45 protein-coding genes and 6 pseudogenes (1 of these 51 running past the window's edge) are annotated in these 57,671 nt (G+C 61.0%); 17 read left to right on the top strand and 34 right to left on the bottom strand.

Going from position 1 to position 57,671, the window contains the following annotated elements:
* The 25 genes and pseudogenes from JQK88_RS29495 to JQK88_RS37585 all read right to left on the bottom strand — a co-directional run.
* Nucleotides 1–1,516, bottom strand: partial view of a Ulp1 family isopeptidase gene (locus JQK88_RS29495; protein WP_203280279.1) — the 5' portion only. Its footprint begins 872 nt before the window's first position; only the first 1,516 of its 2,388 coding nucleotides appear in the window; it begins with the start codon at nucleotides 1,514–1,516; the stop codon falls past the left edge of the window.
* A gap of 843 nt (nucleotides 1,517–2,359) precedes the next feature.
* Entirely contained in the window at nucleotides 2,360–3,274 is a 915-nt protein-coding gene (locus JQK88_RS37245; protein ID WP_203280287.1) for a response regulator, read from the bottom strand.
* Nucleotides 3,271–3,765: a Clp protease/crotonase-like domain-containing protein gene (locus JQK88_RS36530; protein WP_246750097.1), complete on the bottom strand. Its 495-nt coding sequence runs from the start codon at nucleotides 3,763–3,765 to the stop codon at nucleotides 3,271–3,273. Before JQK88_RS36530 ends, JQK88_RS37245 begins: the two co-directional genes overlap by 4 nt.
* Entirely contained in the window at nucleotides 3,648–4,955 is a 1,308-nt protein-coding gene (locus tag JQK88_RS29485; protein ID WP_246750096.1) for a formyltransferase family protein, read from the bottom strand. The genes JQK88_RS36530 and JQK88_RS29485 overlap by 118 nt, the downstream gene beginning before the upstream one ends.
* A 7-nt stretch (nucleotides 4,956–4,962) precedes the next feature.
* Nucleotides 4,963–6,012 (bottom strand): hydrogenase expression/formation protein HypE, encoded by a 1,050-nt coding sequence (gene hypE, locus JQK88_RS29480; protein ID WP_203280278.1) that lies wholly within the window; start codon nucleotides 6,010–6,012, stop codon nucleotides 4,963–4,965.
* The gene (hypD, locus tag JQK88_RS29475) at nucleotides 6,009–7,166 is read right to left on the bottom strand and encodes a hydrogenase formation protein HypD (RefSeq protein WP_203280277.1); all 1,158 of its coding nucleotides are present in this window, start codon (nucleotides 7,164–7,166) and stop codon (nucleotides 6,009–6,011) included. The genes hypE and hypD overlap by 4 nt, the downstream gene beginning before the upstream one ends.
* On the bottom strand, nucleotides 7,163–7,393 hold the full coding sequence (locus JQK88_RS29470; protein ID WP_203280276.1) for a HypC/HybG/HupF family hydrogenase formation chaperone: 231 nt from the start codon (nucleotides 7,391–7,393) through the stop codon (nucleotides 7,163–7,165). The genes hypD and JQK88_RS29470 overlap by 4 nt, the downstream gene beginning before the upstream one ends.
* The gene (gene hypF / locus JQK88_RS29465) at nucleotides 7,384–9,660 is read right to left on the bottom strand and encodes a carbamoyltransferase HypF (RefSeq protein ID WP_203280275.1); all 2,277 of its coding nucleotides are present in this window, start codon (nucleotides 9,658–9,660) and stop codon (nucleotides 7,384–7,386) included. The genes JQK88_RS29470 and hypF overlap by 10 nt, the downstream gene beginning before the upstream one ends.
* Nucleotides 9,661–9,678: 18 nt before the next feature.
* Nucleotides 9,679–10,548, bottom strand: a complete 870-nt coding sequence (gene hypB / locus JQK88_RS29460; RefSeq protein WP_203280274.1) for a hydrogenase nickel incorporation protein HypB — start codon at nucleotides 10,546–10,548, stop codon at nucleotides 9,679–9,681.
* Nucleotides 10,548–10,889: a hydrogenase maturation nickel metallochaperone HypA gene (gene hypA / locus JQK88_RS29455; RefSeq protein ID WP_203280273.1), complete on the bottom strand. Its 342-nt coding sequence runs from the start codon at nucleotides 10,887–10,889 to the stop codon at nucleotides 10,548–10,550. The genes hypB and hypA overlap by 1 nt, the downstream gene beginning before the upstream one ends.
* Nucleotides 10,882–11,946, bottom strand: a complete 1,065-nt coding sequence (locus JQK88_RS29450) for a nickel-dependent hydrogenase large subunit (RefSeq protein WP_312037350.1) — start codon at nucleotides 11,944–11,946, stop codon at nucleotides 10,882–10,884. Before JQK88_RS29450 ends, hypA begins: the two co-directional genes overlap by 8 nt.
* Before the next feature lie 41 nt (nucleotides 11,947–11,987).
* Nucleotides 11,988–12,512 (bottom strand): [NiFe]-hydrogenase assembly chaperone HybE, encoded by a 525-nt coding sequence (gene hybE / locus JQK88_RS29445; protein ID WP_203280271.1) that lies wholly within the window; start codon nucleotides 12,510–12,512, stop codon nucleotides 11,988–11,990.
* A complete protein-coding gene (locus JQK88_RS29440) occupies nucleotides 12,502–12,717 on the bottom strand; it encodes a rubredoxin (RefSeq protein WP_203280270.1) in 216 nt (71 codons plus the stop codon). The genes hybE and JQK88_RS29440 overlap by 11 nt, the downstream gene beginning before the upstream one ends.
* Nucleotides 12,714–13,562: a hydrogenase expression/formation protein gene (locus JQK88_RS29435; RefSeq protein WP_203280269.1), complete on the bottom strand. Its 849-nt coding sequence runs from the start codon at nucleotides 13,560–13,562 to the stop codon at nucleotides 12,714–12,716. The genes JQK88_RS29440 and JQK88_RS29435 overlap by 4 nt, the downstream gene beginning before the upstream one ends.
* Nucleotides 13,559–14,008 (bottom strand): thioredoxin domain-containing protein, encoded by a 450-nt coding sequence (locus tag JQK88_RS29430; RefSeq protein ID WP_203280268.1) that lies wholly within the window; start codon nucleotides 14,006–14,008, stop codon nucleotides 13,559–13,561. The genes JQK88_RS29435 and JQK88_RS29430 overlap by 4 nt, the downstream gene beginning before the upstream one ends.
* A 162-nt stretch (nucleotides 14,009–14,170) precedes the next feature.
* Nucleotides 14,171–14,467, bottom strand: a complete 297-nt coding sequence (locus JQK88_RS29425; protein WP_203280267.1) for a HypC/HybG/HupF family hydrogenase formation chaperone — start codon at nucleotides 14,465–14,467, stop codon at nucleotides 14,171–14,173.
* A gap of 97 nt (nucleotides 14,468–14,564) precedes the next feature.
* Nucleotides 14,565–15,104 carry a nickel permease HupE gene (gene hupE / locus JQK88_RS29420; protein WP_246750095.1) on the bottom strand — a complete coding sequence of 180 codons (540 nt, stop codon included), beginning with the start codon at nucleotides 15,102–15,104 and terminating at the stop codon, nucleotides 14,565–14,567.
* Between the two features lie 46 nt (nucleotides 15,105–15,150).
* Nucleotides 15,151–15,759: a HyaD/HybD family hydrogenase maturation endopeptidase gene (locus JQK88_RS29415; RefSeq protein WP_203280265.1), complete on the bottom strand. Its 609-nt coding sequence runs from the start codon at nucleotides 15,757–15,759 to the stop codon at nucleotides 15,151–15,153.
* Nucleotides 15,760–16,479 carry a Ni/Fe-hydrogenase, b-type cytochrome subunit gene (gene cybH, locus JQK88_RS29410; protein ID WP_203280264.1) on the bottom strand — a complete coding sequence of 240 codons (720 nt, stop codon included), beginning with the start codon at nucleotides 16,477–16,479 and terminating at the stop codon, nucleotides 15,760–15,762.
* 12 nt (nucleotides 16,480–16,491) lie between these two features.
* Nucleotides 16,492–18,282, bottom strand: coding sequence for a nickel-dependent hydrogenase large subunit (locus JQK88_RS29405; RefSeq protein WP_203280263.1), 1,791 nt, complete (start codon nucleotides 18,280–18,282; stop codon nucleotides 16,492–16,494).
* Between the two features lie 24 nt (nucleotides 18,283–18,306).
* A complete protein-coding gene (locus tag JQK88_RS29400) occupies nucleotides 18,307–19,392 on the bottom strand; it encodes a hydrogenase small subunit (protein ID WP_203280262.1) in 1,086 nt (361 codons plus the stop codon).
* A gap of 1,214 nt (nucleotides 19,393–20,606) precedes the next feature.
* Entirely contained in the window at nucleotides 20,607–21,935 is a 1,329-nt protein-coding gene (locus JQK88_RS29395) for an AAA family ATPase (protein WP_203280261.1), read from the bottom strand.
* Complete coding sequence (locus JQK88_RS29390; RefSeq protein WP_203280260.1) at nucleotides 21,932–22,501, bottom strand: hypothetical protein; 570 nt, start codon at nucleotides 22,499–22,501, stop codon at nucleotides 21,932–21,934. The genes JQK88_RS29395 and JQK88_RS29390 overlap by 4 nt, the downstream gene beginning before the upstream one ends.
* A 68-nt stretch (nucleotides 22,502–22,569) precedes the next feature.
* Nucleotides 22,570–22,800 (bottom strand): hypothetical protein, encoded by a 231-nt coding sequence (locus JQK88_RS35835; protein WP_210388408.1) that lies wholly within the window; start codon nucleotides 22,798–22,800, stop codon nucleotides 22,570–22,572.
* A gap of 537 nt (nucleotides 22,801–23,337) precedes the next feature.
* A pseudogene (locus JQK88_RS37585) lies at nucleotides 23,338–23,518 on the bottom strand (IS30 family transposase); the annotation flags it as partial.
* A gap of 95 nt (nucleotides 23,519–23,613) precedes the next feature.
* Here JQK88_RS37585 and JQK88_RS29380 point away from each other — a divergent pair.
* Nucleotides 23,614–24,426, top strand: a complete 813-nt coding sequence (locus tag JQK88_RS29380) for a YopT-type cysteine protease domain-containing protein (protein ID WP_203280259.1) — start codon at nucleotides 23,614–23,616, stop codon at nucleotides 24,424–24,426.
* A gap of 871 nt (nucleotides 24,427–25,297) precedes the next feature.
* Here JQK88_RS29380 and JQK88_RS29375 read toward each other — a convergent pair.
* Nucleotides 25,298–25,483 carry a hypothetical protein gene (locus JQK88_RS29375; protein WP_246750094.1) on the bottom strand — a complete coding sequence of 62 codons (186 nt, stop codon included), beginning with the start codon at nucleotides 25,481–25,483 and terminating at the stop codon, nucleotides 25,298–25,300.
* A gap of 155 nt (nucleotides 25,484–25,638) precedes the next feature.
* On the opposite strand from JQK88_RS29375, the pseudogene JQK88_RS29370 reads away from it, so the two are divergent.
* Nucleotides 25,639–25,851: pseudogene (locus JQK88_RS29370) on the top strand (YbaK/EbsC family protein); the annotation flags it as partial.
* Nucleotides 25,852–25,963: 112 nt separating this feature from the next.
* Here the strand turns inward: JQK88_RS29370 and JQK88_RS29365 are convergent.
* Complete coding sequence (locus tag JQK88_RS29365; protein WP_203280257.1) at nucleotides 25,964–26,320, bottom strand: hypothetical protein; 357 nt, start codon at nucleotides 26,318–26,320, stop codon at nucleotides 25,964–25,966.
* A gap of 448 nt (nucleotides 26,321–26,768) precedes the next feature.
* The gene (locus JQK88_RS29355) at nucleotides 26,769–27,824 is read right to left on the bottom strand and encodes a cytochrome-c peroxidase (RefSeq protein ID WP_203280256.1); all 1,056 of its coding nucleotides are present in this window, start codon (nucleotides 27,822–27,824) and stop codon (nucleotides 26,769–26,771) included.
* Nucleotides 27,825–28,420: 596 nt separating this feature from the next.
* Between JQK88_RS29355 and JQK88_RS29350 the strand changes: the two genes are divergently transcribed.
* Complete coding sequence (locus JQK88_RS29350) at nucleotides 28,421–28,891, top strand: Ros/MucR family transcriptional regulator (RefSeq protein WP_203280283.1); 471 nt, start codon at nucleotides 28,421–28,423, stop codon at nucleotides 28,889–28,891.
* A gap of 253 nt (nucleotides 28,892–29,144) precedes the next feature.
* Here the strand turns inward: JQK88_RS29350 and JQK88_RS29345 are convergent, their stop codons facing one another.
* On the bottom strand, nucleotides 29,145–29,357 hold the full coding sequence (locus JQK88_RS29345) for a cold-shock protein (protein ID WP_095777381.1): 213 nt from the start codon (nucleotides 29,355–29,357) through the stop codon (nucleotides 29,145–29,147).
* A 206-nt stretch (nucleotides 29,358–29,563) separates the two neighbouring features.
* Between JQK88_RS29345 and JQK88_RS29340 the strand changes: the two genes are divergently transcribed.
* The 8 genes from JQK88_RS29340 to JQK88_RS29305 all read left to right on the top strand — a co-directional run bounded on the left by JQK88_RS29340 (nucleotide 29,564) and on the right by JQK88_RS29305 (nucleotide 41,873).
* Nucleotides 29,564–29,812, top strand: coding sequence for a hypothetical protein (locus JQK88_RS29340; protein WP_203280255.1), 249 nt, complete (start codon nucleotides 29,564–29,566; stop codon nucleotides 29,810–29,812).
* A 626-nt stretch (nucleotides 29,813–30,438) separates the two neighbouring features.
* Entirely contained in the window at nucleotides 30,439–31,914 is a 1,476-nt protein-coding gene (locus JQK88_RS29335) for an acetyl-CoA carboxylase biotin carboxylase subunit (protein ID WP_203280254.1), read from the top strand.
* Nucleotide 31,915: 1 nt separating this feature from the next.
* Complete coding sequence (locus JQK88_RS37240) at nucleotides 31,916–32,419, top strand: acyl-CoA carboxylase biotin carboxyl carrier protein subunit (RefSeq protein WP_203280253.1); 504 nt, start codon at nucleotides 31,916–31,918, stop codon at nucleotides 32,417–32,419.
* A gap of 1 nt (nucleotide 32,420) precedes the next feature.
* On the top strand, nucleotides 32,421–34,028 hold the full coding sequence (locus JQK88_RS29325; RefSeq protein WP_203280252.1) for an acyl-CoA carboxylase subunit beta: 1,608 nt from the start codon (nucleotides 32,421–32,423) through the stop codon (nucleotides 34,026–34,028).
* Between the two features lie 328 nt (nucleotides 34,029–34,356).
* Entirely contained in the window at nucleotides 34,357–35,892 is a 1,536-nt protein-coding gene (locus JQK88_RS29320; RefSeq protein WP_203280251.1) for a class I adenylate-forming enzyme family protein, read from the top strand.
* 1,060 nt (nucleotides 35,893–36,952) lie between these two features.
* Nucleotides 36,953–38,539 (top strand): M16 family metallopeptidase, encoded by a 1,587-nt coding sequence (locus JQK88_RS29315; RefSeq protein ID WP_376740469.1) that lies wholly within the window; start codon nucleotides 36,953–36,955, stop codon nucleotides 38,537–38,539.
* A gap of 4 nt (nucleotides 38,540–38,543) precedes the next feature.
* The gene (locus tag JQK88_RS29310; protein WP_203280250.1) at nucleotides 38,544–39,932 is read left to right on the top strand and encodes a M16 family metallopeptidase; all 1,389 of its coding nucleotides are present in this window, start codon (nucleotides 38,544–38,546) and stop codon (nucleotides 39,930–39,932) included.
* A 483-nt stretch (nucleotides 39,933–40,415) separates the two neighbouring features.
* Nucleotides 40,416–41,873, top strand: coding sequence for an NAD-dependent succinate-semialdehyde dehydrogenase (locus JQK88_RS29305; RefSeq protein WP_376740471.1), 1,458 nt, complete (start codon nucleotides 40,416–40,418; stop codon nucleotides 41,871–41,873).
* Between the two features lie 112 nt (nucleotides 41,874–41,985).
* Here JQK88_RS29305 and JQK88_RS29300 read toward each other — a convergent pair whose 3' ends face one another.
* Together JQK88_RS29300 and JQK88_RS29295 are read right to left on the bottom strand one after the other, a co-directional pair.
* Entirely contained in the window at nucleotides 41,986–42,876 is an 891-nt protein-coding gene (locus JQK88_RS29300) for a nucleotidyl transferase AbiEii/AbiGii toxin family protein (protein WP_203280248.1), read from the bottom strand.
* Nucleotides 42,834–43,694, bottom strand: a complete 861-nt coding sequence (locus JQK88_RS29295; protein ID WP_203280247.1) for a type IV toxin-antitoxin system AbiEi family antitoxin domain-containing protein — start codon at nucleotides 43,692–43,694, stop codon at nucleotides 42,834–42,836. Before JQK88_RS29295 ends, JQK88_RS29300 begins: the two co-directional genes overlap by 43 nt.
* An 849-nt stretch (nucleotides 43,695–44,543) precedes the next feature.
* Here JQK88_RS29295 and JQK88_RS29290 point away from each other — a divergent pair.
* Nucleotides 44,544–44,723: pseudogene (locus JQK88_RS29290) on the top strand (aldehyde dehydrogenase family protein); the annotation flags it as partial.
* A 523-nt stretch (nucleotides 44,724–45,246) separates the two neighbouring features.
* Here the strand turns inward: JQK88_RS29290 and JQK88_RS29285 are convergent.
* Nucleotides 45,247–45,378: pseudogene (locus JQK88_RS29285) on the bottom strand (transposase); the annotation flags it as partial.
* Between the two features lie 43 nt (nucleotides 45,379–45,421).
* The gene (locus JQK88_RS29280; protein ID WP_203280246.1) at nucleotides 45,422–53,431 is read right to left on the bottom strand and encodes a shikimate kinase; all 8,010 of its coding nucleotides are present in this window, start codon (nucleotides 53,429–53,431) and stop codon (nucleotides 45,422–45,424) included.
* Nucleotides 53,432–54,231: 800 nt separating this feature from the next.
* Between JQK88_RS29280 and JQK88_RS29275 the strand changes: the two are divergent.
* The 5 genes and pseudogenes from JQK88_RS29275 to JQK88_RS29255 all read left to right on the top strand — a co-directional run.
* Nucleotides 54,232–54,419: pseudogene (locus JQK88_RS29275) on the top strand (IS6 family transposase); the annotation flags it as partial.
* A 103-nt stretch (nucleotides 54,420–54,522) separates the two neighbouring features.
* The gene (locus JQK88_RS29270) at nucleotides 54,523–54,846 is read left to right on the top strand and encodes a type II toxin-antitoxin system PrlF family antitoxin (protein WP_203280245.1); all 324 of its coding nucleotides are present in this window, start codon (nucleotides 54,523–54,525) and stop codon (nucleotides 54,844–54,846) included.
* Nucleotides 54,843–55,589 (top strand): type II toxin-antitoxin system YhaV family toxin, encoded by a 747-nt coding sequence (locus JQK88_RS29265; protein WP_446669884.1) that lies wholly within the window; start codon nucleotides 54,843–54,845, stop codon nucleotides 55,587–55,589. The genes JQK88_RS29270 and JQK88_RS29265 overlap by 4 nt, the downstream gene beginning before the upstream one ends.
* A 355-nt stretch (nucleotides 55,590–55,944) precedes the next feature.
* Complete coding sequence (locus JQK88_RS29260) at nucleotides 55,945–56,211, top strand: type II toxin-antitoxin system prevent-host-death family antitoxin (protein WP_203280244.1); 267 nt, start codon at nucleotides 55,945–55,947, stop codon at nucleotides 56,209–56,211.
* Entirely contained in the window at nucleotides 56,208–56,630 is a 423-nt protein-coding gene (locus JQK88_RS29255; protein WP_203280243.1) for a type II toxin-antitoxin system VapC family toxin, read from the top strand. Before JQK88_RS29260 ends, JQK88_RS29255 begins: the two co-directional genes overlap by 4 nt.
* 282 nt (nucleotides 56,631–56,912) lie before the next feature.
* Here the strand turns inward: JQK88_RS29255 and istB are convergent.
* A pseudogene (istB, locus tag JQK88_RS29250) lies at nucleotides 56,913–57,566 on the bottom strand (IS21-like element helper ATPase IstB); the annotation flags it as partial.
* Between the last annotated feature and the right edge of the window lie 105 nt (nucleotides 57,567–57,671).

Genomic DNA, 57,671 nt, shown 5'->3' with positions numbered 1-57,671 from the left:
CGAGGTTCGCCAGCGCCTCCGCATTGTCCACAAAGGACTTCAAAGCACGTGATCCGCCGGTGCGCATGCCAACGCGTTCGGACTCCTCGCGTGACAGCCCAAACTCCGTCGCCATGGTTTGACTCACCGATTCGGGAAGCTCTTCATGGAGCTTCTTTCGACTCCGACGTTTCGGTTTCGAGCTTGAAGCCGCCTCCGGATGACTCTCCTCCAAGGCGATTGCCGGTCGCGCCCCGTGCCGCGCCAGCAACGCCGTACGATCGGCGACGACGTCTCGAAGATCCAGCGATGCGCCCTCTGGCGGCCGGCTGTTCGCCAGCCTGGTCACCAGTTCACGTGTGGCCGCCAGCACCGAAACACCGCAGTCATACCCGTTGCTCTGCGGCGCCATCTGGCCTTCCCGGTACCATGTCGTCACCCCCAACTTGCTAGCGAGCTGGCCTGCAATATGGAGCTGCGCAAAGCCCTTCAGTGAATCATAATGATGGGCCTGCGGCCCCTGGGGATGTCCTCGGTCGACGAACAGGAGCGACCAGTGGGTCCCGTCGGCCTCACCATCGCTGTTGTTCACCGGCAAGAACAGGAACCGCGTCTCTTGGTTGGCCTCGGTGACATAAAGCGCTTGCAGCGCCTCCTGCAGAGGGGCTGGTTCGGCTAAGCGCAGGAAGTGGACGACCGCGGGCGACACAAACCGGGTCTGGGCGGCGAATCTTGGGTAGGTCTGTCTCAGTTCATGGGCAAGACGATCGTAGTCCGCCTTGATGTGCTCGTCACCCAGCCATTCGGTGGCGCCGAGCGCCATACGTTGCGGGACCTTCAATTGCCGCCGTTGAGCCGCCCTGCCGTCTTCCTCATGTTCGGTGGCCAGCCTCCCGCGCTTGCCACGCGTCCGATTGCGTGGCTCCATGGCCCCGCCCAAGATGTCCGGCTGCTCGGCCGACGGCCCCGGAACCGATGGATTGGTCTGCGTTGGCGCCCTGGTGGAGTCGTCGGCCGTAGTAAGCGCATCGTGTTCGTCCGGACTCGCTAGGAAACCGTCGCGCCGAAACTGCTCGACTATCTGCCGTGCCATTTCGGAATAGTTTTGCGCGGTGGCGAGCCAAGCCTGCGCCACCGCCCACAGCGGATGAGGCAACTCATCGATAATGACGCCATAGGCCTGCGCGTAGTCGTCTGCTCCCGCGGTCGCTCCCCTGTCCACGGCAGGAAACCCGGGAGTGCTATCGCTCGTCCCGGCAACAGGTTCCGGCGGCGAAACATGCCCCCGCGGTGGAATCAGTTGCGCATCAAGCGCGTCCGAGGGGAGGTGTGGCTGCAGATGCTCGTAGGCGTGCGGATATGTTCCGCCAGCCACGCCCTCATCCGTCGCTGGAACGTTGTCTGGATGGCTGACCAATCCGATCGTGCTTTCCATGTCCACCGGGTCGGCGGTCGGCGGAGTGAGGCCCGTCAGGGCCACAAGGAAAGCCCATGTCTCCGGACTGAAGTCACCGTTCTCTGGGATCATGACAGCCATTTCCTGTTTCTTCGGTGATCCGTGTCGCAGCTCAATCGATCGCGACGGGAACAAGCAGGGTTGTAGAACACCGCGATCAAGCTCCCCAAAGGTCTTCGGAGCGTCCTGCGGCGATTTGGGCGTATTGGGCGGTAGAGTAGAGATCGCGGTGCCGAGATAATCCTGGGGCAGGCGCCATTTGCACTCCTCGCTCTTTGATCTTCACGTCAACCTCCCGATGCGCAAGTTGACAGCGGTGCGCCAAACTTCGCCATGACCGATGATGCAGATTGCGGCGAATTGTGAGAAGATGGCTCGGTGTGACCGTAGCAGTGATGTCAATCGATCTGTCCAATGCATATGAGATATGGCGGTATGTCGACAGATTATGCCGTGCATGGAGGGGGGCGGCGCGGCGATCAGAATGGAGTTCTTATTGCCTCGCGTGGAATGCTCCCGACGGAAATTTCCGTTGCCTCAGCATAATGTTCCCCATGACTGGGTCCGGATCAGTTCGCCATTGGCTCGGTTGACGGCCCGAACTGCATCGCGCCGTCGCGTTAGCCTTTTCCAAAGCTAGTTTTCGGAGAGATCGCAGGACTGAAGCTCGCGATGGATTATCCCGAGGTTCTTATAGCGTATGCTCAAACGAGCATTGATAGTGCGAGACTTCAAGAAGAGAATAACAATGGCGAAACAACCCAACAAGAAGCCGGAAGACGACATGAGCCGTCGAGCACACGGAGATTCCCGCAATTTCCTTCCACCAGATCTTCAGGCGACGCTGCAGCGTCCGCAGAAGGTGATCGGGATACAGCCCGGACGCTCCGCCTGCAGACGCTCCAGCAATTCACGGCTCGTCCGCTACGGCTCTTCGTCGAGCCGTCCACCGCGCTCATCCTGATCATGCAGTACATCAATCTTGCCACACGAGAGCGGCATCGCCTCGCTGTCGATCGCGATCGGCCACGACGCGTCGGGCTTCGATCCAGGAAAGCCGCTGCCCGACACCCCGAAACCAACCAGAGCACGAGTGGGCGCGCGCGCGTGATCAAGCTGGCACGGCACGAAAACCTCGCTATTCGGTAGCAACCGCCAACAGAACGTTGATCCTTGATCTGTATCCCCGAGAGCAAGGTTTCGGGGGGCGGCGTGATGGGCGTATCGGAGGAGTTGAAGGCCAAGCGAAGCGAGCTGGCAGGGCGCGCCCGCGATCTGACGGCAGAGCTTGTCGAGGTGCAGGCGCAAATCTCGGCCGTCGACAAGGTGATCTCGATTTACGAGCCAGCATGGAAGCCCGGAGGAGCAGCCGCAAAAGCGCCGCGGCCGTCCGCCAAGGCCGCAGGCGCGAAGGAACTCGACAAGAATCATCGGCGGAACGAACAAGCGCCAGACGGCGCTCGACATCGCCAGAGGGTTCTTGAAGGATGCGAGAAACAGCAACGCCGTGGCGGATCCTGGCGACACAGGCAATCCGTCCATATCGACGATCATCAACTGCGCCATCGCATTCACCGACACCGAGATGTTCTCGCACGAAGTGTCTAGAGCCCTCGGAGTTCGGAGCGTCTTACCGTCGAAAAGGACTGGTTCAAGGGTTCGGACGCGCTTGTCCGGGCCAAGCGTGGCACGCAACTCATCACAGACCTCGCGGAGAAAGCCTCCAAGGTCGTTGCGCGCGCCGATGACCTCGAATGCATCAGATAGAACTCGCGGGATAGCCTCGATTGAGCGCACCTCGTCGCCGACCACGAGAACGGTTGCGAGCGGGTTCGTCATCGCATGGTGTTCCTACGGTCCGAATGGCCGGCGTTCGCGCGGTGGACAGCGAGCGTGACGGGCGTACGAGACTTGGGCGTCTTGCGGATAAAATTGTAGCGCGCCACGTGATAGCTCGGGTCGAAGCCGTAGAAATTGCGCCGCATCCGCCGCAGTTCCTCTTCCCGATAGGCGGCAAGCGGTTTCTCGGCCTCGTCGCCAGCGCGGTGCGCCCGTTTGGCAGCAATCCGCCGGGCAAGATCGGGAGAGGCTGCGAGTTCGGCGGCAGCGCGGAGCAGTTCCCAATCGGCGGATTCTACATTTCCCGGCAGGCGCCTGGTGGCGAGCCCCAGTTCAAACGCCTCGTCGACCCCCATCGGCAGCCTTGCCTGGGTCACGCGGCGGGCTCGGTCCTCGCCGACCCGAGCCGGCAGCAGATAGGTCCAGTATTCCGAGCCGTAGAGATTGCCCATGTCCTTGTAGTGCGGATTGAGGATGACGCCCTCGCGCATCCAGACTTCGTCGGCGGCAAGCGACAGGAAGACGCCGCCAGCCCGGCATTGCCGAGCACCGCGGCAATAACCATTCGGTCATCGGTCTCGATGATCTCGCGCACCAAGTCGTTCATCGCGTTTATATTGCGCCAGGATTCGTCGGCGGCGCTGTCGGCGCCCTCGATGATGCCGAGATGGATGCCGTTCGACCAGCAATCCGCGTCGCCTCGCAGCACAAGAACCGGAAGCGAGCGCGCCTTGGCCCTCGTGATCGCCTTGCGCAAGGTATCGCAATCTTCCGACGACATCGCGCCGTTGTGGAAGCGGAATTCGAGAAGTCCGACGCCGTTCTCCTCCCGGTAACGGCAGGGTTCGGGTCCTTCGATGATGGGCAGATCGCTTGCTTCGGCACCGAGCAGCCGGAGCGCCGGCAGTTTCAGCGAGCCGGAATCCGGTCGCCGGAGATGGCCGATCCACAGCGCCCCCTCACGGAAGGCCATGGCGAGAGCGTGCCGCGAACGGCCGATGAGCGCGCCAGCAGGCCCCGGAACTCCTTCCGCACGCTCGGCGTCAAACGCCAGGAAAGGCTGTCCGGCGATCGTCATCGTAGCGCCGGGACCTCCGTCCGACGCCCGGATGATGCGTAGCGCTTCCTCGGCCGAGTGTCGGGTCGGGTCGAGGATACGGTCGGACGTCCGGCAGGCGGGTCGCTGGTACCTCCTGCCCCAGTTCGCCGGCAGCGCCGCCCCTACCCTGCGCTCGGTGCGGCCGATCGCTTCGAAGGCGCAGGCTACGGCAGCCTGGGTCACTTCATATCGGTAGAGGCTCGACTTCCGAGCGTGGCGCATCGGAAATTCCGCCCAAGCCCAGACGGGCCCCGCATCCATCTCCTCACGAGCCTCGATCAGTGTGACGCCCCAGGTCGCTTCGCCGTCGAGGATCGCCCAGTCGAGGGCGCTCGGGCCGCGATCGCCACGGATGCCCGGATGGACGATCAGGCAGAGCGTTCCACGCCAGACATCGGCCGGGATCGGCCGCTTGAGGAAGGGCGCGATCACGAGGTCCGGCGAAAAGAGAGCGACCGCCTCGCGAGTGAAGTCGTCATGGATGTCGAACTCGACCGTCACTTCGTGACCAGCCCGTCTCAGGTCGACATGCAGGCGCTGGGAGAGCGAGTTGAAATTGTGGCAAAGAAGCAGGATGCGCATCGGCCTCTTAGCAGATCCGGGGCAATTGTTCGCCCGAAAGCCAGTCGACAATCCGGCCGCCGCACGAGGTCGTCATCTGGACAAAGCAGTTGTCGTCGGCCACGACGTGGCCGACCAGCGCCGCCTCACTGCCAAGCGGATGGGCGCGCATCGCCGCGAGCACGGCGTCAGCGCTCTCCGGCGCCACGACTGCTACCAGTTTCCCTTCATTGGCGACATTGAGCGGATCGAGACCGAGGAACTCGCAGGCTGCAGCCACTTGCGGTTTGAGCGGGATCTTGTCTTCGTCGATGCGGAAGCCGACCCGGGACTGGCTGGCGATCTCGTTCAGCGTCGCGGCGATGCCGCCGCGCGTCGGATCGCGCATTAGCCGGATATGCGCCCCGCCAGCCGCGACCATGTCTGCTACCAGCCCGTGCAGGGCCGCGCTGTCGGAGACGATGTCGGTGTCGAATTCCAGGTTCTCGCGTTTCGACATCACGGCGACGCCATGGTCTCCGATCGAGCCGGAAATGATCACCGCATCGCCGGGCCGGGCGGCGTCCGACCGGAGATCGAGCCCGTCCGGAACCAAGCCGACGCCGGCGGTCGAGATGAAGACGCCGTCGGCCTTGCCGCGCTCGACGACCTTGGTGTCGCCGGTGATGATCGGCATGCCGGCCTCGCGCGAGGCGGCGCCCATGCTCTGGGCGATGCGCTCGAGATCGGCGAACGGAAAACCTTCCTCGATGATGAAGCTCGCCGACAGATAGAGCGGCACCGCGCCCGCCATGGCGATGTCGTTGATCGTGCCGTGCACGGAGAGGGTGCCGATATTGCCGCCGGGGAAGAAAAGCGGCGAAACGACGTAGCCGTCCGTGGTCATCACCATCCGCCCGCCAGGCACCGAAAAGGCCGACTGGTCGTTGCCGGCCCTCAGCCAGTCATTGTCGAAAGCCTTGTAAAAAATGCCCTCGATCAACTGGCCCATGGCGCGACCGCCGGCCCCGTGCGAGAGGTCGACACGGCCGTTCGCGACATCGAGCTTGCGCCTGTAGGCCTTGATCATCATGTTCATGCGACCGCCCTCCCCACATCCACCTGCCGCGCCTTCTTGCGGAAGCGGCCATAGGTCCAGTGCGCGGCGCAGGCGCCCTCCGCCGACACCATGCAGGAGCCAATCGGTGTATCGGACGTGCAGACCGTGCCGAACAGCTTGCAGTCGGCCGGCTTCTTGACGCCGCGCAGGATCGCGCCGCATTCGCAGGCCGGGTTGTCCTTCGCGGCGGGCGTCACCATCGAAAAGCGCTTCTCGGCGTCGTAGGCCACATATTGCGGCCGGAGCCGCAGCGCGCCATAGGGAACTTCGCCGAGACCGCGCCATTCGAAGCTCTCGCGCAGCTCGAAGAAATTCGCCACCTCGGCCTGGGCCTTTTCGTTGCCGAGCGCGGTCACAGCGCGGATATACTGGTTCTCGACCTCGTGCCTGCCGTCATTGACCTGGCGCACCAGCATCAGGATCGCCTGGATGACGTCGAGCGGCTCGAAGCCCGCCACCACCACCGGCTTCTGGAATTTTCCGGCGAAGAATTCGTAAGGTTCGGTGCCGATGACGGTCGAGACATGGGCAGGGCCGACGAAACCGTCGATCTTGATCGTGCCGAGCTTGCGAACGTCAGGGCTTTCCAGGATGTTCTGGATCGCCGCCGGCGTCAGCACGTGATTGCAGAAGATCGAGAAATTGCCGAGCCCCTTGGCGATCGCCGCCTTGAGCGCGAGCGCGGTCGGTGGCGTCGTGGTCTCGAACCCGATGGCAAAGAACACCACTTCGCGTTCGAGCTCTGCCTCGGCGATCCTGAGCGCATCGAGCGTCGAATAGACCATGCGGATATCGGCGCCGGCCGCCTTGGCCTTCAAGAGGCTCGATCCGTTCGAGCCCGGCACGCGCATCAGGTCGCCATAGGTGCAGAGCGTGATCTTCGGCCGCATGGCGAGCGCGATCGCCGCATCGATACGGCCGATCGGCAGCACGCAGACGGGACAGCCCGGTCCGTGGATCATCCGCACATTGGCCGGCAGCAGGTCCTCGAGACCATAGCGGGAAATAGCATGCGTATGGCCGCCGCAGAACTCCATGAAGTAATAGGCACGCGCCGGATCGGCGAGAGCGGCGATCTGCCGGGCGATCTCCTTGGCGAGCCTGCCGTCGCGATATTCGTCGATATATTTCATCCCGCATCTCCCATGGCAGCAGCTTGGCGGATGAGGGCGAGCGTCCTTTCCGCCTCCTCCGGATTGATCTTCGCGAGCGCATAGCCGACATGAAGGACGAGATAGTCGCCCGGCCGGACATCGTCGATCAGCGCGGTCGAAACGATCTTCGAGACGCCGTCGAGCGTGACCTTCGCCATGTTGTCGGGCAGCACTTCCTTGACCTCGACCGGTATCGCTAGGCACATGTCCGGCTCTCCTGTGCTGATGCATTCTCGTTCTTGATGACCTGCCGCGCATGGGCGGCCTGGCCGAGCGCGATGCCGCCGTCATTGGCTGGCGCCAGACGTGGCAAATAGGGCTTGAGACCGCGGTCCCGAAGCGCTTGCGCAAGTCCGGCCGCAAGGACCCGATTCATCAAGCATCCGCCGCCGAGCGCGACCTGCGGGATGCCGAGGGATGCCGCTTCCCTTGCCGCCCATTCCGCCAGTCCCGCGATCAGCGTACCGTGAAAGAGATCGGCCGCGTCAGCGCCGCTCAGTCCTTCCCGCGCAAGATGCAGGATGAGCGGCCGGAAATCGAGCATCCCGTCCCGGATTGCATAGCCGTCGCAGAGACAGCGCGGCGCCCGGACCAGGGCCTCGAGCTCCATCGCCGCCTGCCCTTCGTAGGTCTGGACGAGACGAATGGCTGCTATCGCCGCGGCGGCATCGAAGAGCCTGCCGAGGCTGGTTGTCCGGGACGGCTGCATACCGCGTTCGAACATCGCCGCGAGCTGCGCAACACCCGGATGACCTGGCCAGAGCTGCGACGCGAAATCAATGGATCCGGCCTCCTGCAGGGCGGCCACCCCCATGCGCCAAGGCTCACGCGCCGCGCGGTCGCCACCGGGCAGCGGCAGCGATACAAGCGATCCCGCTCGGCGCCAATGACCCCCATCGACGATGAGCATTTCGCCGCCCCAACTCGTGCCATCGGCGCCGAAACCGTGGCCATCGAGCGCAAGCCCGAGAACCAGGCCGGAAAGCCGATGTTCCGCCACCACGGCCGCGACATGGGCGATATGATGCTGGACTGCCACGACCGGCAGGCCCAGGCTCTGTGCCATCCGCACCGAACAGAAATCCGGATGCAGGTCCGAGGCCGCGAATTCCGGCTTCACGTCCAGGATCGAACAGAGATGGGTGATCGCCTCGCGCTGGAAACGGATCGCCTCGGCATTGTTGAGGCCGCCTATATGCTGCGAGAGAAAGGCCTCGCGCCCACGTGTGACGCAGATAGTGTTCTTGAGGTCGGCGCCGGTGGCGATCACCGCAGGTCCATCCTCGCCGAGATCGACGGGCTCGGGCACGAAGCCGCGGGCGCGACGGATGAACGCGGGGGCGCCATCGATGACCTGCATGACGGAGTCGTCGGCGCGGACGGTGATGTCGCGATCATGGGTGACGATCAGATCCGCAATCGCGGCAAGGCGGCGCTCGGCGTCGGCGTTGTTGGCCACAAGGGGCTCACCACCGGGATTGGCGCTGGTCGCGACCAGCGCTGCAGGTCGGTGCGGCGAATGGCGGGCGAGTTCGTCGAGCAGCACATGATGCAGTGGAGCATAAGCGAGCATCAGCCCAATCCGCGCGAGGCCGGGCGCGATGAGGTTGGAGAGCGCACCGGCACGTGCCTCGACCAACACGATCGGGCTCGCGGGCGAGGCCAGCAAGGCTTCTTCGGCTTGGCTCAGTCGTGCGAACTGCCGCGCCGCCTCGATGCCGGCGACCATGACGGCAAGCGGCTTCTGGTCACGAGCCTTGCGCAGCCGCAGGAGATCGATCGCTGCATCGTTGCGGGCGTCGCAGAGCAGGTGGAAACCGCCGATGCCCTTGAGCGCGACGATGGCGCCGCCTTCGAGCCGCGCCGCAATCTCCGTGATTGAATGGCTGAGACTCGGGCCGCAATCGGGGCAGGCGATCGGCTCGGCATGGAAGCGCCGGTTCTCCGGATCGATATAGTCCGAGGCACAGGCCCGGCACATCGGAAACGATGTCATCGAGGTCTGCGTCCGGTCATAGGGCAGCGCGCGAGCAATGGTGAAGCGCGGGCCGCAATGGGTGCAGTTGACGAAGGGATAACCGAAGAAGCGGCTCGCGGGATCGGTCAGCTCACACCTGCATTCGGCGCAGGTCGCGGCATCCGCGCCGATCCGGGTCGCGCTCTTGCCGCCAAGGCTCTCGAGGATCTCGAACCGCTCGCCACCGGCTGGCGAGAGTTCGAGCACGTGGATCGAGTCGATGCGGGCGAGCGGCGGCGCCTGGGTCCGGATCGCGTCGGGAAAGCGGCCCGCATCCGGACCCTCGATCTCTATCAGCACGCCGGCACTGTCGTTCAGCACGAAGCCAGAAAGCCGCATAGTCCGCGCGATCCTGTAGGCGAAGGGCCGGAACCCGACGCCCTGCACGGCGCCGCGCACCCGCAGCCTGAGCCGCCGGATCGGGTTTTCGATCGCTCGCGCGAGCGCCTTCGCCATGGTTCATGCCACCTTCGGTCACGCGGCCTGGTGGGCGGCGGATGCCTCGAGCCAGGCATAGAAGGCTTCCATGCCCTCTCCCGTGCGGGCGGAGACCGTCAGCGTCTGGAGGCGCGGATTGACGCGCAGGGCGTTGGCGATGCAGAGGCCGACATTGAAATCGAGATGCGGCAGCAGGTCGGCCTTGTTGAGGACCATCAGGTCGGCGGCGGCGAACATGTTGGGATATTTGAGCGGCTTGTCCTCGCCTTCGGTGACTGATAGCACCACAACCTTGTGGGCCTCGCCGAGATCGAAGGCGGCGGGACAGACGAGGTTGCCGACATTCTCGATGAAGAGCGCAGAGCCTGGTTCGAGCGCGAGATCCTCAGCCGCGTGGCCCACCATGTGGGCGTCGAGGTGGCAGCCCTTGCCCGTGTTGATCTGGATGGCGCGGGCGCCGGTCTCGCGGATCCGAGCCGCGTCGTTCGAGGTCTGCTGGTCACCTTCGATAACCGAGATCGTTAGGCGGTCCTTTAGGTCACTGATCGCGCGGACCAGCAGGCTGGTCTTGCCCGAGCCGGGGCTGGAGACGAAGTTGAGCGCAAAGATGCCCTGGCGCTCAAAATATCGCCGGTTCTCTTGCGCATAGGCGTCGTTCTTGGAGAGGATGTGTCTCTCCACCTGGATGATCCGCTCCTGCCTCATGCCTGGCACATTGACGCCGGCGATCCCGTTTCCATAGTGCATGCTGCAGTCCGCGGCATGGTGATGATCATGCCCGCCATCGCCATGGTGGTGGTCGTCGTGGTCATGGTCGTGATGATGGTCATGGCTGTGACCGTGCCCGCCCTCCTCGTGCTTGTGACCCTCGATGGAAGAAATCCCGCAACCGCATACCGTGCACATCAGCTTACCTCCATATCCCTGATCTTCAATTCGTCGCCTGCCGTCATCTGGACCCGATGCCGTCCGCAGTCCGGGCAGGCGCCGAACCGCTCCTCCAAGGCGACCGTCTTGCCGCAGTCGAGACACCAGCCCTCGCCGGCAATGCGGTTGATCTCGAGCGTCGCCTCGTCCGCAATCGTGCCGTGTCGCACGGCCTCATAACAGAACATCAGCGCGTCCGGCTCGACGTGGCTCAGCACGCCGACATCGAGCCGGACCGACTTGACGCGTATCGCGCCGTTCTGCCGCGCCGTATCGCAGACGATCTCGATCACACTCTCCATCAGCGACATTTCATGCATGTGCGGCCTCGCGCACATTAACCTCAAAGGCCACGCAGGGATCGAACAGGACCGCGAGCCGCGACACCGATCTCACGGCGGCCGCATCGGTCCCGACGGGTGACGACAGCAGTGTCTCGACGAAGGGGCCGGCGGGATGAAAATTCCATTCGGTCGGGGCGAGGATGCGATAGGACGAAAGCCTGCCGTCGCCGCCGATCTCGGCCTGATGATAGAGCCGGCCACGCGCGCATTCCACAGCACCGTAGCCACCGGCGCCCGGCGTGGTCCCGCCGCAGGCGAGTGATGCTCCATCGTACTTGCCGGTTGCTGCGAGAGCCGTCAGTTGTTTGAGGCAGAGGCGCGCGTCGTTGATGCGGGCTAGCAATCGTTGGACCAGATGGGAAGCCTCCACGTCATCGGCCGCGCGCCGGGCATACGCGCCCGTCTCCGCGACGCGGCCTTGGAGATGCGGCAGGCTTGCATAGCCGGGCTCAGCGCAAAGCCGGGCAATGACTTCGGGATCGTCATTAATGGTCAGTGGATCGGGCCGCCGGCCATTGAAGACCCGATCGTCGCCTATATCCTGCAACATCGCGGCGCAGGCTGATTCCGGCAATGGTGTGTCGCCCTGGCTCGGGATGCCGAGCGCGCTGGCCGCCGCACGCAGCCGCGCAGCGGCGGTCGCCAAATGCGCCCTGTCGATTTGCCCGGCCTTGGCCGCGGCGATGATCTCTTGCGAAGCGGCCAGCGCTTCGCGGAGATGTCTACCGGCGGTTGCGCCGAGCGATGCCGGCAGGGGGCATGGCCAGTGGAGGATGAGCGCCCGCAAGGTTTCGAAAATCCGCTCGGCCAGCAATCCGGCGCCGGCGCCGATCCGTTCGTCCACCTTCATCGTCATATCCGCTGCATTCAGGACGGCGAGCCGCGCCGCTACGGATTGCGCAAAACCGCATAGCGAAAAGACTTGACCGGCAAGAGGTGGCGCCTCTTCGGGCCTGCGGCCGACGAACATGCGCGTCAGCCCCTGCGGGCGGTTCGCCTTCACCGCGACGGAACAGGCAAGCGCGCGCGACACGGTTACGTCGATCCTTATCGCGCCTGCCCCGAGAAGGAATGTCATTGCGACGCCTCCTCGCACCTGCGGAAATGCCCGCGCAACAGGTCACGCCGGTTGACCGCCGCGGGCGGGGCGGGCGACCGTTCGAGCGTGGCTGGATCAAAGAAGGCCCGGGCCGCTTCGTCCGCTGTTTCGAGGGCAGCCTCCATCGTCGCGAACTCGAAGACCGGCGAAAACAGTGAGCAGGAATCGACACGGCCAATCGCATCGAGTTCACCGGCAATGAACCCGACCTCACCCGCGGGCAGGCCGACACGCAGGGTCGTACCGGTGGCAAGTGGGGCGCAGGAAGGACCCTGCGGCAGATCCGCTGCCACGAGATTCATGAACCATGGTGTAGTCACGATGCCGAACGCACGACCGCCGTGAGTCCGAAAACCGGTCGAGGCAATGCCAAGCGCGGGATTGCAGATCGGCACATCGGCCATGGCGGTCGCGTATATGCGCCGGTAGCAGGCCTCGAGCCGCCGGCCGAGCGCTTGCGCGGGATCGATCTCGGCCCTCTCGGCGACGTCAGCGTCCATCACCTAGCCTCATGAACTTCGATTGCAGCGCATCGCAATTTGGGCAGCGCCAGTCTTTCGGCAGGTCTGCAAACGACGTCCCCGGAGCAATCTGCCAGACCGGGTCACCCTCAGCGGGATCATAGACATGCCAGCAGATACCGCATTCCATCTGGTCGTCGTCCGACACGGTCTCGCGCTTGCCGAAATTCTCGAAGGCGCTCATTTGAAATAGGCCTCCTCGATCTCACAAAGCCTCGCCTGGGAGTCCCGGAAATCAACCTCGGCGGCGATCGCGACCGAGGGAATGTCGCAGATCTCCAACGTATCGAGGATGATCGTGTCCCTGGCGTTGTAGAACTGAACCGACCAGACATTACGCGTGCCGGTCACCACGATGCGGCAACTGCCATGGCCGCGCGAGGTGAGCTGCACTGGCCCGGCACCCAGCGTTTCCTGCAGGAAGGCCATGTCTTGCGGGCTCATCGGGAAGAGCGAGAAGGTGATGATATGGCCCGGACCACCGTCGCTGTAACAGGCGATGCGATCACCGATCTCGGTCAGCACGGGCATGACGTTCATGGCGCCGGTCGGCGCCGGCCCGTGGCTGATCGAGATCGGCAGCGCCGAGCACGCCTGTTTGACAGCGGCGGGAATGCTCGCGACCTCGACATAGTCGGCAATGAGCCGGCCCTCACCGGCGGTGAAACGGACGCGCCAGACGCCAGCCATCACCGCCTCCTGCATCCGGGCCGTGATGCCGTTCGCCAATGCCGCGACGCCGGCGACCTCGCCCTCGCCGAGAGTCTGGGCGATCAGTTCCTTGTCGTTGTCGGGGAAATCGGTGATGTCGAATAGCCGGCCCGGCCGGTCGGCCTTCTGAACGGCGAGCGCGTCAGCGAGTTCCGGCAGGAGCATCGCCGTCCGCCGACATCGTCGGATCATTTCCTCGGCGCTGCTGGTGGCGAGGAAATTGAGCTTGCGGGCACGCAGCGGCGGCTCGGGGCCGATCGGCATCACCGTCATCGCCGCATCCTCGCCCTCGGGGGCGACCCAGAATCCGGCCTTCATCGCACGCTCGCCTTGCCGGCATGGGTGATCTCGACCCTCGGTCCGCCCGAGGGCACCATGACCGGCGCGTCGGGCGCGAGCCAGGCGCTGATCTTCTCGACATATTCGGACCAGTCGCGGATCTTGCCCAGCACGCCGACCGGTTGGTCTCGACGAGTCACGGCGAGGCTCGGCATCACAACGACGTTAAAGCGGGCCTTTAGCTTGTCTTCGGCCGTGCGCAGGACCACGGCGCCGCGCAAGCGGCCTTGGAAGGCCTGGAGGATATGCGGGAGGACGACGGCGACGTCATCGGCTTCCGGCCGCTGCGACGGATCGCCGGTGAAGAACAGCACGGCATTGTCGGGTTCACCCGCCGCCGGAGCGAGGAAGGCATCGATATTCGTCTCGTCGATGAGGGGCAGGCGCGCCCGCTCGCTCAGGGCGCGGACCAGGACAGATGGCATAGTCTCCTCCACAAACCAACAGTGCTAAACATTCCAGGGAAATGAGGAGCAAGCAGCGTGCCAGACTTGGGATTCCGTTGATCTGGAAGACAAATTTCCGTCTTCACAAAAAGTATCGCGGGCATCTGGATGGAAAGTTCTCCCACCTTGGAAATTTTCTTTTCACTTGCTACGCAGATGCGGCGGCAGTTCCGGCTCGCGCGAGGTGAGATCGGCAAAGAGGGCGTCGAAAGCCCTCCCCTCGACAGCTTCAGCAAGGCCCGCGAGTGCGTTGTCGATGGCGCGGGCCTCGTCGGCGTCCAGCACCCGGATGGCGGAGCCGAGATGGGTGAGTAGGTAGGTTCCCGGCGGTTGTGGGCCGACCAGCATGAGGGAGATCGAGGATATCCGGCCATGTCGCTCGCAGTGCGCGACGAACTCATTGCCGGCGACGGCCCGCATGGGAATGCCGATGCACACGATGCTCCTCCTGCGTCGTCCAGATCTCATGAAATCGGGAGCCGCGGTGCGCAGGGTGCCCACACGACTCCCCACCGGCCTCAGCCCTGGGAGAAGTTCAGCCGGCCAGCAGGACTGCACCGGCAAGGGCAATGGCCACGCCGGCGGTCCGCGCAGCAACTCGCTGGGCGTTGCCGAACCTCAACAAGGCCAGCCCGAAACCGGTGAGATGCAGCATGACCGTGGCAGCCATGAAGCCCGCCACATAGCCGCCAGCATGCGCCATCGCCGGAAGTTCGGTGCCATGGGCATGGCCATGGAAGAGCGCGCATGTTCCAACCACAGTCGCTGCGACCGACGTTGAAACCTTCACTTCGAAAGCCACCAGCAGACCGAGCAGCGCGAGGGTCAGCGCGATCCCGGTTTCCACCATTGGAAAAGCGAGGCCGTAAATGCCCAGGGCGCCCCCCACCGCCATGACCGTCACCAAGGCCAAGGGAACGATCCATCGGGCTTTACCGCCCAGCGTCAAGGCCCAGAAGCCGACCGCGACCATCGCCAGGATATGATCGCGACCGCTGAACGGATGGCTGAAGCCGGCAAGCGCGCCGTCGGTGTGAAGGCCGACATGCGCGTGGGCGATGCCCGGCAGCGCCATCGCGACGAGCGTCGCCGCAAGCCTACGGAAATTCATGATATCGTCCTCAATAGCGCAATGCGGCCGATGCGGCTCGGCGCTCGTAACGTTCGAAATCGATGTCGTTTTCAAGTAGTGGCGGAACCGCTGCTCCTTCCGGTCGCGCAGTGACGACGACGCCCCAGTCCCGCAATATTCCTACTGCCGTTTCGATTGCGCGCGGTATGACTGCCTTGACCGGCGTCGTCAGCGGGCCGCCCCAGTCCTCGAGATCCAGCGGCTGGCACCCGATGAGAACCAGCCGATCTGGATAGTGCCCCATGAGGTCAGCGGCGCTCAGCACCTCCTGGAAGCCGGTCTGATGCAGGCTCATCTTCTTGGCGCCAGTAAATTTCGGCACCTCGTCGTCTTCCACGATCTTCATCGTGCCCGGCTCGAGGCCGTAGTCGATGGCGTCGAACACGATCAAACGATCGTGTTCATTGACGAACTGCACGAGATAGAGCCCCTGCGTGCCGCCATCGAGGACGGTGACGTAGTCAGGCACCCGATACGCCTTGTGGAAGGTTTCCACCGCGCGCACGCCGAAGCCTTCATCGGCCCAGAGGATATTGCCGATGCCAAGCACGAGAATCCGCGGGGAAGGCGAAGAGGCCAAGGGATTTGGGGCGACCATCTAGTCCTCCCTGTCCTTGAAGAGCCGTTCGCCGGAAATCATCGACGAAATGATGCTCTGGCGGCTCATAATGTCCTCGCGGATCGCCACATAGATGTGAACCATGACGAAGACGAGGATTACCCACATGCCGAGATGGTGGACTGTGTGGGTGTCCTGGCTGTTGGGCCAGATCGAGAACACCCAGCCGAAGAGCGCATATTCCCAGCTGTCGCGCCCGGCACCCTCGCTATAGAGCGCAAAGCCGGTGATCACCATGAAGAAGAGCGGCAGGGTGACCATCAGGAACATGGTGAACTGGGCAAGAGGATTGTGGCCGACATATTTCTTCGGCTGCCGGGCCAAGAACGTGTAGCACCGCACCTCATGCAGCCATTCCTTCCAGAAGCGGCCGCTCCAGAAGGGCACATGGAAGATCTGGCGGGCATGGATATTGCCGACAAAGGCCCAGTACACCCTGAGGATCAGGAACACGGCAAGGACCTGCCCCGCCGCGAAGTGGATGAAGCGGATATACCCCATCAGGAAATTGGCGCTGGCCTCGCCCGGCACGGAAGGCAGCGGCGAGCCGATGAAATAGCCAGTTAGCGCGAGCGTCAGGATCAAGACGGCGTTGACCCAGTGCCAGATGCGCACCGGCGCTTCGTAAACATAGATGCTCTGGCGCTCGACGGCCTTTCCGCCGTGGGCGGCGGCGGCGAGAGTTTCATGGATAGTCATGACGTATCCTCCTCACCGGACCTGGACCTTGGCCATTTCCTGACCGTCCGGGCTCATGACATGCGTCGAGCATGCTAGGCACGGATCGAAGGAATGGATGGTCCTGAGGATTTCGAGCGGTTGGGTGGGGTCTGACATCGGCGTATCCATCAACGAAGCCTCGAAGGCGCCAATATTTCCTGCCGGATCGCGGGGGCTGCCGTTCCATGTGGTGGGTACGACGCACTGGTAGTTGTCGATCTTGCCGTCCTTGATTTTGATCCAGTGCGCGAGCGCGCCGCGCGGGGCCTCGGTAAAGCCGACGCCCTTGACCTCCTTGGGCCAGGTTTCCGGCTTCCACTTGTCGACATCGGCCGTAGAGACGTCGCCGGCCTTAATGTTGGCGATCAGCTTGTTCCGAAAATAGCGCATCTGGTGGCCGGCCCAGCTCGATTCGAGCGCACGAGCTGCCGTGCGGCCGAGTGTCGAGAAGAGGGCTGAAACCGGAAGGCCGAGATCCTTGAGCATCTTTTCGACCGGGTCCTTGAACTCCGCCTTGTTCTGGGCGTAGCCGACGACCCAGCGGGCGAGCGGCCCGACCTCCATGGCATGGCCGCGCCAGCGCGGCGCCTTGATCCAGGAATATTTAGCGGCCTCGTCGAGCTGCTCGATATTGGTCTTCGTCCCCTTGGCGTTGGGGCCGAGTTCGTAATGTGGCTCGGTAACCCCGTCCCAGGGATGCAGGCCCTTTGTCTCGTCGGGATATTTGTACCAGGAATGGGTGACGAATTCCTGGATCTGCTCGGGATCCTCATGGTCGACCGGCAGCACTTCGGCGAGATTGCCATTGATGATCGCGCCGCGCGGCAGCTTCAGGCTTGCCTCGGAGTAGTCGTTGACGTGCTCGGGTACGTCGCCATAGGCCAGCACGTTCTTGCCCGACAGACCGCCTCCATAGAGCCAGTCCTTGTAGAAGGAGCCGATGGTCATGATGTCGGGAACGTATACCTTGTCGTTGAACTCGATAATCTGGTCGATGATCGAGGTGACCATGTTAAGCCGTTCCATGTTGATCGCGCCGACCGCACCAGTACCGTCGATATTGATCGGACAGGGTACCCCGCCGACCAGCCAGTTTGGATGCGGGTTCTTGCCGCCGAAGATCGTGTGGATCTTGACGATCTCCTTTTGGAAGTCGAGCGCCTCCAGATAATGCGCCACCGCCATGAGATTGGCCTCCGGCGGCAGCTTGTAGGATGCATTGCCCCAATAGCCGTTCTTGAAGGGTCCGAGCTGGCCTGACTCGACGAATTTCTTGAGCCGGGTCTGGATGTCCTTGAAATAGCCTGGAGAGGAATGCGGCCAGTCGGACACGGACTGCGCGAGCGCCGAGGTCGCCTTCGGATCGGCCGAGATCGCAGAGATCACGTCCACCCAGTCGAGCGCATGAAGATGGTAGAAGTGCACGACATGGTCATGTGCCTGCAGCGCCAGCTGCATCAGGTTGCGGATCGAATTGGCATTGTCCGGGATGGTGATGCCGAGCGCGTTCTCGACCGCGCGTACAGAGGTTAGCGCATGCGTGCCGGTGCAGACGCCACAGATGCGCTCCGTGAAGGCCCATGCGTCGCGGGGGTCGCGGTTCTTTAGGATGACTTCAATGCCGCGCCACATGGTGCCGGTCGAGACCGCATTCCGGATGATGTTGTTCTCGTCGACATTGACCTCCACCCGCATATGTCCCTCGATGCGGGTGACGGGATCGACGACGATGCGCTTGCCCGAATTGTCCAGTGTGAAGCCGTTGGGTGTTTGAATTGTCACGATGCTGTTGCTCCCCGGGAGTGATTATGATGCGTCGGCTTTTTCGCGCTTGGTGGTCACGCGCTTGAACGCGGTTACCGCGGCATGGGCGGCGATTGCGCCACCCACGATGCCGGCGGCGGTCATGCCGACCTTGTCGGCGTTGGCCTCGACGCCGAACCGATGGAGGTTCGTCAGCCGGTCATAGAAGCTGCCGTTGTCCCAGAAGCCGTCTTCCGAGCAGCCGATGCAGCCGTGGCCTGACTGGATCGGGAAGGAAACGCCACCGTTCCAGCGCACGGTAGAGCAGGCATTGTAGGTGGTCGGGCCCTTGCAGCCCATCTTGTAGAGACAGTAGCCCTTGCGTGCGCCCTCATCGTCCCACTCCTCGACAAACTGGCCGGCATCGAAATGCGCTCGGCGGTAGCACTTGTCGTGGATGCGCTGCGAATAGAACATCTTGGGCCGGCCCTGCCGGTCGAGTTCCGGCAGCTTGCCGAAGGTCGTGATGAAGGTGACGACCCCGGTCATCACCTCCGCGATCGGGGGACAGCCTGGTACCTTAATGATCGGCTTGTCGAGGATGACCTTGTCGATGGGTGTCGCCTGGGTCGGGTTCGGCTTGGCCGCCTGGACGCAGCCCCAAGAGGCGCAGGCGCCCCAGGCGATAATCGCCATGGCATCCTCGGCCATCCACTTCAGCTTCTCAACGAAGGGTTTGCCGCCGTCGATGCAAAACATGCCGTCCTCGTTGAGCGGCGCATTGCCCTCGACGGCGAGGATGTACTTGCCCTTGTACTTCTCCTTCGTCTCTTTGAGTATAGCCTCCGCTTGATGGCCGGCGGCCGCCATGATCGTATCGTCGTAGTCGAGCGAGATCATCGACAGCACGACGTCTTTGACGAGCGGATGGGCCGAGCGGATGAAGCTCTCCGAACAGCAGGTGCACTCGAGCCCATGCATCCAGATGACGGGAACGCGTTCCTTGGTCTCGAGTGCTTCAGCCATCGCTGTCGCGGCACCCGGGCCGAAACCGAGGCTCGCGGCCGTCAGGCTGCAAAACTTGGTGAAACTGCGCCGGGTGATCCCCTGGCGACGAATGACGTCATATAAGGTTTCGGCAGCTGCCATGTTGCTCCTCTAGCAATTTCATCCCCCATCGCATCGCCCGGATGGACGCCGGGCTCTGTCAGAAATGCTTGCTGCAAGAAGCGGACCAATTTTCATTGCAGTTTGACGCTTGTTTACGGCACGCATCGCCGCTTTCAGCTCGGATGACAACGGCTTGGCCTTTCGAGAACGGTCACGGCATTCAGTTCCCGCCATCGCTGACGCCTGGTAGTGAGGTTCATAGATCATGATGACGCGGTCCAGCGCGCTCTTCCTGAATCTCGGCCCGCTCCCTGGCAGTCTGCTGCGGCCTATCGACCAAGTCCGCCTGCTTCTGCTTCACGCTATGATCGTTCAAGGCTCCGTTTTCGCCGGAACCAGGGGGCGGGGATGCCACTTTAGGGCTGGTGGTTTTTGCTACCTAATGTCCGACAAATGGCTGAGTTTGTAGAGCCGCCGCGATGGTGTCTTGGGAGGTCGAGACGGTCTCGCTACCACACATAAGCTGCGGTGGAGGCTCTTGTTGCTAACCTGTCAAACCGTTGATGTCTTCACGCGAACGCGTAAGTTTCGGCATGAGGTAGCAAAGGCCACCAAGTCTCAAACCATTCCCGACCGTCCGATGGATTTCAAGGCGAAGTAAAGTTGTGGCCCTCGCCCCTGGCTGCCGCGCGCTCTGTTCATCGCGAGGGTTCAGCCGCCTTACGTTCTGGAACTCCCTGAGGGCGACGGTCGGCTCTGACTGCGAGGAGCGGGACCGATGGTAACTTGAAATTAGCATAATCGTAATTATACTAAACTTACTTATGCTATTCGCGATTATGCTAAGGAGCGCTTGGGGAGACGCCGCAAGTCAACCTTTTGGTCTTCGGTTTCGATGCCGGGCAGAAGGGACACGCAGACTGGCGGGCCCACCAAGCTGCCCTTGCACAGGCGCTCGCCTCGGAGGGCTCTCGCCTCTACGCGGTTGGTGATCCGAAAGGAAAGCGACTTTGACGCGCGCATCTGACGGGGGAAATTACAAGGCAGCAGTCCAAAGAGCGGCCGTTGGATTCAACGCCAAGGTGGAAAGCGCTACGTCGACATAGGTGCGTTGGCTCAGCAGTGAGCCGGGCGACAATCAAGGTTTCCGGGTCTCCGATACGGCGGCACGAGGCGAAGTTCAGGACGTGGGTACGGGAGGAACGGCACTGACAATTCACAAAAGGGCGTCAGGCCGTATGACTTTTATCATTCTACCATGAAATTAGTTCCTCGACGGCTTCTGCCGAGAGATGGCGCTCACGAAGCAGTGCCGCCGCAATATTTTCAAGCTCCGGTCTCATCTCCTCAACGAGCGCCTTCGCGCGACGGAACTCAGCGGCAAGGACGTTTTCCACCCTGGCCTGCAGACCGCCGTTCATATGCAGCGTCACCAGCAGTTCCTCCTCGCTTGCCCCGGACAGGAACGTGAAGCCTGCACCCAGCCCGTAGGCGGCTTCGATCTGCAGGGCCGTCACGGTGGCGATGTGAAGGTCTGAACCTTTCCTTCCTCCTCCTCCAGCAGACCTCGAACCGAACACAATCTCCTCGGCTGCGAGCCCTGCAAGCGCGACGGCGATCCGGTCGAGGAATCCGGCCTTGGTCCGCTCCGGAAAGATGTCGTCGAAACATGCCCCTCCTCCCCGTTGCGTGACTTCACCTGTCGGGTCGAAGGCGTCGATGATCTCCACGCTCCTGAATTCGCCGACGCTCAGCGTCAGGCCGACGACGACGTGACCGGCCTCGTGGATCGCGTTTCGCCGCAGCATGGCTTTAGGAAGAGGTACCAGCTCGGGCAACTCGGCGAGCAAGTCCGCGGTTTCGAGGTCGCGCCGGGCGCGGCGCGCCCGGCGCCGCGCCCGCCTGGCGAGCTGTTCCAGGGCCGCCCCTGTCCAGCCATCCGTGCGAGCGGCGACGGAAGTCAGGTCCAGAGCGGACGACGCCTCGGCTAGATGCCAACCGAGAATTCCTTGTCGTCCCGTCATGTCCGGCAGCGGAATGTTCACATGCCTGTCGAGGCGGCCTGGACGGGTCAGTGCCGCATCCAGCATATCGGGAAAGTTCATCGCCCCGACCACGACGACGCCTTCCCGGCCATCGGACCCATCGAGACATTCCAGCAAGCCATTGACGACCTCGCGACTGTATTGTGCGTTGTGCCCGGAGAAGGACTGCCTGTCCTCAACGGAGTCAATTTCGTCAATGAGCACGATCGAGGGCGCGTTCCTCATGCCTTCTGCAAATGTGCCTCTCATCGCCTTCAAAAGATCTCCCAAGTGGCCCATTGCCTGCCAGCGTGCCAGCGAACCCAACACAAGATGGACTCCAGAGGTTCGCGCGAGAGCCGCGGCGAACGTCGTCTTGCCCGATCCCGGCGGCCCGCTGAGCAGGATTCCCCTGTCGACTTCCGACCAGCCGATCTTGCCTGCGCGCCAGTCCTTCAAGTCGACGACAAGCTCCCTTCCCCAGTCGGCAGCGGCGCCCAGTCCATGGAGGTCGTCCAGTGTCGGCCCCTGTACCAAGTTCGACTTTGGAGCGGTCATGGCAGCCCGAGCCGCCTGCAGGACCTTGTCCAGCGCGCCCTGCCCTTCCGCCAGGTTGCCGCGAGAACGTGCAGCGGGACCGTCGCCAGGAATGAGGCATCCTCGTCCGACAGAATCTGACCGCGACAGAAACGGGCGGCCGCCTTGAGATATCGGGGCTGGACGGCTGGAAGCACCAGCACGGAATCAGCCACCGCGTTGACGTTTTCCGCGAGAAGGTCGCGGGAATGCGTGACGACGATGATACGGTCGTTGCAACCCGTAACCCCGAGGAGGTCGAACCGCTCGGATTTTCTCCGGCCCTCCGGTTTGACCGTCATGACGAGCGTCCGGTCGCGATCGTATGCGCTTCCGGTGATGAGCGATTCGCTCTGCGCCGGGAATTTGGACGCGCCCTCGTAAATTTCCACATCCTCTTCGCTCGGTGCGATCAGGACGATCACGGCCGGTCGTCCCGACAGGAAGTCCCGTTGATGCCGAAGTGCACGCCTTACCGAGCAATAAGCGGCGAACCGCGTTGCGTTCGAGGCGAGTTTAATGCTCAGCGCTTTTGACAGGCGTTTCATTGAATGTCCTGACTCTGATGGTTCCGGCGCTCGGAGGGCGCTGCAGCGATGATGTTCGGAAGCCGCGGTCAGCCGCGAATGCGGCGGACGGCTGTCTCGGGTCCGATCCGCGCTTCGTCGAGATCGATCTCGACGAAACGTCGCAGGACCAGCGACGAAAGCCCCGCTATCGGGACCGTCTCATGGAAGGCGGCCAGGCATTCGGCGACGGTAAGAGAGCCGTGCTCGTCCAATGCAGCCAGCAGGCGGACCCGGTCGCCCAGCGGACAGTGCCAGCGGGCGTACCGAAGCAGGTCCATGGCATTGGCCAGCCTGTGCCCTGGAATGATCGTCGATTGGACGTCATATCGATATCCCGCCTCAGCGGCAGCATTCTCGATCCATGGCTCCAGAGGACTGCTTCCCGACGCTGCATCGACGATCGAAGTCCCTTCCTCCCGGACGACAAGGAAATCCGGAACGTGGCTGTCGCCCCGTCGCTCCAGGACGAGCGGGAGGCATGACCATTCTACCACCGCCAGGTCGAGGTCGAGCAGGCATCCGAGGTCTCGCGCCGCTCGGTTCCTGAACAGAGGCCCGCCGACGCAACGAACGGTTCCGCGTGGATGAAAATGAAGACGCGCGGCACCTGCGCGGACTGACGCGTTGGTCGGTCTGGATTTCGGGATGGGCGGTCATGGGAAGCTCCTACGCATACGCAAAAATGATCGGCCGCTGCGGGGTGCAGCGTCGGTGCGCGATCAGCGTATGAGGAGCGATGCCTGTTTCATGATGCGGCGAACAAATAGAGAACACGAATGGCGACGTCAACTGCCGCGATTGCATGAAACATCGAGGCGCGTAGGGCGCTCGACCAACGTGCAGACCGCTGAGCTGCCACGACCGAGGATGGGGTCTCCCTCCCTTTGCTCTGGCACGGCGCGGTGCGGCGGGACGTTGACTGATCATAATCTCGGGCGAGACAAAGCCCTTGCCTCGCCCCCGGACACGCCCCCCTGTTTGCAGGCACGCCGTCAGGGCCCCGTCAGCTTGACTGAGCATCATAGAGAGCGGGGCCAAGCGGTCCGAACCCACTGCGAAAAACCCTAAGCTGAAAGGAAACACGAGTCGCCATGTATAATCGGATCAGTGACTTATCCGCCAACTCTAGCTTGCCTGGCGAGCCCAGTCGGCCTGTCGACAACGACAGCTTTACACGAACGCTTGCGGACCTCGCACGGCGCAGGGACCTGCCATCTGGGGAGTTGCCCGACAAAATGGGGTGCTGCGCCAGCACGCCACATACCTGGGATCCAGGCAGCCCCAATCCGTCCTCTCCAGCGGGGCCAAGTACATCTTCTCCAGCGAGGCCGAGCACCTCCGTGTTCGAATACAGGACGGCCGAATTGCCTCACGCGAATGTGGACGGCATCTGCGTTGGGCTGACTGCGGAGTGGTTCAGGAATCTCCCCAACAGCCCGAGATCGCGAATGAATGCGCTTACACCGGGATCGCAAGGCCACGATGCAGCAGGTGATTGGCAGCAGCGGTATTTAGACGTCAGGAGATCGTCGCGAAACGAGGGAGCAGAGCCTTCCGACGCCAACCATCAGGCCAGAACCACCGTATTGCGCGAAGCGGACTTGAAGCCATCTGCAAAACAGAACGTTTATGCCTTCGATGAGCCTCGTAGCTTCTCGTCCATGCTGAAGAAAATCACGAAAGACGGGTCGAAGAATTTGCTCAGCTTGGGCTTTGCCGAAGGTGACAGACACACAATTGCGACGTCGGTGTCGGATGGAAGGACCACGCTCTTCGATCCCAACTATGGCGAATTTACTGTTCAATCGGATCAGACGGGTAGCTTGTTCCAAAGTCTCGCCAATCGGTACAGGAACCCCAACGGGCTGCATTTGTCGACAGTCACCACACAAAAGATAGACTAAGCTCGGCCTGATGGCCGCCTGACGCGCGCTTGCCTGGTCAGAAACCACGCATCGGACGCCTGGCACTTGGCAAGACTTGAGGCCCCGGTTCGGACATAGCCGGGGCTGTTTTTTGCATCTGCTGCAGCCTTTGGACTCGATCGTCACGTCATCGCCCCGGCAATGAAGCGGCTGATACTGTCCGGCAATGTGCGAATAAGTTGATGGAGTCGGAATCGCAATCGATACGCCGTGATTTGTCCGTAACTGCGTGCCACCGTTCGCTGATTTCACCCGAGCCTTCGATTGCCTAAATTCTCACATAGCCGACAGGGTTGTGCTTGTGGTCCGAGGGAGGGCGACGGACTTTTACTGGGACTGCCGAACGGCGCGGGATCAATAACAGGCTGGAGCGATACGCAGCTACCTGCGGCGGCAAACGCTCGTTGTTGCGCGTGGGAATTGATGGCGAGCAGTCTGCCCGGAAACATCTGCCCGCACAGTCTTGAGCTTCTTGCATTTCCTCCCTAGTCTGGGGGTGCCGCCCAGAAGGCACGAAACTTTCCTCGCCAGGCGCTTGTCGGCCGCGACCGGACAATGGTTCCCATCCGCTTGGTTAGCCTAATGCCGCAATTTTCGGCGGCAATCCGCTGAGGGTGGTGCTTGACGCGAACCACTTTTACAACAGCTCTGCGACGCTAAACAAATGGTCAGCCGTTTGTGGACATTTCGTCGGGCCGTGGTCGAGTAGCTCAGGCATTCGGCTTTCGCCCTCACAGATCCGCGCGGGCGGATTTCCCGCAACCGGCTCTTCCCGAGGGTGACCCGCGTCATATGTTCCCCCGCCGACCAGCCGACAGCGCGGCAAGGATTGAGAGCGGCGAAGCTTTCGCTAACGCCTACATTTCTCCGGTATTTCGGCGATGCATTCCTCGAGACGCTCCAGGCGGAACTTCGCATTGCGAAGTTCATGGCCGGCTTCGAAACGCCGATGGCGTCCCATGGGTGTGGTCACCGTGAGGTCGCGCTCCAGTTCGGCTATGCGCGCACGCACCTGCCGCACCTCGTCCTGACGCAACGCTTTGATCCATCCACGCCCGCGCATCGGTCTTCGTGCCAACACCCCAAAACCATGCGGCGCTATGCCACCGAGACCCTAATTTCCGGCAAGCCGAAACGCTCTAAATTTAACATCCGCTAAACTAAGTCTAGTCGCATCGGCATCGCCGTCGGCGGCTTGACGCGCGCATCGACAACCGCAAATCGCGTGATGCGTTCGGCGGCAAGCCACGCATGATGGACGCAGAGCAGATGGTGGAAATCACCGGCGCCCCGGCTGGGGGCGTTTGCCCCTTAGGCCTCGCCTCGCCACTGCCGGTCTATTGCGATGTGTCGCTGCGCGCCCACGATCACGTGGTGCCTGCGGCCGGCGAAACCAAGGCCAGCGGTTAAGAATCGGCGCCAAATGGTGCAACACTGCCAAGATGGCGGACCTGCGGCGAATGCAATAATCGACTGACAGCGATGAGCGGCAGCGCCAAAGCTCAGTGACAGGCCGTTAGGCGCCGGGCAGCGTGCCCGTCGCCGACATCTCGAAGACATCGAGCAGGATGGCCAGCCCGACGCCGCACGCGGTCAGGATGAGGCCGGCCATGAAGATGCGGTTGGCGCGTTCGTAGATGGGTCGGCGCAGCGAACTCATGTCGAGCAGCAGGGACAGCGCCCGCATCTGCAACGCGATGCCGACCAGGATCGGCACAACGGCGAACAGGTCGTAGAACCGCCATGGCACGGGGTTCGCCGCCCAATGCGTGACGAAGCCGAGCGAAAAGGCAAGCAGGATGCCCACGACGGTGATTGTGCCGTTGCGGAAAATCGTCTCGATCAGCTCTTCCTTCGGATCGTGCTCGTCCAAGCGTCCCTCCCCTCCCTCAGTCGTAGCAGGCCTTTGCACAGTGTGAGACCAAGCTCTCGGGAAAGCCTGTACATCGCCGCCAATTAGTCAAGAGAGCTTCTGGCAAAGCGAACAGGTGGCTGTGCAGGGAATTAGCGGAACTGGGCGGTGAAACGCCGTTGACTTTGGCACAGACTGAGACCGGCGATCGGGGCCTTGTGCCCTATCGCCCCATATGGGCGCTCCTCATTGTCGTATCTGCGCCAATCCTGCAACTTTTCGAACCTATTTGGCCTGACTCTCGCCAGATGCCTAGGATGATGGAATCACAACGAGCTGGCTGCGGAGGCATTGTCTGCACTTTGGGATCATGCCAGGCATTGCCTTCACAAGGAGGTCGCGATCGTCTCGTCCCAGTGAAAGTCGCAATCATTCTTGATTGCAACTTTCCGTAGCCAGCTCCGGCCATTTATTTCCCTAAGATCTGCGACGCAGGTCGAGGCGTTGTCGCCGTTTCGGCGGGTAAGATGGGCAGGACGACCTCCGGTACCTTTCCGGTCAGCGAGTTAAGAAAGGCAACGAGCTGGTCGACTTCTTCTGCCTTCAATTCTACGCCGAGCTGGGTAGTCCCCATAATGGCCACGGCCTGTTTCAGATCCCAAACCTTGCCCGAATGAAAGTATGGCGCGGTGAGCGCCACGTTGCGCAGCGGCGCCACGCGGAAAACAAAGGAATCGTCGGCTGAATTGGTGACGGCAAAGCGGCCCTTGTCGTTTTCCGGCCGTACCTCGGCGCTGGGCTTTTCAACAATGCCGAATGCGTAATAGGCCTGCCCACCAACGTTGAGACCGGCATGGCAGGACGAGCACCCTTTCTCCATGAAAAGCGCCAGGCCCCGTTGCTGTTCGGAAGTCATGGCGGCGTCATCGCCCTTGAGGAAAGCATCGAAGGGCGCCGGCGTGACCAGTGTCGCCTCAAAGGCTTCAACTGCCTTGGCTAAGTTGTCGAAGGTGACGCGATCGGCCTCACCGGGGAAAGCTGCATTGAACCAATCGACATATTGCGGCATCGACTTGAGCGTCGCGATGACCTGACCCGGTGTGTTGGCCATTTCGGCACCGGCTTGGATCGGTCCTTTGGCCTGAGCCTTCAGGTCTTCGGCGCGACCATCCCAGAACTGCGCGATGTTGAAGACCGCGTTCAGCACCGTCGGCGCGTTGCGCGGTCCCTTCTGCCAACCATGGCCGATCGAGGTTTCAAGATTGTCGTCGCCCCCGGTGGCCAAGTTGTGGCACGAATTGCACGACAAAACGCCTGACGCCGAGACGCGCGGATCGAAGAACAGTGCCTTGCCGAGGGCGATCTTTTCCGGTGTGATCGGGTTGTTGGCGACTGCCGGCGTGGTGGATGGCAAAGCCTTGAAAGTGGCCAGTGCCGTTTCTCTGAGGTCGGCGGCGATCGGTTCCGCAGCAAAAGCGGTGGCTGCCGGCAAGGCGATAGCCATCGTAGTGAATAGCATTTTCATCAATAATCTCCGAGCGTTGTGCACGGAAGCCATTGTGGGATATGCGGTTCGTGAACGCTCTGCGCTAGATCAACGGCGGGAGAGGACCGGGCCTGACGGCCAGACTTCGATCGGACCTGCGGTCGAATGGCGGAAGCCGCCACCAGGCTGTGTCCATCGCTTTGACCGTGGATCCCAACTCGTGGCCGGCGCCATCGCAATTTGTTCGCGCTGACGGCCTGGTGGGTTCCTTGGGGCGTGGCGACGATCACCATGACAATGCCAAGGCCAAGGCGGAAAAGCATCATGGAGACCATGAAGGTCGAAGCCGTGTATCCGATGACTTACGAAGCCTTCAGCGGCGCGAAACACCTTCGGCTTTTTCATTTTGTAAAATTCAAACGGAGGGGATCGGGAATCAAAGCAAACTCCGACCCAGTTACGGGACAGCCAACACCAAGCGGATCAACGTGCATGCCGGTGGGATGCGGCGCTATAGACCTCAATGCTTGATGAGCATCGCAATGATCCTGTCGAGACAATTGTTGCGTTCAGCGGCAACCCCCACTATGAAGCGACGCTTCGCCGACTATGTTTCAAGCCGCCCGGAGAATTTCATGACAGAAGAAGCCGACAAAAACATCGACACCCTCATCGAGCTCACCGCCGATGTCGTCTCAGCCTATGTCTCCAACAATCCGGTTCCGGTGGGGGACCTCCCTGCTCTGATCGGCCAAGTGCATGCGGCGCTGAAAGGCACGGCCGGAAGCGTCTCCGCAGAAGAGCCGGCGTTCCTTAAGCCTGCAGTCCCGATCAAGAAGTCGGTGACACCGGACTACATCTTCTGCCTTGAGGACGGGAAGAAATTCAAATCGCTAAAGCGCCATGTGTCGACCCACTATGGGCTGACGCCGGACGAATATCGCGCCAAATGGGGCCTGCCGGCGGATTATCCCATGGTCGCCCCGAACTACGCCGCGGCGCGCTCGGCATTGGCCAAGACGATGGGGCTCGGCCGCAAACCGAAGGAGCCGGAAACGCCGGCGCCGGCGCCGGCGAAGCGGACCCGCAAGAAGGTCGCGGCTTAATTTCGGTAATCGACATTCGTTCTGGAGCGGGCTGCAGCCATTGGCATGATCTGTGCGGAAGATGAAAGGGCGGGGGGAAGCAACCCCGCCTTGTCTTTGCCGACAGCCTGGTTTCAGGAATTCGCGACGGTTTGCAGCAAATCTTCTGACCGATTCTCCGGTCAAGCCATGCTCTCGCCCACTCTGGTCGAGCGGGTCAGCCTATCAGGGACGTGCCGGGTGCTTGCGGCTCTTGCGGGACGCAGCCGAAAAATCAGCCAGCTTTGCTGAGGCTGCCAGCCGATGACTTGCCAGTGCGGCGGTCCTGTTCGATCTCATAGTTGATCTTCTGACCTTCATTGAGGGTTGAGAGGCCCGCGCGCTCGACAGCGGAAATGTGGACGAAAACATCCTGACCGCCATTGTCGGGCTGGATAAATCCAAATCCCTTGGTGCTGTTGAACCACTTCACTGTTCCGGTCGCCATATGGGTATTCCTTTGTAACAATTGCAACGTGGGCAGGCCATAAGGCCAGTCCGATTCATAGCCGAGACTTTAGGCAAAGCAAAAACGAAAAATTGCAGGGCCCGGCTCGATCTGCTGATGGTGGCTCGCGCCACTGGGTCAACGGCCGGGTGGTTCATGTCGCCACCTTGGTGCATAACCCTGGCCAGGCTTGAAGGAGTTCAAAATTGGATTGTTTCGAAAGGATCGAGGCGTTAATCGATGCGGCCAGCGCGGATGCGATCGATAGGGCGCGCGTTTTGCTGAATCAGTTCGACGATAAGTCACAAACAATCGCCCAAGCGATCGACGACTTCCTGCTTGATTTGATGACCCTGGTGTTTGTTATTGAAAGCACCCAGGAGATGTTCCATTATCCGGCGCGGCGGTTGGCACATCTGAAATTGACCAGGGTCAGGCTGTTGTTGGCATCATAGCCTTGAGCTTAGAGCCGGTCCCGGTTAGAAGGCATCGATCTGTTCGTCGGCTGACCAGCGCGCGAAAACTGCCGGCATGGCGTGTGCAAAATTCCGTCGCCCCCTCAGCCCGCGGCGGCTGCAACTGCTTACCTTTCCAGCATTGCCGCGCCCCGATCGGAAAAGGAAACGTTCAATGCCACACGGACTTCAGTGAATAGCGCATTCGGCATGGCGCCCACGCAAAAGGTCCCTCTTTGTCGCCCACTTAACCACCCAGCACCGAAGAACCCTATCGTCGGAAATTGTTACGGTTTCTGCTTGTCCCGACGACTGAACGGAGAAGAGAAAAATTCTGATCCAAACTGCCCAAACTGCAAAGTGTGTTTTCGGCACTTTCGCAGATGGCGAAGCATCAGATGTTTATGCCTTCCAATCGGGGCCGCGCCGGATCCTGGCTGCGCCAGGCTGTATTGAGCGAAGTCCATTTCCGCTGCCGAAAATGGCTATGCAAACAACGTGCGATTTCGGCTCTCGAATGGCAGCATCGATCATGGACGATTGACCCAACGCCTTGAGTAGGCCGCCACCTAAACCGCGAATAACGACAATACTGACGCCAGCCCTGTTCCTGGAAAAATAGGATAATGCGAAAATTACCCTTTGATACAGTTCTGATCGCCAATAGAGGCGAGATCGCCATACGAATCGTCAAGACGCTGCGCGAGCTGGAGCTGCGCTCTGCAATTGTCTACCACGATGTCGATGCGGGGACGCCAGCCGTCTCAATGGCCGACGTGGCGGTTCCCATAAGCGGTCGCACACCGGTCGCGGCCTATCTCGATGCCGCTCAAATCATCGCTGCCGCCCACGAGGTAAACGCCGGGGCGGTACACCCAGGCTATGGATTTCTGTCGGAGAATGCGGGGTTTGCCCGCAAGGTGTTGGAGGCCGGCATCGTGTTCATTGGGCCTACTCCCGAGAATATCGAATTGATGGGCGACAAGATCCGTGCCCGCAAGTTCGTTCAGCGGAACGGATTTCCCGTCGCGCCTTCGGCGATCGAGGAGGATGATCCAGCAACGTTCATTTCGCGCGCACGGTCCATTGGAGCGCCCTTGCTGGTGAAACCATCCGCCGGCGGCGGCGGCAAGGGCATGCGGATCGCGCGCGGCCTCGATGCATTGGAACACGCCATTGTGCAGGCACGCAGTGAGGCGCAACGGTACTTCGCAGATGCTCGGCTTTACGTCGAACGATATGTCGAAAAGCCGCGGCATATCGAAGTGCAAGTGCTTGGCGACTCCTTCGGAAATGTCATTCATCTGTTCGAGCGGGAATGCTCTGTGCAGCGCAGGTTCCAGAAGGTCATTGAGGAGGCGCCCTCGCCAGCGCTCTCCGCGGAGTTGCGCAAGAAAATCTGTGAAACTGCCGTCGACATCGCTCGAGCCGCCAACTATCGAAATGCGGGGACTGTGGAATTCATCTTCGACGGGAGCGAGTTCTATTTTCTCGAGATGAATACGCGCCTGCAAGTGGAGCACCCGGTCACTGAAATGATCACTGGCATCGATCTTGTTGCCGAACAGGTCAATGTCGCGGGGGGCCACGAGCTTAGACTTTCACAACCCGATATTGTCTTGGCAGGACACGCAATCGAGGCCCGGGTATATGCTGAAGCTCCCGCACGCGGCTTTGCTCCCACGACCGGCAAGATATTGGTGCTCGACTATCCGGTCGGTCCAGACGTACGGATCGACAGTGGCATCTTGCAAGGTCAGCAGATTACGACAGCCTTCGATTCCATGTTGGCAAAGGTCATCGTGCATTCGCCCACGCGCACTGAAGCTGCGCTCAAAGCCGAACGCGCGATGCAGGAGCTGGTGCTCCTCGGCTGCGAAACAAACACGAATTTCCTCGCGCGCGTCCTCGCGGACGAGCAGTTCCTAAGCGGGCAAGTCCATACTGGATATCTCGACGAAAATCCGCACCTTGCCGCTGGCGAATTTGGGTCCGACTTGTCGGCATTCCTGGCAGCCGCCGCCCTCCTAACGCGACCAGTCCGCGATTCGGCAGATGCCGTGCCTGAGCTTCACGCGTCCCTGGGCAGTTGGAGAAACTGACGTGAACCACTTCTTGGAGCTGGAAGGCGTAGATTATCAGTTATGGCTTTCACCCTGTAAGCAGGGCTATCGCCTTCACTTGGGCGACGAGGTGACAGCCCCAATCGATTTCTGCCATCAAGGCAATGGACGCGGCATCCTTACCATTGCCGGCGCAAGAGAGCCGGTCAGGTTCGCCATCGATGGTGACACCATTCACCTGCATATTCGGGGCAGGACGAGCGTCTTGCGCTACCGAGACCCATTGTCAGCGCTTGCTCTCGCGGAAAAGCATGCAGGTCATCTGGTCGCACGCGCGCCGATGCCGGGCGTCGTCGTTGCAACGAGCGTTTTGCCTGGTGAAGCGGTTGCCGCACGCACGGCGCTGATGGTGATCGAGAGCATGAAGCTGGAAACCGTCATACGCTCGTCACAGGACGGCGTGGTCGAGCGAGTGCACTTCAAAGAAGGCGAGAGCTTCGAGCAAGACGCTGTGCTGGTTACGCTCTCAGCGGAAGGGCATTGAGATGCAGCGGATCGCTTCTCTGGTCGACGTCAAATCGGAAGAATTTTGTCTCAATGAGCTCCACAACAGACGGCTTGCAGCGGAATTAAAGGAGCGCCAGCGTGCCGTGCGCTTCAACCGTCCAGAGCGGGATCGCGAGCGCCTACAGCGACAGAACAAGCTTTTTGTCCGTGACCGTGTCGAGGCATTGCTCGATCCAGAAACTCCGTTCCTCGAACTTTCGACACTGGCTGCGAACAAGGCTTATGACGGCGAGGTGCCTGGCGCAGCGCAGGTCGTCGGCATCGGTATCGTAGCGGGCCGCGAGGTGATTGTTCACGCGGATGACGCGAGCGTGAAGGGTGGCGCGTGGTATCCGCTGTCGGTCAAGAAAATCGTACGGTCTTTGGATATAGCAATCGAAAATCGCCTGCCCGTTGTTCATCTTTGCGACTGTGGTGGAGGATTCCTGCCTTTGCAGGCGGAGTTCTTCGCCGATCGCCACCACGCGGGCAGAATCTTCCACAACCAATCCACTCTCTCGAAGATGGGCGTGCCGCAGGTCGCCGTCGTGATGGGGCATTGCATTGCGGGAGGGGCCTACGTCCCTGCGCTCAGCGAATACAACATTATCCTACAGGGAAGCGGAGCGATATTTCTCGGCGGCCCATCGGTCGTGAAAGTTGCGACCGGCCAGAACGTATCTGTCGAAGAACTCGGCGGCGCTGACATGCATACCAGCGTATCGGGAACGGCTGACTATCTCGCGAACTCAGAGATGCACGCGATCGCCATTGCCCGCGACATCGTCGCCCGTTTCAACCGTATCGAGAAAGCGCCGATCGATCGCGTCGCTCCCGAACCGCCTGCATATCCTGCGTCTGAATTGTACGGCATAATTCCAAAGGATTCTCGATCCCACTTTGAAATGCGCGAGATTATCGCCCGCTTGGTCGATGGCAGCCGGTTCCACGAATACCAGCCACGCTACGGCCGATCTCTGCTGTGCGGCTTCGCGCGCCTTCATGGATATCAAATCGGTGTTCTTGCGAACAATGGCGTGCTGTTCGGCGACAGCGCGCTGAAGGGCGCTCACTTCATCCAATTGTGCGACATGAATCGGACGCCTCTGTTATTCCTGCAAAATATCACCGGCTTCATGGTCGGCCGCGACTACGAGCAAGGAGGCATCACGAAGAATGGCGCAAAGCTCATCATGGCCATGTCGGGGGCGTCGGTGCCTAAATTCACGGTCGTTTGTAACCATTCTCACGGAGCGGGAGCATTCGCCATGGCAGGGCGAGCCTTCGACCCGCGTTTTCTGTTCACCTGGCCGCAGGCTCAGATTTCAGCCATAGGGACCGATCAAGCGACGCGAGTCCTTACGGACATCAAGGCAAAGCAACTGGCCGTCGACGGGAGGCACCTGTCCGAGCAGGAGTTGGAGGCTATTCGAGAGTCGATTTCGGAAGAATACAAAGAGCGGTCGAGCGCATACTACGCAACCTCTGAGATCTGGGACGACGGGATTCTTGATCCCGCCGATACCAGAGCCGCGCTCGCAATGGCCGTGAGTGCTTCGCTCAATGCTCCCATCGAAACGCCGCGTTACGGCGTCTTCAGAATGTAGTGTTTCCGATCTGTGAAAATGCACATAGGCCTATTGCGACCGCTCGCGGACACCGGGGCCGCACTGGCGGTGACCTCGACCAGACGAATCGGTCGAGCAGGTCGCTTGCGGGAGGGGCGATATGTGATGACACGGAGCCGCTGATCAGTCTTGGCTGAATAGGGTGATGGTATGAACACCTCGCGATGCCTCAACCTTTCCACCAACCGCGAGAGTAATTGCGACGGGACTGCGCGTCAAAGGTAGACGAGGCAATCGAGCCTCGAAGTGGCGTTGTCCGCGTCGAGAGGGAGGCTCTGTAAGGGCCCGGATAAAAGGATGGCTGACGATGGATCTCTGCACGCTGATAGACCGCAATGCGGCGTTTGCTCCCGACAAGCCTGCAATCCGGTTCGAGGGCGAGACCTTGAGCTACGCCGCCTTAGGCCAACGCATTGAGCAAACCGCTCGCGCCCTGAACACCGAGCTCGGAGTCAATAAAGGCGACCGCGTGGCTATCCTCAGCCTAAACCGACCTGATTACCTGGTTCTTCTCTATGCCTGTGCGCGTATTGGCGCGATTTTGGTGCCTTTGAACTGGCGGCTCTCCGTGGCTGAGCAGCTCTTCATCTTGTCCAACGCCGATGCAAAGGTAGTCGTGGTTGAGCAGGCCTTTGCGGCACTGCTGCCGCCTCTGGCACACAGGGCGCCCGACATCTTCGTCGTCGGTTTCGACTTCGCTCCTCCTCGCGGGAGTACATGGGGCGACCTGTTGGACCAAGGCATTGGCGATGGCCGCAACCCACATGCCGACTTGAGCTGTCCGCTTTTGATCATCTACACTTCTGGCACAACCGGACGGCCGAAAGGCGCGGTCCTGCGCCAAGAAGCATTGCTCTGGAATGGGGTGATGAGTCAGCACATGCATGCCCTGACTTCTGAGGATCATGTGCTGTCGGTATTGCCATTCTTTCACGTGGGCGGTCTCAACATTCAGACCACTCCGGCATTGCATCATGGTGCGACGGTCACGATCCATTCCCGGTTTGCGCCAAACGCGACACTTGCAGCCTTCGAGCGCGATCGGCCAACGCTTACGGCATTGGTACCGACGACCATTCAAGCGTTGGCAGACCACGCCGAATGGTCGACAACCGATCTATCGTCCTTAAAGGCTGTTTCGACCGGCTCGACAATTGTAGCTCAACATTTGATCGAGCGCGTTACTGCGCGGGGGGTACCGGTGCTGCAGGTCTACGGCTCCACGGAAACATGTCCCCTCGCCATCTATACGAGGCTCGGCGGTGACCTTTCGCGCGAGGGGTCGACTGGCCTACCGGGACTATGCTGCGAAGCCATGATTATCGATGACGCTGGCAAGGAGTTGCCGCCAGGCGCCCCGGGCGAAATCGCGGTGCAGGGCCCCAACGTCTTCCATGAATATTGGCGCGATCAACAAGCGACCCGAGAGGCGCTGCGTGAGGGCTGGTATCGCAGTGGCGATCTCGGTCACCGCGATGCCGACGGTTATTTTTGGGTCCGTGATCGCAAAAAGAACCTGATCATTTCCGGCGGAGAAAACATCTATCCGGCGGAAGTCGAGCGGGTGCTCAACGAGCACCCCGATGTCGCAGAATGCGCTGTCGTTGGCCGGCCGGATCCGCGCTGGGACGAAGTGCCGGTCGCCTACGTGATCAGGCGGGCGGGGGCTCGGATCGAAGCAGAAGCACTGGCTGCCCATGTGCAGTCCCAGGTCGCCCGTTTCAAAGTCCCGCGCGAGTTTATTTTCACCAAAGAATTGCCGCGAACGGCGTTGGGCAAAATCCAGCACTCTATTCTGAAAGAGCTCGATGCGAGACCAAGCCAGCAAAGAGGCAGCAATTGAAGATCGGGGCGTTGCGCGATGACTGGGTTCTTTTACGGCCACAGGTGAACTTGCGATTCAAGGTGAATGCGGCTGTGACGGTGCCATACGAACCCGGCCTCGGCGAAAGGTTCGCAGGCTATCGCTTGTGATTTCTGTCGCGAATTTAGATTTTGGACGCGAAGCGTAATATTGAGCGCGCTGCTCATGCCGCCCACCAATCGCCGTCTGGCCGTCAATCGCCTTTTATCAATCTCGACCAGCTGCAGCCTGCGGTCGCCCGGCGGGATCAGCAAACGGCATCGCACAAGGCCGCTTCATCCTCGCATCCGCCGCAATGTCTCAGCGTCCTTGAGGACGGCGATTGCGGTTTCGTGGTCAGCTCCGGACATTGAAGAAGGCATGTAAGAAACACGCCAAGAGCGTCTCCCGGCGCTGCCTTATTTTGTTGGTTTTTCAAAACGGCTAGGCGCTGTCTGTCGGCTTGGGTGCACGGCCCAGCGTCTAGCAGCCCCGGGATTTTGTCGGGAGGTGTACACAGATTGCCTTGCGAGCCCCGATAGCTTTGGACAACTCTGACAAGTGATCAAGTACGCTGCCGAGGCCAGAGCCGGCGATGCCACGCTCTAGCCCGTTGCCGTTGAGCGGCCTCCTTGACGTCGGCCTGCCAGCTCCCCCTCGCCTCTCCGCCATCTCTACTGCGAATAGCCCGGCGGCCCAACTCCTCTTCCCTACCGGCCACGCTCCTGACTCCGCTGCTCGTTCAGCGTCGACCCTGGCCTGCCTGTCGAGGACAGCGTTCTGCCGCGACCACCATCGTTTTCATTCCAACCCTCTCAGTGCCGCGGCCAATTCGAGAAGCTCCCTATCCCCCGCCGCGTCAGCACGCTCAATCGTCTTCCGCACGAGCAAGATATCGTCCCAAGCCGCAAGCGCTTCGCGTTCGGCGGTGTCGGATGTCCGACAATGTCGGATACGCAACACAGCAGAGCCCGATTTATCATATCGCCTCAACCATTTTCTCATTTGGCACGGTACGTGCGTGGTCATCCGCAAACGCGTCACTGACCAAGGAGAACTCATGATCACCTCACTAAAAAATACTGCCGCGGGCCTCCCAGACCCATCCGAAGATGACGCTCGAGCGAGGCCCAACAAATTGAAGACGGTTGCTCATCCGGCTCGGCGCTGTCCGCCGATCCACCCTCGCCCACAAGGAGAAACGGGGACGCAGCGCCTTCAAAACGAGGAACAAAGCGCTTTGCCTCGAACCTTGCTTATCGACCCGACGCCACAGCGGGAGCCATCGATCGAACTTCGGTCTCACTGGCTGCGCAGGGCATTCATTGCGACCGCCTTGGTTCTCTCGGCGACCGCTCCGGTTCTGGCCGCCAAAAATGACGGCAAGGTGACGGATTTCCTGCTCGACAACGGCATGGAGGTGGTCGTCATCCCCGATCACCGTGCGCCGGTCGTCACCCATATGGTGTGGTACAAGATCGGTAGCGCCGACGAGCCACCGGGCAAATCTGGCCTTGCCCATTTCGTCGAGCATCTGATGTTCAAGGCTCCGACGATCAACCATGTCGCCGGCGAGCTCGACCGCGCCGTCTCCGCCATCGGCGGCTCGCACAATGCCTTCACCGATTACGACTACACCGCCTTCTATGTGACGGTGGCGCCTTCGGCGTTGGAGCAGATGATGAGCTTCGAGGCCGATCGCATGTTCACCCTCATCCCCACCGACGATGATATCAAGACCGAGCGCGACGTGATCATCGAGGAGCGCCGCTCGAGCATCGACAACAATCCGCAAGCCGTGCTGGACGAGGAAGTCGACGCCACGCTGTGGCAGAGCCAGCCCTACCGTATCCCGGTCATCGGCTGGATGCGGGAGATGGAGACGTTGAACTGGAACGACGCGGTCTCTTTCTACGACCTATACTATAGGCCCAATAACGCCGTGCTCGTGGTGACCGGCGACGTCGAGCCGGAAACGGTGAAGGCGCTGGCCGAAAAGACGTATGGAAAGGTTTCGGCGGGTCCTGGTTTAGCCCGTATCCGCCCGGTCGAGCCGGAGCAGAACACCAAGCGCACGGTGACGCTGACCGACGCGCGCGTCTCGGAGTCGCGCTTTTCCACGCAATGGGTGGTGCCGTCCTATCATACGGCCGAACCTGGCGAGGCCGAGGCGCTCGACCTCCTGGCCGATATCCTCGGCGGCGGCAACCGCAGCAGGCTCTACCAGCAGCTGTTGGTGAAGCAGGGAATTGCCGCCGAGGCCAGCGCCAATTTCCAGGGCACCGTGCTGGATGCCACCAACTTCACCATCTACGCCTCGCCGCGCGGCGATGCCAAGCTCGCCGATCTGGAAGCGGCGGCCAATGCCGAGGTCGCCCGCATCGTCAAGGACGGTGTGACCGATGACGAGTTGGACAAGGCCAAGGACCGCCGTGTCCGCTCGGTGCTCCTCGCCCGGGACAACCCGGCCTGCTTGGCCCACATCTATGGCTCAACGCTTGCCACCGGCGGCAGCGTAAAAGATGTCGAGGAATGGCCGGACCGCATCCGCAAGGTCACCGCCGATCAGGTGAAGGCCGTTGCCGCCCGCTATCTCGTGCCCAGCCATTCGACCACCGGCTATCTCTTGCCCAAGACGGAGAATTGATGTCATGACGAACCAATACCGCGGCGCTTTTGGACACGCCTTGCCCTCTCCAGGAGAAGGCAGGGCCGCGCGCCGCATCACCCCGCTGGCTTTCCTTCTCCTCGCCGTTCTTTTCCTCATCCTGCCGGCGCTCACCGCCCATGCGGCGATGAACATCCAAGAGGTGAAATCGCAAAAGGGCATCACCGCCTGGCTGGTGGAGGACCACACGGTGCCGATCATCTCGGTCCGCTTCGTCTTCAAGGGCGGCACCACCCAGGACCCGGTCGGCAAGGAGGGACTCATTCATCTGATGACCGGCCTGTTCAACGAGGGTGCCGGCGATCTCGACAGCGATGCCTTCCAGGTGAAGCTCGACGATGCTGGCGTCGAGATGAGCTTCGAAGCGCAGCGCGACGGCATTTATGGCTCGATGCGCATGCTTTCTCTGCGGAAGGACGCCGCTTTCGATCTGCTCAGGCTCGCGGTCAACAGGCCGCGCTTCGACCAGGAGCCGGTCGACCGCATCCGTGCCCAGATTTTCTCCGGCATCATCGCCAATGAGCGCGACCCCGAAGCGATCGCTCAGCGCAAATGGCTGCGCGCGATCTATGGCACGCATCCTTATTCGAGGCCGGACGAAGGGACCAAAGTGAGCCTCGCCGGCATAACGCCGGCCGATCTCAGCGCCTTCCACAAGGCCATTTTCGCTCGCGACGGGCTCCATGTTGCCGTGGTCGGCGACATTGACGCGAAGAGGCTGAGTGAAAAGCTCGACCAGCTGTTCGGCGAATTGCCTCAGAAGCAGACGCTCTCCCCCGTTGCCGATGTCGCCGCAAAACTCGGGCAGCAGGTGGAGGTGAACTACGACCTTCCGCAGACCTCGCTGCAATTGGCTTTTCCAGGCGTTGGACGCAGCGAGCCGGATTTCTTCGCCGCGCTTTTGATGAACGATATCCTCGGTGGCTCGCCCTACACGTCGCGCCTGTGGGAGGAGGTGCGCGAAAAGCGCGGCCTTGCCTATGGCGTCGGCTCTTATCTGGCCGGTTACGAGCATTCTCATGCGCTGCTGGTTACGACGGCGACACGCTCGGACCGCGCCGCCGAGACGCTGAGCATCGTGCATCGGGTGGTAAAGGATATGGCACAGCAGGGGCCAACGGAGGCCGAGCTCGAGGCGAGCAAGAAATATCTGATCGGCGCCTATGCCATCAACGATCTGGATTCCTCCAGCTCGATTGCAGCCACGCTCGTCGGATTGCAGGTCGACAATCTCGGCATCGACTACATCCAGCGCCGCTCCGCCCTCATCGATCAGGTGACGCTCGACCAGGTCAAGGCTGCGGCGAAGAAGCTGCTTTCGGCCGAGCCCGGCATTATGGTCGTTGGCCCCCTGATGGGGGGCAAAGGATAAGTCCAGGAGCCCATTCGTCTTCCTTGTCCCCTTGTGAGGCCTTTTCGCGTGTGGAGCGAAGTCCGGTTCGGTGGCTAGTGAGTTTTTTAAAGGCCCGCGGAGCGGTTTTCGCGGGCCTTGCGAGGCATTTGCCGGTTCAGCCGGTCGACTCGCCTGATTGTGGCGCGCTTCTCCTCACGCCAAGCTTCTCTTCGGGTGGATAGAGGACCCCGATCATGGTCCGCACATTGAACGCGCAGGCCACCCGCATGCACCGCGTGCAGATGTCGAAGCCGACGTCCGATTGTTCAATTGTCGCCTAGCGAGAACCGCGAGCCGTCGATTAGAGAATTCAAAGTATTTTCCCTTTCCAGTTGGGGGACGGTGGTCTACCAGCTGCCTGGCCGAGGCCCTAGGGAACCCGGCCGTCGCGGGATACATCGCACCCTGCTACATATACCCGCTGCGTCGAGGAGGAATCCGGTATTGCCCCTGTGCCTGCCGATGATCCGTCACCTGAAATCCCCCGACCTGTTTGGAGCCATCGACTGCCTGCCGGCACTTGTCAGGCGGATTAGCAAGCGGACATTCGAAGTCCTCAACCCGTCGACCGGCGACGTGCTGGCAGAGCTTCCCGACATGGGCGTGGAGGAGACACGCGCCGCAATCGACAGGGCCTATGTCGCGCAACCTGGATGGGCGGCGTTGACCGCACGTGAGCGCAGCGACGTTCTGTGGCGTTGGTATCAGTTGATCATCGACCACGCCGACGACCTCGCCGCTATACTCACAGCGGAGATGGGCAAGCCGCTTGCCGAAGCCAAATCGGAGGTGTCGCATGCTGCGGCGTACCTGCAATGGTACGCCGAGGAGGCCAATCGCATCTATGGCGAGACGATCTCCGCACCATCGACGGACCGTCGGATGCTGGTGATCAAGCAGCCGATCGGCGTCGTCGGGACGATAACACCCTGGAATTTCCCAGCCTCGATGGTCGCACGCAAGATCTCGCCAGCCTTGGCCGCAGGCTGCACCATTGTCCTTAAGCCCGCTGAGCAGACGCCGCTCGTGGCTGGCGCAATGTTCGTCCTCGCCCACCAGGCCGGCTTTCCCGAAGGCGTCGTCAACCTGATCTATGCATCCGAAGGTGATGCCGTCGGCCGCGAACTCTGCACCAATCCCAAGGTCCGCAAGATCAGTTTCACCGGCTCAACGGAGGTCGGGAGGCTGCTGATGCGCCAGTGCTCGGACCAGATCAAGAAAGTCAGCCTCGAGCTGGGCGGCAATGCACCTTTCATCGTCTTCGACGACGCCGATATCGACGCTGCGGTTGACGGAGCGATCCAGGCGAAGTTCCGCAATGCCGGCCAGACTTGCGTTTCGGCGAACCGCCTTTACGTCCAATCGAGCGCTCACGATGAGTTCGTCGAAAAGTTCGTGGAGAAAGTCCGCCACTTATCGGTTGGTGACGGTTTCGCTCCCGGAGTGGACATCGGACCGCTCATCGACAAGCATGCTCTGGCCAAGATCGAGTCGCACATCGCAGATGCGATCGCCAAAGGCGGCACAATTCGATGCGGGGGCAATCGCATCGGCAAGGATGGCACGTTTTTCGAACCCACGGTCCTCACCGAGATTTCCAGCGTGATGGCGGTTGCGCAGGAAGAGACTTTCGGGCCGCTGGCGCCGATCATTCGCTTCGACGATGCGGATCAGGTCGTGCGTGAGGCCAATGACACGATTTATGGCCTCGCCGCCTATTTCTATGCCTCAAATCTGAAGCGTGTCTGGCGTGTGGCCGAGGCATTGGAATATGGCATGGTGGGTATCAACACCGGACGCATGTCCTCGGAAGCGGCACCCTTCGGCGGGATGAAGCAGTCCGGCATCGGGCGGGAGGGTTCCCGCCATGGCCTCGAGGATTACCTCGAAATGAAATACCTTTGCATAGGCGGCATCTGAAGCGTCTGCTTGCGCGGTTCGCAGAGCGGGTAACCCAGCCCTATCCACGTCTTGAAGACATCCGGATGTCGGGGCGGTGATAGGGAGTGGCCGGATTCGTGGACAATGTCGCTTATTTGCTCTTCTGGACGAGCACGCGTTCCAAATTCTCATAAGCCCGGCGGTGCCGTTCTTCCGGCATGCGTTCCAGATTGTGCAGCTTCCAACGGACTGCGGGCAGTTTATTGGCCCCTTCAATGCCGAGCAGATCCCATCGCGGGCGACGCGTCTTGAAGGAGAGCAGGAATTTTCGCTGATCGTCGGTCAATGCCTGATTGAGCTCCGTAATCAGCCGCTCACGAACGGCCAGCAATTCATCGAGGCTGACTTCGATCTGCGACATGCGCAAAAACTCACCTTCGTAGATGCCGGCAATGTCTTTGCGGGTCGGCTGAAGGAGCTCTGCCATCGTACGGTTACGGCTGATGAGATAAACGAGAAAGGTCTTCACCAAATCCTTGGTGAGCCCCTCGTTCTCGAGCAGCAGTTTGACATCGAAAAGATCGCGCGGATGTTGCCGGTCGAGCGCGGCGCAAATTTTTCCGGCATAGAGATCGGGGATTGAAAGGAGCTGCATCTCGACGTAGCCGAACTGCTCTTCGACCGCCGGCGATACCTCCCGTCGTTCCTCAGGAAATACCGAGCCGCGCAGCACGGGCGAGAGTTCTACCTTGATGCGGTCGCCGGCCTGGGTCACGAACAGACGCAAGGCGTCGCGCTGATCTTCATATGATCTGATGATCTCCGTATCGGGCATCGCCTTTGAGATCGCGTCTGCAATGCGTGAGAGCGCTTCAGCGATTTTCTTGAGCGCCTCGTCACGCTCTTCCATGGGCAGGTAGACAAGATCGATGTCGACGGAGAGCCGCGGCAGATCGCGAATAAATTGATGGCGGTGCCGCCTTTGAGGGCAAAGCACGTTTAGGAGTCGGACTTGTCTGTGGTAAGGGCTGGTTGTGTCCACATCTCCTCCGGAACCGTTATACGGTATTTTGGATCGAGTCGGCCGCCTCTGACGAGCACTCTGTTGCCGCTGCCAAGGCCAAGCTCATCAAGCGCTTCGGGTTTGGGGAGCTTCTTCAGCCAGGCGTAGGAATGGCGCTCAGCCATCCAATAGAACAGCCTGCGCAATTTGACGTTCGTGCATTTGCGCAAGAGCTGCTCCATCCGCTTTGGCGAGAGCGTGGTCATACCCTGGAGAAGCTGGTCGGCATGCTCGAAGGAGATGGTACCGGGCACGTCCATGAGAACTTCGAGATAAGCCCGCTCGGGCGACGACATTGTGAACGGCCAAGCGCTTGCCCGTTGACCCGGTATGTCGCCATCCACGAAAGACCTCTCATTTGTGTCGTACTCGCGGTTGACCAGACCGGAACCGCCTAGCGAGGAAAGACGGTTTTGGCGGACGAACTGGACAGAAGGCAGCGCATCTTGTAGCCAAGCTGGCAAAGCGTCTTTGCCGTAAAGATGGACCATGCGTTTCCGCGAAAGTGGCAGGTAGTGCGCAAATCCTTGCAATTCTAGCGCGGTGAGCCCGCCGACACTTAGATCCGTGCGGAAGATGGTCTTCAACGCGGCGACGACGCCTTGCCATGTCAGGTGTGTACCGGGGCGTATATAAACACCGGATGCGAGCGGTGTGAGTTGCCTGCTTTTGATTAGATTATCCAGCGCGTGGCGATCGAAGTCCGGGTTCTGCTTCGCCAGCCATTGTCTCGTCACTGGCAGCCCGTCAGGCACCAGGTTTTGCAGCAGTTGTCTCCGGTCGGCGTTCGTTGGCATAGTTTATAAAATCGCTATCGATGCGGCGATGATCGCCGCATTCCATTGGTTCTTATAAACTAGCACGTTTTTCTGATGATTTACAATTTATCCGATTTACGGCGATCATCGCCGCAAATAAAATGATCTGTAAACAAATCCCTTAGCGCGCTCTGCGTTCGGCAACGCTAAGCAGAATGTGTGTCGCTATCGGATCCCCACAGAATGACGTCGCGTCATCACGACACCAAGAGTTATCGTTTTCGCAGGTGATCCCTCCCCGACCTGTCGCCGGGTCAAAGTGGATTTCGGCAAATTGGTACCGTGATCCGATCCCTTCGGGTCATCTCGCAATCGGCGATAGATGACCTCAACGAAAGGACTGATCGCAGGCCTCCATCCTGGTCACCCCTGACAATCTTGATTTCGCAAGGCGGCTTAGTATTGGACGAGCAGCTTGTACTACCGATCTGATCTTATCCACACGGTCACCACATCCGCTAGAAGCCCTTTGGCGGCTCTGCTCGAGGGATGCAACGGGCTGCGCAGCGACCCCCTTGCGGTGTACCACAGGTGCATCGACCTTTGTAAAATGCACTGAAACTGTGTGAAACATCCGTCTTTGAGCTGAGGCTAGTTGTCTTCCTACTCATCTGCTCGGCCATGCGCTGCTCCAGTTCATCAAGGAAGGGTGTCAGCGATTCGGAAACGCGGCCAGGGCGAGAAGGTCGACGGCATCTATCCTTGTTCCGTCGATCTGACCAGGCCGTCCTGGGTTCCTGTGGCTGAGCAAGCGGCGTCGATGGTGGTGAGACGTTCCTGATTGATATCATTACGCAGGCGGCTTTCGATTTTCAGGTCGGCGCGCGGGCCGAGATAGAGACATTTGGACCCCTGGTTCCGATGATTCGTTTCGAAGATGCGGATCAGGTTGTGCGTGAGGCCAACGACACGATCTACGGCCTCGCCGCCTATTTCTATGCCCCAAATCTGAAGCGTGTCTGGCGTGTGGCCGAGGCCTTGGAGCATGGCATGGTGGGCATTAATACCTGACGCATGTCCTCGGAAGCGGCGCCGTTCGGTAGCTGTCAAGGCTGGCGAAGTCGCGGCTGCCGCGCGGATCAGCGCCTGGTCGAGCGCATCCTTGAGGTGGCCATGGTGGGCTTCGACGGCGCCATTCTCGTGCGCCTCGCCCGGATTGTTGCGGCTTGGCTTGATCCGGTAGTGCCCGCAGAGTTCCAGATAGGGCCGGGTGATGTCGTCGGCCTGCTTGCGGCTAGGTTCATGAAGGCTGCCGACAGGCTGTTCGGTGCGATGCTCGGCCGCCACGCCACCCAACGTCCATAGGGCGTTCTGGAGGTGCTCGGCGAGCGCGGTGAAGCTCTCACCGGATGGGTGCTTACGCTCGAGCGCGCCGGCCTCATCAGAAGGCAGCCAAGGACGCGTCGCAATCCTGCATCGCGACGGGTGTCAGGTATGATGTGAAGCCATGAACGGGCCGATTGCTGCATAGAGCGGATCTATGAACCATTTCTTCAACGACGCCACATACTGGCGGTGCAGGATGCCCTGCGAGCACTTCGGCGATCGCCTTCTTCAGGCCAGGCTGATCGTCGGAGACGACGAACTCAACCCCGCGCAGTCCGCGAGCCTTCAGAGTCTCCAGGAACGCCTTCCAGCTCGATCGGCTCTCGCGATTGCCGAGCGCGGAATGACCGTGATGGGATTCGCATGCTTGAGCGGCGCGGTCATGGTGCCGCCCCCACGAGGTCGAAACGAGCTTGGGCCTCCCTGCCCTCACCGCAGAGGTAGGCGTGCAGCGCGGTCAGGCAAGCATTCGCGCTCTTGAGATCCCGCTGGCGCTGCAGGTCAATCGTGAGATCGGCAAGCTTATAGATAGGATTGCGCACGTGCATCAGGTCTGTGATGGTCTGGTCTTGGTCGGCGGTTTGCATCTTCGGACGCTTGGTGTCGTGCCTCAGGTTCCGCCTGATCACGTCCTCGTTGGTATTGAGCCAGATCGAGACCGCTTTCTCGCCGACATGATGCCGAATTTCCTCGATCATGAACGCTCCACCACCGGTTGCGAGCACCGCCGGCCCTTGTTCGAGCGACTGCCTGATCTCATTCACCTCAAGATTCCTGAAATGCGCCTCGCCATCCTCAGCGAAAATCTTAGCTATGGACTTGCCGGTCTTTGCCTCGATCTCTTTATCGGAATCGACGAACCTCAGCCCTAGTTGTTTTGCGAGTGCACGGCCCAAACTGGATTTCCCGGCGCCCATCATGCCGACGAGCACGATCGGTCGCGCGCCCAGGGCGCCAAGAATCTCTGTTGCGATCGGGGAGCGCGCCGTGCGTCTCGGCGGGGCCACTTGCAACCGACGAGCTAGGCCGGCGCCAACTGTGCTATCCGATTCGGCTTCCCAGTGGGGGATCCCTAAGGCCCCGTCGGGGATGACAACCTTGTTGCAGGCCTGTCGCACGCGCTCCAAGAGTTGCTCGGCTATGGACTGATCCAGGGGCTCTAGGCTTCCTCGCTGCAGTTCCTGCAGCTTCTGCAGCTCCTTGTACGTGTCGTGATTGTCGATCTTGGCCTTGTAGCTGTCTGCGGTGTGGAACTCCACCTCGAAGCGGTAGCCGCCCGGCGTGGCGAGCACAGTCTTGATGCCGACGAAGGTCGGCGATCGCATCCTGAACCAGTTGGTCGTGCTGACCTCGGCATAGCCGCTCTCGTCGAAGCCTAGAATAGCTTTCTTGAAGGCACGTGTAAAATCCCTATCAGGGAGTTCGAAGACGTGGCGTACAGCGCTGCTGATCAGCTGGGCGCCGACCTCAAACGGGGCCTGCATGCCGATGAGCTGGTCTGTCATCGAGCTTTCCGATCTCAAACGCTCAACGAGATGGGGCATCTTCACCTGGATGTCAGCTCTCCTGAGGGCTTCGGCAACTGAGATTGCCGTCGGGGTGATGTCCTTCTCTTCGGCTTGAGCGCGGGAAGCCTCCATTTGGGCGCGCTGTGCAGCCTGCTCACGAGTCAATGTGATTGTCGTGGCGGGATCATCGGCAGCAAGCCCTCGGCCCGAGGGTTCAGGCAGAATGCCCCGCTCGGCAACAAGTTTGATCGAGGTTTGCATGACTGATGCCGCCAGCGTCGGATTGTCCTGGAGATCCTCCAATGTCGCATCGACATCGAACCGACCCTGGTTGAGGCTAGCCGCAATGCTCTTGGTGTAAGGCACCGATTTCAACCCTGGTGTCTGTTGCAGCAGGCGCCGAAGCTGCCTGCTCTTGAACATAAAGATGTGGGCGCCAGTGTCGGATTTATAGGCGTCAGTTCCGACCTTGATGCCGAGGCTCAGGAGATTGTTTGCACTTTGCACGAGGTCGGGCGGATTGTAACCATCCGGTCGCGGGTCGATGCGCGCAGGATAACGGTCGACGAGAAGCTGGACGCGGTCGCGTGGCTGAGCCGTTACCGAATAGGTCTCCGCCAACTCCGGGAACAGCTCGCAGAGCGATTGGCTCATTGCGGGCTGTGGCTCGCTCACGCTGGCGACTGTTCCGGGCAGGAGTTGCTCATCCAGCTTCGCGGCCCACGCCTCGAGCTCGGCTAGGAGCAACTCGGCCATCTCGCGCGCGACCGGATGGTCTGCCAGCTCGATCTCGTGGCGCGCCTTCTCGAGCTTGTCCTGGACGTTCTGAGCACTGACCTGTTCCTCCTCCAACAGGCCTCGGATATCTCGCTTGAGCTCTTGGTGAATGCCTTCGTACGTGCCGAAGATGGCACGCTCGGCAAACCACTGTCGGGCTTCATGGGATTGAGCCAGAAAGGTTCGCTGCAGGCCGGTATAGATTTCCAGAACATTCCGCGTGGCGGCGAGGATCTGGCTGGCGCGACCGAACTTGTAGCGACCGTCCTCAATCGCCGGGGTATGCGACTTTGGCGGCTTGAGCGAGCGCAATCCGCGAGCTTGCTCCTCTTGATCGAATTGCCTAATATGGTCGTAAAGCTGCGGCCGGTTGCCGATGACGATGAGGCTATCCCCGTCGAAGTCGCCGTCAAGTTTCTTCTGCTCGCCGATCGGGACGGCAACCACCGAGCCCGCAGCGAATACCTCAGTCGCCTGCAGGATGCCGATGCAGTCGACCGGCGTGTCCGCCTTTGCGCGGTCCTTGCCCTTGGTCCAGCTCGAATGGCACTTGACGTCCTCGGCAGACATCACCAGCCCCTGGTCGGCGAAGTCGGCTGGCCACATCTCATCCGGCACGACGATAAGAAGCCCTTTGGCAAAGAAAGTCGGATCGTCGGTCGCCAGTTCCTCCCGCGACTTCTGGGCGACATTGAAACTGTATTGCATAGTCACGCACTGATCGAGAAACGCCGTAGTCGGGTCACCATCAGCGGCCGACCTGACCTGGTCGGGGATGAACGGGCGGAGGTTGGGCTTGTCATAAGGAGACCGCCCGATCAGCACGCCACCACCGCTCAACGTCTCGCTCTTGAGCGTCGGAATATGGAGACACTCATCATTAGACGGTACAGCAACCGCGCCGAGGCCTTCAATATGTCCGGCCGTCACCGTTCGAAACAGCTCGTCGGACGTCAACTCCCGCTCTTGTTTGCTCTCGAGCCAGATCATGGCCTTTTCTCGGGCCTCATCCGCCACTTGCTCGCTGCGCGGATAATGTTGCAGCGCCGAGACTGGCAGGCATGATTTCCTTCCCTCACCAAAGGCAGGCACCCGGTCAGGACCTTCCTGCTCGCCGGCGCGACGAACAGCTGGCATAAGGTTGGCCAGCGAGGCCCTGATGAAGCCGCAGCCGTCATGCGGTCGCAATGCAATGGGACCATCCGGCCCCCTCAGCTTGAAGGGATGCTCCTCGTTGGCGGGACGGTCCGGCAGCAGCACCAATTTGAAGGCGCCTTCCAGCGCGTAGTCGTGCGGAGATAGACCTTTGATCGCCGGAGGCGCGGCAAAACCCCTGCGCTGGGTATAATAATAGGCCTCTTTGAAAGGGGCCCAGGCGCGCGACAGCTGCTCGAAGGCCGTGCCGGGTGCGGTTTCGGCATACGGAATCGCCAGCAGCTTTCCCCCGGAAGGCTTTGCTAGCTCGCCTGCAGCACGGGCCGCAATCTGAGACACGGTCAATCGCGGCGGCTTTAACTTGCTGCCGCCGAACAGATCCATGCGGTATGGCACACCGTTGACGCTCACCGTACGCGCCAGCATGAAGGCACTCGGGGTTCCTGGCAGTTGCACCGCGACGACGGGCAAAGCCCCCGAGGTCAGGCGATGAAAAATCGAATAGCGTGTCTCGGGCTCCGTGGTCAATTGCCGGCCCAGCATATCCACCACCGGCAACTGCATCAGTCCCGCGTCACCCTGCGGCGGTCTGGGCTCGTGGTCCATGGTTCGTAAGACCTGATGCACGTCGAAGACCGACGCAGGATGTTGCGCCTGGATCGCCGCCGCATCCTGCTCCATGAATAAGTCCAGCGCATCCACCGGACTGTCCGCCTCGATCTGCGCGATCAGGTTCCAGCTCATGCTGGAAAGGTCGCTTTCAATGAGGCCGCGCGTCCTGTCCAGGATCTCCTTGGTCTTGCACTCCAGGTCTTGCTGCCTCACCCGCAAGTCGGACCTCTTGCCCTCGACATACGGTGACCTGAATAATCTCTCCAGGACCGCACGGGCCTTGAGCGTCTGATAGATCGATAAAGCGGGGCAGCGGGTCGCAAGCGGCCCACGGGTCCGCTCGGCATCGCTTGCGTTCAGATGCGCTTCGATCTTCTGCTCGACCACGGGTTGGAGATCGTTGAGCAGGTTGAGCGCCTGCTTGCGGTGCCAGCGCAGCGGCTTCTGTGGGCTGCGCGCAAGCGGCAGCAGAGCAGCACACAGATTACCCATGGTTTCCAGATCGTTCTGGGTCGTAAAATCAGGGGCTTGACGCAATTCCGAGAGCCGATTCAAGCCTGTCGGTGCGAGCAAACCGAGATCATCAGACAACCGAGCCTTACCCAGCGCCTTGAAAATGGTTGTGATGTGCAGAACGTCAGCCTGCCCCAGACGATCATTATCATAATGCAGGTAGTGGGCGAGCTTGTGCAACCGATCCTTAGGCAGAGCGGCGTCTGTAATCTCCTCACTGTCTTCTGCCCTCATGATTATTCGCGACAGAGCATTGGCGAGCATACTCAGCTCAGGCGTGGTGAACACACCGAATCGTTGCCCTCGAGCACCCAATCCGCGCGCGATGTCCATCGTGGTCTGCCAGCACGCCGCCTCTTCCGGCCACTTGGTGAACCCGTTCATCAAGGTCGCCACTACCTGCGGAGCGAAATCAAAGAGCTGGCGCTGACGGGCTTCCCCGGCGATTGCAATCGCGGCTTTGCGACAGTCATCCCCGTCCGGCCACTTGCTGAAGCCGTTCAACAGGTTGGCCAGTCCCTGCGGGGCAAAATCAGAAAGTTCGGCGCGGCGAAGGACCTCACCCGCGATCGCAAACGTGGCATCCCGACAGTCCGGCGCTTCCGGCCATTTGCTGAAACCATTCACCAGATTAGCCAAGTGCTGGTGGGTAAAATCAGAGAGCCGGGCGCCGCGACGAAGGACCTCACCCGCGATCGCGTCCGTGGCGTCGCGACAGAGCGGCGCTTCCGGCCACTTGCTGAAACCGTTCACCAGATTAGCCAGCTCCTGGTGAGTAAAATCAGAGAGCCAGGAGGCGCGATGAAGGACCTCGTGCGCAATCGCGACTGTGGCTTGCTGAGACCCCGCCTGATCTGGCCACTTGCTGAAACCGTTCACCAGGTTCGCCAGCTCCTGCGAAGTGAAATCAGAGAGCCAGATATCACGGCCAAGAACCTCCTGTGCGATTGCGACCGGGGCGTCGCGACAGTCCGGCGTTTCCGGCCATTTGCTGAAACCGTTCACCAGATTAGCCAAATGCTGGTGGGTAAAATCAGAGAGCCGGGCGCCGCGGCCAAGAACCTCCTGTGCGATTGCGACCGTGGCGTCGCGACAGTCCGGCGCCTCCGGCCATTTGCTGAAACCGTTCACCATGTTCGCTAGTCCCTGCGGAGCAAAGTCACAGAGCTGGCGGCGACGGACCTCGTTGGCGGTTGCGACCGTGGCGTCGCGACAGTCCGGCGCTTCCGGCCACTTGCTGAAACCGTTCACCAAATTAGCGAGGTGCTGGTTATCAAAATCACAGAGCCGGGCGCCGCGGCGGAGGACCTCATGCGCGGTTGCGACTGTGGCTTGGCGAGATGCCGCCGCTTGCGGCCACTTGCTGAAACCGTTGACCAAGATCGCCAGTTCGTGCGGAGCAAAATCGGAGAGCTGGCGCCGGCGGATTTCCTCCGCGATTGCGACTGTCGCCTCGCGACAATCCGCCCCGTTCGGCCACTTGCTGAAACCGTTCACCAGATTAGCCAGGTGCTGGTGAGTAAAGTCGCATAGCCGGGCGCCGCGGCGAAGGACCTCATGCGCGATCGCGTCCGTGGCTTGCTGATGCCTCTCCTCTTCCGGCCACTTGCTGAACCCGTTCACCAGGTGCACCAAGTCCTTGTGATTAAAATCAGAGAGCCCGAACTCGCCGCGCGCGGCGCGGCGACTGACCTCGCCGGCGATCGCGTCTGTGGCTTGGCGAGACGCCGCCTCTTCCGGCCACTTGCTGAACCCGTTCACCAATGTCGCCAGCGCCTGCTGAGTAAGATGAGAGAACTGGTCGGCGCGGCGAAGGACCTCACCGGCGATGGCGACCGCGGCGTCGCGACAATCCGCCCCGTCGGGCCGCTTGCTGAAACCGTTCACCAGATTAGCCAGGTGCTGGTGAGTAAAATCACAGAGCCGGACGCCGCGGCGAAGGACCTCGCTGGCGATCGCGTCGGTGGCTTGGCGAGACGCCGCCGCTTCCGGCCACTTGCTGAAACCGTTCACCAGGTTCGCCAGTCCCTGCGGATCAACCCCAGAGAGCCGGTCAGCGCGGCGAAGGACCTCGCTGGCTATCGCGACTGTGACTTGCTGAGACGCCGGCTCCTGCGGCCATTTGCTGAAACCGTTCACCAGGGTCCCCAAATCCTGGTGATTAAAGTCAGAGAGCCCGAATTCGCCGCGCGCGGCGCGGCGAGTGACCTCACCGGCGATTGCGACTGTGGCTTGGCGAGACGCAGCCTCTTCCGGCCACTTGCTGAACCCGTTCACCAATGTCGCCAGCGCCTGCTGAGTAAGATGAGAGAACTGGTCGTCGCGGCGAAAGACCTCACCGGCGATCGCGAGTGTTGCATCGCGACAGTCCGCCTGTTGTGGCCACTTGCTGAGACCGTTCACCAGGTGCGTCAGATCCTGGTAAGTAAAATCAGAGAGTTGGGCGCGGCGGCGAATGACCTCACTGGCGATCGCGACTGTGGCGTGATGATAGTCCGCATCGTCCGGGCATTTGCCGAACCCGTTCACCAGGTTCGCCAGCTCCTGCGCAGTAAAGTGAGAGAGCCCTTGCTCGCGGGCGCGGCGAGAGAGTTCTGTGGCGATTTTGACTGTGGCTTGGCGATAGACCGCCCCTTCCGGCCATTTGCTAAAGCCGTTCACCAAGTTCGCCAGGTCCTGGTGGTTAAAATCAGAGAGCGCGAACCCGCCGCGGGCGGCGCGGTGACCGACCTCATCGGCAATCGCTCCGGTGGCTTGGCGAGACCACTCCTCTTCCGGCCACTTGCTGAAACCGTTCACAAGGTTCGCCAGCTCCTGCGAAGTAGAATCAGAGAGCCGGGCACGGCGGTCACGACGGAGGACCTCACCGGCCATCGCGCCTGCGGCTTCGCGAGACGCCGCCTCTTCCGGCCATTTGCTGAACCCGTGCACCAAGTTCGCCAGCTCCTGGTGAGTGAATTCAGAGAGCCGGGCACGGCGGTCGCGGCGCAGGATCTCGCCCGCGATCGCAACTGTGGCTTGGCAAAAGACCTCCTCTTGCGGGCACTTGCCGAAACCGTTCACCAGGTTCGCCAAATCCTGGTGATTAAAAGCAGAGAGCCCGAAGTCACGGCGAGTGCGGCGAAGGACCTCACCGGCAATCGCTCCGGTGCCTTGGCGAGACCACTCCTCTTCCGGCCACTTGCTGAAACCGTTCACAAGGTTCGCCAGTTCCTGCTGCTTAAAATCAGAGAGCCGGAAACGGCGGTCGTCGCGGCGACGGACCTCACTGGCGACGGCTTCCGTGCCCTCACGAGTTTCCGACCGTTGCGTCCACTTGCTGAAACCGTTCACCAGCAACGACAGACTTTGACTATTCAGCGCCCCAAGTGCCCTGCCCTCATCGCGGCAAAATTCGGCGATTCTGATCGTTCCATTGCGGCATGTCCTCGACTGCGGATGCCGACCAAATGATGTCGCGAAGAGCGAAAGAGCTTTGGGGTCGACTTCGCGCACTAATGCACCATGAAGCTGCGACACCCGAGCTGCCATCGCCTTGCAAGCTTCGACACCTTCCTGACCTCCGGCCTCGCGACTCACCGCGTTGCATGTGGTGGCGTAGCCCCATGACTTCCCGCGGCGGATATCGTCCTCGAAGCGTGTGACAAATTGATTTCTGAACTGGGCGGCGGCCTTTTGCAGGAAGGCTGCATGGACCCCGTCGCCCGCCCCCTGCAGCCGTCTGTCATGCTCCACTACTGCACATGAGAATCCCACGATGTCACGGGCGAAATAAATCGCGTGTAGAGCTTCGTTAGATTGTTCTTCTGAGATTGCACTTTGCACGCTCTGCGTGGCGACATCATCCAGGCGCCGCCTTTTTGGTCTGCGATCCAGGCCGGATACGGATTGTCTGCGCGAGGAAGGAGCACTTTGTTGTGAACTCCTGGACTGATCGGCACTGCGGCCCTCGGCACCGGAACGCGACGAACCTTCTTCCCAATTTGGCGCGCCCCGATGCGGCAAGTAGCGAGAACCGGGCTGGCCGTCACGCGTATTAACGGAGGGATCGGCTGATGTGCGGCGTCGGACATCGCTGTCCGAAGGTGGCCTTTGAGCGGAGGACGCCCCTAACTCTCGATCTTCAGAGCGCAAGCCCTGCACGACAGAACTGAACGTCGAGCCAGATCCACCGCCACGATCTGATTCACTACGGGACCAGTGCGTGTCTGGTCCGCTGGGCGCATTCAAACGCCGGTCAACTCCCGTCAAAATCCGTCTCCTATGTAAGCGAGAACACGCCGATTACAGCGCGCACACACGGTGCCGCCGCGGCGACCTCAACGGCGTTGTTTCGACACCGCAGAACGGAGCTCCTTAGGTACGCTGCGCCGACAAGACGTGACCCGCCACAACCGGCAAGCGCGGATCGTCATTTTGGCGCAATTGTGTGTACTCTGGCATCGAACATACCCCCTGCACCTGACGTAAATCTGACCTGCGCACAGCTGAACTCGGGGTCAATCCGGCGTCGCGTTGCGTTCACCCCATTTCGCCAGTCGTCCGGGAATTGCGAAGCCCCTATCAATGTCGGGCCGGGCTTGTCACATAAACCAAGCGTCAGGATTTGGGCGATATGAACACTTCTGTCGTCCAGCTACAGAGGCCACCGCTTCCCGCCCGAGATCATTGTCCACGCGGTTTGGCTTTATTTCCGATTTCCGCTGAGCCTGCGCCTTGTCGAAGACATGCTGCTCGAGCGAGGGATGGTCGTCTCCTACGAGACGATCCGTCGTTGGGTCAAAAGTTCGGTCCAGACTATGCCCGCCGGCTTTCTCGCGGCGCTCGCGCTAAGGATATGAGCCCGCCCTTGACGAGACAATGCATTTGCATTACCTACCGGAGCGATGGTTCCAATCTGAACTCAGGAGGCTGGCATGGTTGCGCTCGCTCAGGATGTCTCCAAGCTCACCGATCGCTATCAGACGACGGTGCCAAGCGGTGTGCGAAAGCATCTGCAGCTTGGGAAGGGCGACCAAATCCGGTATTGTACCGAACCGAGTGGTCGGGTCTATATTGAGGCGGTGCACGAGGCTGCCGATCCGGCGCTCGGCGCATTTCTCGATCTTCTCGAAGCGGATATTCAAGCTCACCCCGAGCGGCTGAAGGCGTTCGACGGGGCGCTATATGATCGGCTAAAAGCGCTGGTCGGGGATGTCGAAGTTGATCTCGATGCAGCGCTGTCTGCCGATGACGAATGACGAAACGAGACGCGCCACTTAAGGCTCCCCTCGTCATCAATGGGTGGTCGATCTACGCGCAGCCGCTCTTCCTCGATCAGCTCGAATGCCTGATCGAGGAAGTTGAAGCCCGCAAGGCGCGCGATCCCGTCAATTACCGGAAGAAGAACTGCACCAAGCGGTTGGCTGCAATCGCCAGACTCGTGACCAACGATATCCCGGCTGACCCGGCGGGGGCGCAATTTCGGCAGGGTGATACGCTCGGCAGCGGCCGCAAGCATTGGTTCCGGGCGAAGTTTTTTCAGCAGTATCGTCTGTTTTTCCGGTTCGATAGCGCCAGCAAGATCATCGTGCTCGCGTGGGTAAACGACGATGACACCTTGCGTGCCCACGGCAGCAAGACAGATGCTTACGCGACCTTCAAGAGCATGCTGGATAGCGGCAATCCTCCCGACGATTTCAAAGCGCTGTTAAAAACGGCAAAGGCAGCGGCAGAACGGTTCGAGGCGGCAGTCAAAGCGGCAACTGATGGCCAGGCAGGGCTTCAGACCAACCCGAAGCCTACTGCACGAATCCCACGGTGCGTTCGGCCCTTCGACGCAGGCGTCACCGAGGAGTTCGTGACAGCTGACTGCCAGGAGAGTGCGCCATTGACTTTGCGTGCTCGAAAAATTGATGGAGGCACTCTACCGCAACTCGGGCTATCATCGGCAGGTCACGATCGCATTATGTGGAAGGCCACTGGTAAATGCTGCTCAGATTGATCAATTCGGTGAGCGACGCAGACGTTCAACTCGTCGGATTGAATGTCAGAAACTCGCCATTTGCCAGAGGCACCTAGCCGCATGCCTATCGCCTGCAGGTGACGTTGAACTGAAAAGGTACCGTCTTCCAGCAGCTCGCTTACGCTCTTATTGCCAAGGGCCTCGAGAGCGGGCGGCAAGAGTCCCCTCGCATCGATTAGTTCCGCTGCCGATTGCAGCGCCGCCGCAATATGCGACGTGGCGATACGCATAGCTGTGGGCCAAGGCTCCCTGGCTCTGAAAGTCCCCTGCCCTGTTGCGGCCGCATCGCGATTCCCATATAGTCAAGATAGTCAGAATGGTCACGGAGCCAAATATGCTATCTATTCCCAAAGAGGAGACCAACTGGACCGTCGCTCGGGCCAAGGCGCGGCTCTCGGAAGTCATCGAGCGTGCGCAGGCGGCGCCGCAAACGATCACGCGGAACGGCAAGCCAAGCGTCGTTGTCGTCTCGGTCGAGGAGTGGCAACGCAAGACCGCGCGCAAGGGCACGCTTGCCCAGTTCCTGCTGGAGTCGCCGCTGCGCGGCGCCGACCTGGACCTTGAGCGCCTACGCGACGAACCGCGAGATCTGTCGCTGTGAGGCTTCTACTGGACACCAATGTTCTGTCGGAGGTGACTAGGCCTGCCCCAAATGCGCACGTCCTGGAATGGCTGGACGGGCTCGATGAGGATCGCTCGTTCATTAGCGTCGTGTCGATGGCCGAGATCCGGCGCGGCGTTGCCCTCATGGATGAGGGTAGAAAACGGGACGCACTGGCCGAATGGCTCGCCCGGGACCTGCCGCAGCGCTTCGAGCAGAGGGTTCTCTCCGTGGACGAACCGGTTGCCCTAGCCTGGGGCGACCTGATGGGCCTCGCGAAGCGGCGTGGCCGCGGCCTTTCGTCGATGGACGGCTTGATCGCAGCCACAGCGATTGCCCGGGAACTCACCCTGGCAACGCGCAATACGAAGGATTTCGAAGGCTTTGGAATTGAGCTCTTCGATCCGTGGGTGGGATGAACCGCTCGGCGCCGTATAAAGCCGTGGAAGCGACCTGGAAAAGGAAGGATTGGTTTGCTCTCATACCGATTGCTGAAACCACCCAGGCATTCTCCTGATCGGCGACTGGACGTCCTCGCGGTGGCTGCACACGGTCGTGCATGATTTTAAAGAGCGATCGCCGGCGATGTCACGTTATCTGCATTTGAACGCAATGAGACTTTAGCGCTGATCCCATCTGGCTGCCGTTGTCAAGCGAAGTGAGGATTTGACCCCGTTGGCGAAGTGAAGAACTGACCCCCTTCATTGGTTTGCTGTTTCGTTGGTTTCGAGCGCCGGTCCGGTCTTCTGCAGGAGGCCGGATCGGCGCTTTTCGCGGAGCCGATAGCTGTCGCCACGGATGGTGATCACCGTCGAGTGATGAAGCAGGCGATCCAGGATCGCCGTGGCCACAACGGGGTCGCCAAAAACGCTTCCCCATTCACCCACAGAGCGGTTGGAGGTGATCAGAATCGATCCCTTCTCGTAGCGACGAGACACGAGTTGGAAGAACAAATGGGCGGCGTTGGCCTCGAAGGGCAAATAGCCCAGCTCGTCGATGATCAATAATTTCGGCCGCGACAAGGTCGTCAACTGTTTGTCGAGCGAGCCATCGGCGTGTGCCTTGGCCAGCATTGCCACCAGCGTCGCCGCCGTGACGAACTGCACGTTGTAGTTCTGACGGATCGCCTCGCGACCCAGGCTCACGGCAAGATGGGTCTTGCCCGTTCCGGGCGGCCCGAGGAATAGGACCGTGTCGCCGTGCGCGATCCAGCGGCAGGTTGCAAGCTCTCTGATCTGACCTTGATCCAGCGAAGGCTGGGCATCGAAGTCGAAGCCGTCCAATTCGCGCACGAACGGGAACTGGGCGAGCTTGCTCGACATGGAGATGCGCCGCTCGGGGACTGTCAGGATTTCCGTGTACGGGCGGGCGGTTGAACATTATGCCGCCATGGCCCTGATGAAGCGCTCACCGAAGATTACGGCGAACTGGGCCTTTGCCATGGACCATTCACGTGGCGG

It is taken from the genome of Mesorhizobium caraganae (genome assembly GCF_016836705.1).
GTDB classification, from domain to species: Bacteria; Pseudomonadota; Alphaproteobacteria; order Rhizobiales; family Rhizobiaceae; genus Mesorhizobium; species Mesorhizobium caraganae.
Note: the sequence above shows the minus strand (reverse complement) of the source record. Positions and strands in the feature narration are given on the sequence as shown.

What these genes read in the sequence shown, in the direction of transcription:
- JQK88_RS29350 (WP_203280283.1), top strand. Translation starts at nt 28,421, where the DNA reads ATGACAGAAGAAGCCGACAAAAACATCGACACCCTCATCGAGCTCACC.
- JQK88_RS29435 (WP_203280269.1), bottom strand. Translation starts at nt 13,562, where the DNA reads ATGAAGGCCGGATTCTGGGTCGCCCCCGAGGGCGAGGATGCGGCGATG.
- JQK88_RS29260 (WP_203280244.1), top strand. Translation starts at nt 55,945, where the DNA reads ATGCTATCTATTCCCAAAGAGGAGACCAACTGGACCGTCGCTCGGGCC.
- JQK88_RS29485 (WP_246750096.1), bottom strand. Translation starts at nt 4,955, where the DNA reads ATGCGCATCCTGCTTCTTTGCCACAATTTCAACTCGCTCTCCCAGCGC.
- JQK88_RS29440 (WP_203280270.1), bottom strand. Translation starts at nt 12,717, where the DNA reads ATGAGCGCCTTCGAGAATTTCGGCAAGCGCGAGACCGTGTCGGACGAC.
- hypE (WP_203280278.1), bottom strand. Translation starts at nt 6,012, where the DNA reads ATGAACATGATGATCAAGGCCTACAGGCGCAAGCTCGATGTCGCGAAC.
- hypB (WP_203280274.1), bottom strand. Translation starts at nt 10,548, where the DNA reads ATGTGCACGGTATGCGGTTGCGGGATTTCTTCCATCGAGGGTCACAAG.
- hybE (WP_203280271.1), bottom strand. Translation starts at nt 12,512, where the DNA reads ATGGACGCTGACGTCGCCGAGAGGGCCGAGATCGATCCCGCGCAAGCG.
- JQK88_RS29415 (WP_203280265.1), bottom strand. Translation starts at nt 15,759, where the DNA reads ATGGTCGCCCCAAATCCCTTGGCCTCTTCGCCTTCCCCGCGGATTCTC.
- JQK88_RS29355 (WP_203280256.1), bottom strand. Translation starts at nt 27,824, where the DNA reads ATGAAAATGCTATTCACTACGATGGCTATCGCCTTGCCGGCAGCCACC.
- hypF (WP_203280275.1), bottom strand. Translation starts at nt 9,660, where the DNA reads ATGGCGAAGGCGCTCGCGCGAGCGATCGAAAACCCGATCCGGCGGCTC.
- hypA (WP_203280273.1), bottom strand. Translation starts at nt 10,889, where the DNA reads ATGCATGAAATGTCGCTGATGGAGAGTGTGATCGAGATCGTCTGCGAT.
- JQK88_RS29470 (WP_203280276.1), bottom strand. Translation starts at nt 7,393, where the DNA reads ATGTGCCTAGCGATACCGGTCGAGGTCAAGGAAGTGCTGCCCGACAAC.
- cybH (WP_203280264.1), bottom strand. Translation starts at nt 16,479, where the DNA reads ATGACTATCCATGAAACTCTCGCCGCCGCCGCCCACGGCGGAAAGGCC.
- JQK88_RS35835 (WP_210388408.1), bottom strand. Translation starts at nt 22,800, where the DNA reads ATGGACCTGCTTCGGTACGCCCGCTGGCACTGTCCGCTGGGCGACCGG.
- JQK88_RS29380 (WP_203280259.1), top strand. Translation starts at nt 23,614, where the DNA reads ATGTATAATCGGATCAGTGACTTATCCGCCAACTCTAGCTTGCCTGGC.
- hupE (WP_246750095.1), bottom strand. Translation starts at nt 15,104, where the DNA reads ATGGCGCTGCCGGGCATCGCCCACGCGCATGTCGGCCTTCACACCGAC.
- JQK88_RS29315 (WP_376740469.1), top strand. Translation starts at nt 36,953, where the DNA reads ATGATCACCTCACTAAAAAATACTGCCGCGGGCCTCCCAGACCCATCC.
- JQK88_RS29430 (WP_203280268.1), bottom strand. Translation starts at nt 14,008, where the DNA reads ATGCCATCTGTCCTGGTCCGCGCCCTGAGCGAGCGGGCGCGCCTGCCC.
- JQK88_RS29270 (WP_203280245.1), top strand. Translation starts at nt 54,523, where the DNA reads ATGGTTGCGCTCGCTCAGGATGTCTCCAAGCTCACCGATCGCTATCAG.
- JQK88_RS29345 (WP_095777381.1), bottom strand. Translation starts at nt 29,357, where the DNA reads ATGGCGACCGGAACAGTGAAGTGGTTCAACAGCACCAAGGGATTTGGA.
- JQK88_RS29325 (WP_203280252.1), top strand. Translation starts at nt 32,421, where the DNA reads ATGCAGCGGATCGCTTCTCTGGTCGACGTCAAATCGGAAGAATTTTGT.
- JQK88_RS29310 (WP_203280250.1), top strand. Translation starts at nt 38,544, where the DNA reads ATGACGAACCAATACCGCGGCGCTTTTGGACACGCCTTGCCCTCTCCA.
- JQK88_RS29400 (WP_203280262.1), bottom strand. Translation starts at nt 19,392, where the DNA reads ATGGCAGCTGCCGAAACCTTATATGACGTCATTCGTCGCCAGGGGATC.
- JQK88_RS29265 (WP_446669884.1), top strand. Translation starts at nt 54,843, where the DNA reads ATGACGAAACGAGACGCGCCACTTAAGGCTCCCCTCGTCATCAATGGG.
- JQK88_RS29295 (WP_203280247.1), bottom strand. Translation starts at nt 43,694, where the DNA reads ATGCCAACGAACGCCGACCGGAGACAACTGCTGCAAAACCTGGTGCCT.
- JQK88_RS29335 (WP_203280254.1), top strand. Translation starts at nt 30,439, where the DNA reads ATGCGAAAATTACCCTTTGATACAGTTCTGATCGCCAATAGAGGCGAG.
- JQK88_RS29305 (WP_376740471.1), top strand. Translation starts at nt 40,416, where the DNA reads ATGATCCGTCACCTGAAATCCCCCGACCTGTTTGGAGCCATCGACTGC.
- JQK88_RS36530 (WP_246750097.1), bottom strand. Translation starts at nt 3,765, where the DNA reads ATGCGCGAGGGCGTCATCCTCAATCCGCACTACAAGGACATGGGCAAT.
- JQK88_RS29390 (WP_203280260.1), bottom strand. Translation starts at nt 22,501, where the DNA reads ATGAAACGCCTGTCAAAAGCGCTGAGCATTAAACTCGCCTCGAACGCA.
- JQK88_RS29395 (WP_203280261.1), bottom strand. Translation starts at nt 21,935, where the DNA reads ATGACCGCTCCAAAGTCGAACTTGGTACAGGGGCCGACACTGGACGAC.
- hypD (WP_203280277.1), bottom strand. Translation starts at nt 7,166, where the DNA reads ATGAAATATATCGACGAATATCGCGACGGCAGGCTCGCCAAGGAGATC.
- JQK88_RS37245 (WP_203280287.1), bottom strand. Translation starts at nt 3,274, where the DNA reads ATGACGAACCCGCTCGCAACCGTTCTCGTGGTCGGCGACGAGGTGCGC.
- JQK88_RS29320 (WP_203280251.1), top strand. Translation starts at nt 34,357, where the DNA reads ATGGATCTCTGCACGCTGATAGACCGCAATGCGGCGTTTGCTCCCGAC.